This is a genomic window from Tannerella serpentiformis (assembly GCF_003033925.1).
GTDB classification, from domain to species: Bacteria; Bacteroidota; Bacteroidia; order Bacteroidales; family Tannerellaceae; genus Tannerella; species Tannerella serpentiformis.
Genome location: NZ_CP028365.1, coordinates 1,614,801 through 1,672,471, shown reverse-complemented (window position 1 = coordinate 1,672,471; position 57,671 = coordinate 1,614,801). Strand labels below are relative to the sequence as shown.

Sequence of the window (57,671 nt, the reverse complement as noted above, 5' to 3'; positions counted from 1 at the left end):
AGCCCTGTACTACGTAAGCTATGGAAATTATAGCCTGTTCGGCGACCTGTCTCGGTTGGTAATACTCCAGCGTAATCTAATCCCCATACAGTAGCCCTGTGGCAAAGCCCTGCACATTGTCTCGGCCGCCTTTATTATTCATAGAAGTAAAGGCACCGAGCGAGTATTTTCGGTCAGTCGTATAAATAAAGAACTTCCCCCCCTCCGGAATCCAAAACCTATCATAAAGTAGGTTTATGGAAAGAGCCTGTGGGCAGCGTATGGTCAATTGCCATAATCTATCTCCGTTAGATAGTTCTTGCCATCGACCGGAATTTCCCAGATTGAGGCTAACCTTGTGAGGATAACCGAAGCGAGGCGGAAGGCCGTTTGCTTCATCTTGCACATCTTCTTGTTCGATGCGATTCATATCCAACGCAGGCATGATCCTAATATCCTGCGGTACCGAGAAGCGGGAAGGTGCGCTATTTTCCCGAAAACTCATAGGTTCTTCATCGGTACTTATCTGTGCTTTAACTAAAAAAAGAGCGCAGATAAAAAGACCTATAAAAAAACAGTACGTCTCATTGTTGTTTTCTTTTGAACAGTAAGTAATTCTTATCTTCATTATAGTACAACCTAAGTTGTTCAGAAGCTATTTCGTAGTGGAAAGCTTTGCACATGGCTTCGACATATTGAGGTCCATCTAATATCTCATTCACCTCAGTACCGCCCCAATTCGTGATGCGAAATACGCCTCCATTTGCCGTATATGTTCCTACTACATCATTAGTAGGGGTATTCCCTCTGAACGTTGCATTCGTTAGGAATGAGATTGTATAGCACTTCTCGCAATCTCTGGGTTCAGGTTCTCGGAAAGTTTTGCCGGTTACATCTCCAAAACCTATCAGCACCCATGTGCCGACCAGTTCAGAAGGAGAGTCCTTCTCACACCCTACCCCCGCTATCAGCAGAAGAAAGAGTGCACTAAACCATAAAATGAACTTCGTCTTCATTTTTCATCATGTTTTCCGTTAATCACGATTCCGCATCCGGATCGATTTATCTCGCTGCGCCTCCGGGGTGCGGCTCCTAAGGGCGCCCAGACTGGTCTGGTGGAGTATTATCTATGACCTTCATAAAAGTGGCCTGTTAAACATTCGACGCAAATATAGTACGTATAGCTGTAATACGAAAGTTGTTTTCCGTGATTCTTGGTGTTTTATTCCTAAAAGCTCTTTTTTTACAAATCAAACTTTTTTAATAGATGAAGAACTTCGCTCTCCCTCGCTTCTCGTATCCTGTGGAACTTTCTGAGAGAGGCAACTTTCTGACAAGTGGCCATTCTTCAATCGCTTCTTAAGCCCGATATGAGAGCAAAGGAAATGCCCTTCGCCATCGATAGCAATTCGACAAGGAACTGTTATCTAATCATCGAAGGGTGGGCCTTCGTAGCCATTGCAGGATTTTCGCATGCCTTCAAACTTTTGCTGTGACATTTGCCGAAGATTTTAGCGCACCTTTGCGGACGAGAAATGAGATGTCTTATGGCTACTGCAAAGTAACGAAAGCAGGCGCACCTCGCTCGTTTCTTATTCGTTCCCTTTGGGTGAGTAGAGCAATCAGTATCCACTCATTGGCAAACACTTAAGCCCCCATTCTTTTGTTTTATGGGGAGATTTGCGATTTCCGCACGGCAGGTGACATCGGCATCGACCGTCCGGAGAAGCGCGAGATCCTACACCACATTCCACCCACGCCCGAGCAAGAGGCGTTCATTGGTAAGCTGATGGAGTTTGCTAAGACAGGCGATGCTACGATCTTAGATCGTGCCCCGCTGAGTGAAAAGGAGGAGAAGGCCAAGATGCTTATCGCCACAGATCTCGCCCGCAAAATGAGCCTCGATATGCGGATGATCGATCCGATGAAATACTCGGATCACATCGACAACAAAGCCAGCCATTGCGCCAAGCTACTCTGCGAGTATTACCGTAAGTATGACGAGCAAAAGGGTACGCAATTCGTCTTCTCCGATCTCGGAACATACAAGCCGGGCGAATGGAACGTGTACTCGGAAATCAAACGCAAGCTCGTGGAGGATTACGGCATCCCCTCATCAGAGATTCGCTTCATCCAAGAATGCAAGAATGAGAAAGCCAAGAAAGCGATGGTAGAGGCCGTGAACCGTGGTGACATCCGTATCGTCTTCGGCTCGACATCCATGCTCGGCACGGGCGTGAACGCCCAGCAACGTGCGGTGGCAGTCCATCACCTCGATATAGCTTGGGTGCGACATGAAGTCGCATAGATAATTGTTGAAATGATACTTATGGGTATCAGCTTTAACCCGCTGTTCCGTCAGCGGTAGCCTACCGACCAATGCACCTTAACGTTGTATTAAGCGGTCGGGACAAAGTACACTTTCGTAAGACAAGACAGAACCGTGAGGGAAAGTCAAGCACGGTTAGTATCATACCGTAGAGTGGCGAGACTGGATAGTATGGTTAGCGTAAGCGAACTGTCAGTAAACTTCGTAACGTCACGAAAGAGTGTAAGATACTGGTACACTATCCCCAAAAGGGAAGCGGTCGGTTAATCCTCTCCAAGGTAGGATTACACGGATATAAGCACCGACGGAGGATGAGACAGAACCTAACCTATCCGTTAGTTATCTATGTGGAACATGGTAAGCCTGTATATCACCCGTCATGTCAAAATGACGGGTGAGCTGACAGCAATGGAAGCCGAACGGTGTGCAGGTATAAGACAGCAGAAAAAGCGAATGCCGTTCTGTAATGGAGCGGATACGGATTGAGCCGACATCACGGGTTGATTTGGGTAACATCATCCGACACGAAAGTGGGCAAACTTCTGTGATGACACTCGGTAGACAAACAAACCGAATGTCATCAAATGGTGATTCTTTACAATTAACTTTTAGAACTTTTAAAAGGAGGAAAGCAAATGAACGACAACAAGACATCGTGTGCGCCTGCTGACAATCAGCAAACACTTTGGGACAGAATAGACTGGACTGAAGCGGAGTTGGCTGTCAGAAAGCTACAAGCGCGTATTGTAAAGGCTCAGAAGGAAGGCAGAACGGGCAAGGTGAAAGCCTTGCAGTGGACGCTGACCCACTCTTTTTACGCAAAAGCCTTAGCCGTAAAGAGAGTTACTTCCAACGGAGGTGGCAACACCCCCGGGGTGGACATGGAAACATGGGAGAAACCCGAAGCAAAAACACAAGCGATAAGCGAACTCAAACGCAGAGGCTATCAGCCGAAGCCATTGAGAAGAGTCCACATCAAAAAGAGTAATGGCAAACTGCGACCGTTGGGAATACCGACAATGAAAGACAGAGCCATGCAAGCACTCTACCTCATGGCATTGGAACCAGTGTCGGAAACAACAGCCGACACACGTTCATACGGTTTCCGCAAGGAACGCCGCTGTATGGATGCTGTTCAGCAATGTCATAACATTCTCCGGAAAGGCTATTCTCCCGAATGGATTCTGGAGGGTGACATAAAGGGGTGCTTCGACCATATCAGCCATGAATGGCTGCTTGCCAACATCCCTATGGATAAGGCAATGCTCCGTAAGTGGCTGAAATGCGGCTATATCTTCAACAAACAGATGTTCCCGACAGAGGAGGGAACACCACAAGGTGGCATTATCTCTCCCACGCTTGCCAATATGACATTGGACGGATTGCAGAAAGTCCTTGCAGAGAAATATAAACGAGTTAGAATCAAAGGCAAGTTATATTCGCCAATGGTGAATCTTGTCCGCTACGCTGATGACTTTATAATTACCTGCGAGAACCGTGAAACACTTGAAAAGGAAATAAAGCCATTGGTAGCCGACTTTATGTCTGAAAGAGGTCTGACCTTATCAGAAGAAAAGACGGTGATAACCAATATTTGTGACGGTTTCGATTTTCTCGGTTTCAATATCCGCAAATACAGCAATGAAATATTGACCAAGCCTACCAAGAAAGCCGAAAAACGCTTTATGGAGAATATCCGTAAGGTAATAAAAGGCAACAAGGGGTGCAGGCAGGAGTCCTTAATCAGAATGTTGAATGCTAAAATCCGAGGATGGGGAGCTTACTATCAGCATGGCGCAACGCGTGATTCCTTTCACAGAGTTGACCATCAGATATTCCTCTCCCTATGGCAATGGGCTAAACGTCGCCACTCCAAGAAAGGGAAGCGATGGATTAAAGACCGCTATTGGCATAATATCCGAGGTAACAGCTGGACTTTTGCTGCCAAGTTCAAGAAGTCAAATGGAAAGGAAGACCAACTCACATTGTTGACTTTGGCTTCCTCATTCCCTTTTCTGCAATATACGCAGATGAAAGGGGATATGAATCCGTTTGACGTGGACTGTCGTTTATACTTCAACCAAAGAATGAAGTCGAAAATGCTTGTTCCACTGAAAGGACGTAAGTCTTTGCTTCGCCTATGGGAAAAGCAAGGAAGAAAATGTCCAATATGCGGTGAGCCGATAGACACGCACAAGGCATGGAATGTGATGCCTACCGTCCAAAATGGGCGAAAGTGCAATCTATTGGTTCATGATGAATGTTTCAAATTATCCCACAAATCCAATGACAACAACAAGTAATATGAGCCGGTCTCTATATAAGAATAGGGATTTAGAAAAGCTTGAGCCGTATGAGGGGAAACTCTCATGTACGGTTCTTAGGGGGGAAGAGGGTAGTAATGCCCTTGACCTACCCGATAGGCCTTCCGATCTCGAGCAGCGCAACGGGCGTGCCGTCCGTAAAGGCAACGAGGTAGCCAAACAGTTTGCCGACAACAAGGTGGACGTGATCATCTATGCCGTGGAGCGCTCGCTCGACAGTTACAAGTTCAACTTGCTTCACAACAAACAGCTCTTCATCAATCAACTCAAGACGAACACGCTCGGCAGTCGCTCCATCGACGAAGGTTCGATGGACGAGGACAGCGGCATGAACTTCTCGGAGTATGTGGCCGTGCTGTCGGGCAACACTGATCTACTCGAGAAAGCGAAGCTGGAGAAGAAGATCGTCACTTTGGAATCGGAGCGAAAGGGCTTCCTTAAAGAGCGCGACACGGCCGCAGCCAAGCTCGAGGAGATCAAGGGCTCTGTCGTTTTCCATTCAGACAAGATCCGGGAAGCCCAGGCGGATCGAGCACATTTTGAGAGCCAAGTAAAGCGTAACGCCGACGGTGTGCCGGTCAATAAGCTGTCGGTAAAAGGTGTGCCGGATGGTGCGGACGTTAAGGCTGTGGCTGCGCGCTTGCAGGAGATTGCGGAGAAGGCGCGCACCGAAGGCGAGTACAACAAGATCGGTGAGATCTATGGTTTCCCGGTCATGGTGAAGACGGAAAGCACGGCGAAGGATCTTTTCGATTGCTCCGTCAACCGCTTTTTCGTGCAAGGCTGCAGCGGCATTTACTATACCTATAACAATGGTCGTCTGGCCGCTGATCCGAAGCTCGCTTGCCAAAACTTCCTGAACGCACTAGAGCGGATCCCGAAAGTCATCGAGACGCACGAGAAGGAGTTGGCCAAGGTGAAGGAGCAGATCCCAGCCTTTGAGGCAGCCGCCTCAGGCGTCTGGCGGAAAGAGGACGAGCTACGCGCGCTGAAGAGGAACGCGGCGGAGCTGGATCGGAAGATTGCACTCTCACTTGCACCACCGACGCCGCCGGAAAAAGAGGAGCAGGCAGCGGACAAGAACGTGGTTGAAAAAGGAAACGGTGCCCGTCTACCTCAAGCGGATAGGGTGGAGCACGACGCGGCGAGTCGTGTGGTGATCGGGAAGGTGAAGTGGAGGTGAACTACATGAGAGAGGGGTGTAAGCCCTCTCTCACGGCTTTTAGATCACTCGCACCAAATCGGTTCGTCTTCCCAATGATCAAGAAAGCCGAGTCTGAAGATCGGGATCTCCGGATTTTTCTTTATCAGAGCAAGTATTTTCTGTTTATAAGTCCCTCCGGTGTGAATCGCATTACACAGATAGAGCATGGCGGTAATGATGAAATAGGGCTTCTTCTTCCCCGCTTCCGGCAAGGGGCGACTCAGCCATGTTCCTTTCGGTTTTTTGATCTCCATCGGACGTTTGACCATATTGCGGCTCCACACTCGGGAGTGATGTGCTACGATATTCCGGAGGTAAGAAATTGCTTCCAACCAACTTGACAATTCGTTATGCCGATTGAGGCCGAAATCATTCGCTATGCGTGACTTCTCTGACAACTGATGTCTAAGATTCTTGTACATCTTGGAAAGCGTCCCGAACGTAGCCACTTCAAAAACGATCCACGCGTCGGGCTGTTCGGCCAAAGCAACGCAGCACCCACGCTCCCATATGCCATATTTCCGCTTGTATTCCTTGGCGAAGACTTCACCGCTGCGCATAAACTCCTCCTTGAGATCACGTAGATGTTGCCTGTAAAGCGATTCGTCTACAAAAAGCGAACTGTCCGCATAAAATAAACCACCATAAGATTGGGAGAGATGATAAATCATCTTTGCTCGCAATGCGATTTCAATTGATTCGATGGCGTCGAACAAGATCAATCGCAACTCCTTGTCAAAAAGGTAATGAGCAATGACCGCTTCGAAACACGCTCCCTCGGCGAAGAGATGACGGTCCTTGTCACACTGCATTTCCCACCAATAACCCTTCAGACGGTAATAACTGATGCAGCTCAGATGAAGTGCAGCTGCTTTCTGATCATGAATGATCATTCCCCTTTGTTTCAATAGTTCGATCTGATCTCGAATGGAGCGTGACGCTTTGTTTGCCATACTATTAGAAAAAAATGACCCGCTGGCAGATCTTACGGGATGCCAAGCAGGTACTGTTATCATTGAAGCGCACATTTTTCGTGTGCGGCGCATTCATTTTCGTTGCAAAAATAAGTCCTTTTCTTTTCGTCGTAAAGAACTAGTTCTGAACAGAGGTGTGTTAGCCCTTGATCCGATATCGGCAGAATGAGAAAACTAAGATTTCGGCAGCGTCGTAACATGATTGCCGAAATCTTGAGCTGCGCTGGGGCTGTCATTCTGCTGTTTGTTTGCGCAACATCTCATCAATCTCCTCCCGCCGAAACAGCAGCCGACCGTTGGCCTTGAGATAGGGAATCTTCCCTGACGACACCCAATTGTAGACCGTCTTCTACTCCACTTTCAGGAGTTTGGAGATGTCGATGATGTCCAGGTATTCGGGCTTCAGCGGTGGGTGGACTGTCGTATCAATCGTCTGTTCGCGCAATACCAACAGGCGGTCGAGCTTCCCCTCCATCCGCGCCAGACTGTCAAGCAGCTGCTTTTGCCACTTGTCAAAAGGCTCTTCTACGTACGACATCGCTCTCCCTTTTGATAGTTACCCGCGGTGTCCTGCGACAGGATGCCCTGCTCCCTCATGTAAGCGATGTATCGCTTGGCTGTGCGATCCTTGATCTCCATCTCCTGAATGAGTAGTTCGCTCAGGCTTTTGTAGGACAGTTTGGAGGTATGCAAGAAGATTTCTTTGACCACGGCGATCAATTCGTCAGCCTTTCGTCGCTCCTTGTCCTCTTTCGATTTCTCACCGCGGTAGACATGCATGTCTTGCTGCTTATCCCATCCGAAAAGCATGATCGGGACGTCGAGCGGACTACCGTCGCGCACCTTCAGCGCCTTCACGACCGAGTATTCGGGATCGTCATCCTTCTCGATAGACAGGATGCCGGCGGCTTTGCGTTGCAGCTCCAAACCGATATGCCCGCGCAGCTTGATCCCGTTGGGCACGAAGTGAAGCACACAGATAATACACGTGTTGTAGATGCCGGCCAGCTGATAGAATTCGTCCACGATGGCAATGCACTCCGTCTCGTCGTTGGCCGATCGGATCAGGTCGGCGATGCCGTCGATGACCACAAGATGGATACCGCCGTGCCGGTGATGGAACAGGTCCATGCTTTCGCGAATCAGCTTCAAACGGTCTTTGCGGGAGAGGGAGGCCAAATAGAGCGAATGGTAAAAGTCGGGCACGGCCGCGAGCGAGGCACGTCGCAACGTCTTGCCCAAGTTTTTGTGGAGCTGCGCCTCGGACTGCTCCGTGTCGTAATGCAGGACGACCAGCCGCTTGGGATTGGCTGTGACTTCCAAGCCCAGCGTCCGTTCGGCGGGTAGCATAGTTTCTCCCAGAGTGCCGGCCAAGATGGCGGTGATGTAGTTGCTTTTCCCTGTACCCTCTCCACCCGTGATGCAAAACAGATTATCCTGTGTACCGAGCGGCACGCCGTTCACAGCCACCACCGACCTGGATGCATCGGGCGGATTGTCATAATCGATCTCGCACGAGCGCAGCATCATCATGGTTTGCACGTACAGATTGGAAAACATGTCGGACAACAGTGCCTTCAAATCCTTTTTTCCATACCCTAATTGGAAGTAGTCGGAGATGTCTTTTTCGCCTTTGCTGCCTTGAAGAGGAAGCGTCAGATTAAGCACATGATACCCCGCAAGCTGTTCCACCTGTCGCTCCGATTCTCGTTTGCCCGTTTCATCCGTATCGTAGAGTAGGATGATGTGACGGAAGCGGAGACGAGCCTTTCTATGATATTCTCCGGTATTTGTGCCGTCTCGCTGTTGAAACAGATGGCGTGAAAGCCGTGTGAGGATTGATGATAGAACAAAAGGGCAGGAATCACGTCCTGAAGGGTATTTAACCACGTTCCGAGGGGTATTTAACCACGTTCCGAACGTATCGCAACCACGTTCCGAACGTATCGCAACCACGTTCCGGACGTATCGTAACCACGTTCTGAACGTATCACAACCACGTTCCGAACGTATCGCAACCACGTTCCGGACGTATCGTAACCACGTTCTGAACGTATCACAACCACGTTCCGAACGTATCGCAACCACGTTCCGGACGTATCGTAACCACGTTCCGAACGTATCATAACCACGTTCCGAACGTATCACAACCACGTTCCGGACGTATCACAACCACCTCCCTAACGTATTACGACCACCTCGGAACGTTATCCCCCCCCGAAATAAATCCCAAACAGCTTCTTCGAAGAACACTAAGCCATGCGAAGTGGAGGGGGCGGTTTATTGCTGAGCGAGATATTCGTACTCCTGCCGATACCGAGCTAAACGCTGGTAATCCTTTTCCGTGGGGGACGGTAGACGCTTCATATCCATATTGTGCGTTAGGTCATTCAGCTTGACGGCGCGCGCCAGTGCATGCTCGCCGATGTGATGGATATAGGTCTGGCGGTCACTGGCCGTATGATGATTGAGCAGCTTCAGTGCTTGCGCGATCTCTGCCCTATCGTTTGGCTCCATCGCTGTTTGAGCTTCTTCTTCCAACAATTTCAAGACTTGCTCCACGGTGTGCGGGGTATCCTCGCTTGCATCGTGGAGATAGCCGACCACCTGCTCTTGCCAGGTACGCCCTAATGAGGCCACAAAACGCAGATGACCCTCAAAATAGTCCATCCCAGCCTTGTCTTTCTGCCCATCATGCAGTCGTCGAGCCACTCGCGCGGCAGCTTCAACCCAGTTGCTTTGAGTTCCCATACCTATTCTCTTCTTACTGTTTATGCACCCAAAGCTACGCCCAAGAAGCGACACGATTTAGGTCGCACCTCACTTTCTCCACCGTTAAGTTTCTCTCTCGCCTCACCTATGTCTATAGGTCAGGCGGGAGCTCTCCGGAGCTGCCTAAATGTCATGGAGAATGGTTAACAATCGCGGCAGCGACGACGCATTCAGAAAGTCACCCGTACTTTTGGCCGACATTTTTTTATTCACTCACAAAAACCTATACGACAATGAACTTGAATGATTTATTCAGCGGATCGGCCACGCAGTCGATCATCAAAACGATTGTAGAGAAGACGGGATTGAACGAGTCGCAGGCCTCGGGCGCGCTCCAGGCTGCACTGCCGATGATCCTCGACGTAGTGTCTAAACATGCCGGCAGCGGCGAGGGCCTCAGCGGACTGGTTAGCGGCGTCGTGAGCAACCTTGGCGGCAAGGGCCAAGGTGTTGTCGACAAGATCACCGGCATGATCGACAAGAACAAGGACGGCAACATCATGGACGACCTGGCTGGCATGCTGGGCGGAAAGAAGAAGTAAAGCCTCCGGCCCATGCCGTACAGAAAACTGACGCAATGCGAGATCGACGCGCTCGTGGCCAGTGGCTGCGAGGCCGAGGATTGGCAGCGCGTGGAGGTAGCCGATGTGGGGTTCGACCCCACACGGTTGCGCCACGTACGCTTCTCGGGGCAGATCAGCCTGGGTAGCGCTGTCGACCTCCGGGACGCGACGATCTGCGACTGCATGGTGGGCGACGGCGTACGCATTAACGGCGTACGCTCCGCCCTGGCCGGCTATGAGATAGGCCGTGGCGCCCGACTCACTGACATCGGCACGATGACCTATCGCGCGGGCACGACGGCCGGTAACGGGGTGCGCGTGGCTGCGGTCAATGAGAACGGTGGCCGTGCTGTCCCCCTCTTCGACGGACTTACGGCCCAGACGGCCCACCTCATGGTCTTCCATCGACACCGCACGGAGACACTCCGCCGCACGTTCGATCGCATCGACGCCTATGCCGCCACCATCGCGGCGGCGCCACGCGGATATGTGGGCGAGGGGGCTACAGTGGAGGGATGCGGACGTATCGTGGATGTGCGTATCGGCGACAGGGCCACGGTCTGCGGCGCAACACTGTTGCAGAACGGTACCATACTGAGCCAGCCCGAGGCACCGACAGAGGTAGGCGTCGGCGTCATGGCTCGCGACTTTATTCTGGCCCCCGGTGCACGCGTCGTGGACGGCGCGTTCATCGAACGCTGCTTCGTGGGCGAGGCCTGCTTAGTAGAGCAGGGCTTCACGGCCATCGACTGCCTACTGTTTGCCAATGGGATGTTCGCCAAGGGCGAGGCCGTCTCAGTCTTCGCTGCCCCGCACACCGTTTCGCACCACAAATCGAGCCTCTCGATCGCCTGCAGCCTCTCGTTCGCCAACATGGGCAGCGGGTCAAACATGAGCAACCATGCCTACAAGCTCGGCGCTGTCCACCAGTCTGTGGCCGAGCGCGGAACGAAATTCGGTAGCAACTCCTACGTACAGGCGCCAGCTCACTTCGGTGCCTATTCGATGATCACCGGCGAGCACCGCAACCACCCGGATACGCACGCGCTTCCATTCTCCTACCTCATGGACGAGGACGGGCAGTCGATGCTCATCCCGGCCGTCAACCTCTTCCGCACGGGCACCCTCCGCGACGCCACAAAGTGGCCCAACCGCGACCATCGCACCGCCGACAGTCCGCGCGACCTGATCCGTTACGACTTCCTCAATCCCGACCTCATCGACCGCATCCTGGCGGCCGTCAACCTCCTCTCGCGACTGAAAGAGGAGAAGCCCGACGCCAAATACTACACCTTCGGCAACTGCTCCATCCATCGCCACTCGTTGCAGAAAGGCATCACCTACTATCGCGAGGCGCTCGACATCTTCGTAGGCGATTACCTCGTCTGCGGCGGCACCATCGACGACTCCGAGGGGCCGGGCCGCGGCCCGTGGATCGACCTGTCGGGGTTAGTTATGCCCCATGAAACGCTTGAGGAGATCGTCCACGACGACCTCTTCGGGGCCGACGCCGCGTTTCGTCAGGCACATGCGCGATATGAGGAATACCTCGGGCGCTACGTCACGGACCGTTACGACCTCTCCGACGCAGACAAGCGCCGCGAGCATCTGAAGCGCTACGTCTCGACGCTCGACACCGTCCGCCATCGCCTCTCTAAGGAGGCCGCCTTGGAGTACTTCGGCGTGTCGCAAATCAGCTACGGCGCCGACTGCCCCGAGAGCGATCGGCAGACCGACTTCCTACAAGTGCGCGGAGAGATCGCCACTGACCCCTTCCTGGCCCCCCTCCTCAGCGAGATGGAACATAAGGCGGAGCAGGCGCGAGCTATGCTCTGAACGTTTGACACGCTGGGAAGTTTCTTCCAGAGGGGTAACAGCAGGTGCGAACCCCGTGGAAGTTTCTTCCAGAGGGGTAACAGCAGGTGCGAACCCCGTGGAAGTTTCTTCCAGAGGACTGACAGCGGGTGAGAGCCCCTTGGAAGTTTCTTCCAGAGGGCTGACAGCGGGTAAGAGTCCCGTGGAAGTTTCTGCCAGAGGGCTGACAGCGGGTGAGAGCCCCGTGGAAGTTTCTTCCAGAGGGGTAACAGCGGGTGAAAGCCCCGTGGAAGTTTCTTCCAGAGGGCTGACAGCAGGTGCGAACACCGTGGAAGTTTCTTCCAGAGGGGTAAAAGCAGGTGAGAGCCCCGTGGAAGTTTCTTCCAGAGGGCTGACAGCAGGTGGGGATACCGTGGAAGAAACTTCTAAGCTCACCAGCATCCGAATTAAGAGGATAACAAAAAGCCTCCGGACGCATGGACGACACCATGTATCCGGAGGCTTTCTGCGATTTATGCATCCCGATAGGCCGACGATCAGCCCCCGCGCTTGTGCTTATAAGGGAAAAGGATGGCGAAGAAGACGGTCACGAGGAGCGAATACCCCGCAAAGAGGTACCACACCGTAGACCAATCGCCCACCAAGAGCGTCTTGACACCGCCGGCCGTCTCCACGTCCGTCCATTGGCAGAAGGTGTTCACCACGGCCTGTGCACCGAGCGTGCCCACTGTGGCGCCGACGCCGCTGGTCATCAGGAAAAAGAGGGCCTGCGCACTGGAGCGAATCGAGGGATCCGTCTCCCGATCGACGAAGAGCGAGCCAGAGATATTGAAGAAGTCAAAAGCCACACCGTAGACAATCATCGACAGCACGAGCAGCCAGACGCCCCCGCCGGGATTGCCGATGCCGAAGAGGGCAAAGCGCAGGATCCAAGCCACCATCGCAATCAGCACGACCGTCTTAATGCCGTAACGCCTTAGGAAGAAGGGGATGAGCAGGATGCAGAGCGTCTCGGAAACCTGCGAGAGAGAGATGAGGATGTTGGCGTGCTGCACGCCGAAGGTGTTGGCATATTCGGCCACCGACTCGAAGGAGGCGATGAAGGGGTTGGCAAAGCCGTTCGTGATCTGCAACGAGACGCCTAACATCATCGAGAAGATGAAGAAGACGGCCATCTGACGCTTGCGGAAGAGTCGGAAGGCATTCAGCCCAAGGGCCTCGACGAACGACTTGCGCTCCATGCTTCGGCTGACGGGTATATGGGGCAGCGTGAAGGCATAGTGAGCCAGCAGAGTGCCCAGCGCACCGCAGATGACAAACTGCATGGCGGAGGTTTGGAAGCCCGTCAGATCGACCGCCCACATGGAGCAGATGAAGCCGATGGTGCCGAAAATGCGGATAGGCGGAAAGTCGCGTACCGTGTCGTAGCCACCCTGTTCAAGCAGGCTGTAGGCCACGGAGTAGGAGAGTGCCAGCGTAGGCATGTAGAAAGCTACGCCCAGTGTGTAGAGCGCAAAGAAGGTTCCGAAGGCAACGGACGGTCCGGCCGAGAGCCCATAGGCACCCGCGGCGGCCATGAAGAGTCCGGAGGCTAAGTGGCAGAGAGCGAGCATGCGTTGCGCCGGCACGTAGCGGTCGGCCAGGATGCCGAACAGCGTGGGCATGAAGATGGAGACGAGACCTTGCACGGAATAGAAAAGTCCGATGTGTTCGCCCATGCCCGCAGGCCCGAGGTAGCGCGACATGGAGGTGAGGTACGTGCCCCACACAGCGAACTGCAAGAAGTTCATAATGATCAAGCGAAGTTTCAGGTTCATAGTGTTACTGAGATAAAAGTGTGGATAAATCGGGGTTGATTATGAATGATAAAGCGGTGAAATGATGACGTGCGGGGGAAAGGCTCAATCTGCGTAGGTACGGAAGACGATGATGCAGCCCCGTGTCTCGATGCGGAACCTATCCGTGAGGGCCTCGTTGAGCGTAGCCTGCCACCATCGAGTGATGCGTCGCCCTTCAAGCGGCCAGCGCACATCGCGGAGGGTAAGCGGCGCGTCGTCCAGACAGAAGACGGAGACCTGTTGGCCAGCCCGCGAGGCGAACGTCTGGCAGCCTGTGGCGGGGGTGAAGACGCCGTAGTCGGTCCACATCTCCACGTCCAGCCCACGCGCCTGATAGTCGGCCAGCAGACTGATGTTGCCCAGCGTATGGTCCTCGCGGCGGCCCGTGGCGCCGAGGATCGTGAGGTGGCGCATCCCTTGAGAGACAGCGTAGCGCACGGCCTTACTCAGGTCGTTCGTGTCCTGCTCCGATTCTATGTGCAGGCGGTCGGATAAACGGCGGCGTGCCTCGGGCGAGATCGAGTCGCCGTCGCCCACGACAGCCAACGGCGTGAAGCCCTCGCGCAGCAGTCGGTCAGCCGCACCGTCGCAGCAGATGATGCGCCCCTCGGCCGCCCTCGCCAGTAGCCCCAGCGGGATCGGATGCGTAGGGAAATCACCCGCCGCAAGGATCACCGCGTCCGTCTCTGAGGCGTTTTTGGGGCCGGAAAAATCAGGTAGAATATCCATGTCAGTCGATTGTTAAAACCTCGCAAATATAGACGCTCTTCCGGCCGAGGCTTAGGGAAAGGGATACTTTTGTGCGTCAGTGTTAAGCCTGTAATCAGGCAGATAGGGGATTTGGGATGCCCCTTATCCCCCTTTATCTTTTCGGATCATCCACTATTATTCAAATCCATAAATAGCCCCATATGAGTGTGAGAAAAACCTCCTTTTATTTCTGTATGGCGATCCTCTTTGCGATCGCAGGAGCCTTTCCCTACAGCGCCTCAGCGCAAGTGCAGAAAGTGCAGCAAATCGTCAAGATCGAGAAGGACACCCTGCGGATGTACGTCGGCCAGGAAGATTCCCTCCGCGCCTATGCCTATCCCAGTGCCCGCGTATTCTATTGGGACAATCGCGTCTCCATCCCCGTCGTAGCCTCCATCGCCCCGCCCCATTCGACCAACCCCTACGATTCCGTCTACATCGTCAAGGCTTGGAAGCCGGGCAAGACGGTCATCGTTGTGCGCGTCAATGAGGTGGCAGCCCGCTGTATTGTGGTGGTTACGCCCAAGATCTATGTCGACAGCCTCCGCCTGAAGCGCGACACCATCCGACTGCGCACCGGCGACACGGCCTCCGTCATGGCCCGCATCTTCCCCTACAACGCCTCGGATAAGAAGCTCGGATGGACCACCGTGGGTGGCGCGCGCGTGCTTGGCACTACGGATAGCGTGACCCGCGTCATTGCTGCGGCCGATGCGGACACCAGTCTGCTCATCGTGGGTGCGCTGGACGAATCGGGCAAACGCGACACATGCGTCATCATCACCCGCCGCATCCCCGTGGAGCGTCTGACGCTCAACCACGACACAATCCGAGTGGACATCAATAAAACCGACACACTCCGCGCCACCCTCCTCCCGCGCAATGCGACGGATCAACGAGTAAAGTGGACCGTTGTAAGCGGTGCAGTCAAGGTCCTACCGGTTGACTCTATCGGTCAAGCAGCCGAGCTGATCGGCGCTACCGTGGCCGATACCGCGCTCGTCGTAGCTGAAGCGGCTGACGGCCGACTCGATTCGTGCACCGTGATCACCGTCGATCCGAACACGACGGCCTCCGTCGAAGTGGACAAGACGACGGCCATTCGTAACGTCGATGGTGGCGTGATGGTACACGTCGACCGCCCCGCACGACTCGAGATTTACACCCTGACCGGCGCCCTGGCCCATCGCGAGAGCCTCACGCCGGGCGACCGTTTCGTGCCGCTCCGCCGCGGTCTCTACATTGTCGCCGTAGACCGAACGAGGCGCAAAATCCTTGTTCAATAAGCCAGTATATCAGCCAAGAGAAGGGGGACTGGGAATCCTCCTCTCTTGAACTTATCCTTGACCGCGGTTGTTTATACTGCACATCACCTCGATTATTCAAACCCCCTAATAGGAAAGAACATGAAGAAGATTACCATCCAACTACTGGCCGTCGCAGGCGCGATGGCCTTGTTCACCAGCGAAGCACGGGCGCAAGCCACGGTGCAGCTGAACAGTCACGAGACGATCCAACTGATCTACGGACAGAAGGACTCCGTCAAAGCCACGATCTCCGCTCCAGGCGAAGTCTTGTCATGGAGCACAAACCCCGCTTCCGCATACGTCGCCAAGTCTGCCGCTGACAGCACATGGGGCGTGATCACTGCCCCCAGTGGAACGAATTACGAAGGATGGGTTGTCATCAGTTATGGCGCGGCCAAAGACTCCGTCAAGCTCCAAATCAACCACGCCGTTGACAGCGTGAGCTTCGGCGCTGTGTCTCGCGACACGACGATGGGTATCGGGACGACAAAGACACTCACCGCCTCCGTCTTCCCCAACAATGCATTGCAGGAAGTGCTTTACTCTTCGTCAAACAGCGCTGTGGCCGAAGTGCAGACCGTAGGATTGCAAGGCATCATCACCGCCAAAGCTGTCGGAACGGCCCGCATCACGGTATCGGCCGGCAAGGGCGCAGGCATGAAGACAGACACCTTCTTGGTGAAAGTCGATAACCCCATCACAGGCCTCAACTTCGCCATCACCACGGACACGATCCCCATGCAGATCAATAGCGAGCTGGACGTTCAGGCCGTGGCTACCCCAGCCAATGCTGACAACATCAACACGCTGCAGTGGTCTATCGTTCCGATCGCACCCGCCACACCGGGCCTCGTGACGATCGCCTCCAACAGCGGCCTTACGGTTAAGATCCAATCCGCTGCCACACCGGGCATAGCCCGCCTAACCGTCACCTCCACCAACGGTGTCACGGCAAACCGCGTCATCAAGGTGCTCGACCCAATCCACGTCACTGCAATGACCATCGATAAGGACACCGTCTCCCTGCCCGTAGGCAAGAAGGACACGCTGACGGCACGCATCCTGCCCGCCGAAGCGCTGAATAAGAAGGTAACGTGGACCTCCACCAACCCCTCTTTCGCCGCTGTGGAGCGACTGACGGACACCACCGCCGTTGTAACAGGAAAGACTGTAGGCGTGGCCATGATCGTCGGTGAGACCGAGGATGGCAACTTCAAGGACACCTGCTACATCTACGTCCGCAATGCCGTCGAACTGAAGGCCATCAAGTTGGACAAGCAGAAGATTCGCCTGAAGCTGAACACCACCGACACCTTGGCCGTAGCCTTCAGCCCGGCCAACGCCTCCGATCAGCGCGTCAAGTTCCTGTCCGCTGACACGTCCATCGCCACCGTCGATGCTAACGGCGTCATCAAGGGCCTCAAGACGGGCACCGTTTACGTGAGCGTGACAAGCCTCGAAGGCGGCTTCAAAGACTCCTGCGAAGTGACCGTTTACGATCCCAGCCCGAACGTTGAGACCGCTGCCGGTGTCAACATCTGGAGCGCCGAGAATGGTCTCCGCGTACAGTCTGACAAGGCCCGCACGCTGGCTGTATACAGCATCTCCGGCGCGCTTTACCGCAAAGAGACCGTCGTAGGCGACCGCTTCATCGCGCTCCCGAGCGGCCTCTACATCGTCACCTTGGGCGAGGTTAGCCGCAAGGTGGCCATCCCTTAACCACGGACTTGTTTTCATTTGTATTGATAGGGCTGCCTGCCACGGAGAGGTTCACACCTCTTCGCCGGCGGGCAGCCCGCTTTTTATGCCGGCGGCAAGGTTCCGTCGACCGGATCGACGGCCACCTTCAGCGTGAAACGTCCCGTCGATTGAATCGACAGCGGTTTTTAGATCGAAATGGCCTCGTCGATCGAATCGACGACTGTTTTCAGATTGAAATAACCCCGTCGATTGAATCGACGACTGTTTTCAGATCGAAATGGCCCCGTCGACCGGATCGACGGCTGTTTTTAGATCGAAATGGCCTCGTCGATCGAATCGACGGCTGTTTTCAGATCAGAATGGCCCCGTCGATCGGATCGACGTAGCCTTACCACTCCATTCAAACACCGTTTAATCTCCATTCAAACCCCACATGAACGTCAAGTTTTTATCCCCCCTCCTACTCCTTCTGGCCACGGCTACTGTCGGACGTGTCGCAGCGCAATGCGACAGCCTTGGCTATCGGGCCGCGGTGTACGTCTCGGCCAACGGCGATTCGCTGCCTTACCGACTGTTGACGCCGGACACGGTCGTGCCCGGACAGCATTATCCGCTCGTGCTCTTCCTGCACGGTGCGGGTGAGCGCGGCCGCGACAACTGCGCACAGCTGCGACACGGCGCGGCACGCTTTGTCGACTCCACCGCCAGACGACAGTTCCCTGCCTACGTACTCTTTCCGCAGTGCCCATCGGACGAGTTCTGGCCGGCCATCCTGCGGCAAGACCATTTCGGGCGTGGAGCGAATCCCTTCCCTCTGTCTCAGCCTATGTCGCGTCCGCTGCGGCTGGCCGATGAGCTGCTGGAGCACACGATCACACAATTCCCCATCGACACGATGCGCATCTATGTAGTTGGACTCTCGATGGGCGGCATGGGCACGCTCGACTTAGTCAGTCGTCGGCCGCAGCGGTTCGCTGCCGCGGTGGCCATCTGTGGCGGCGTAAACGTGCACCGGTTAGAGCTGCTGCGTGGCACACGGACACGTTTCCGTCTCATTCACGGCGACGCCGATCCGGTCGTACCCGTACGTTTCTCGCGTGAGGCTGCGGCGGCATTGCGGCGCGCAGGTGCTTCGGTCGAGTATATCGAACTACCTGGCGTCGGCCATGGCAGTTGGTACAACGCCTTCCGCCGCCCAGACTTCCTCGAGTGGCTGTTTGAAGCCAAAAACTAAAAAGGGCATCAGGGATGCCCGCCAAGTCGGTCGGGTACATACGACGTGGATAGATGATCACGTATCCGGTCAAACCCTCCGGCTTCGGCGAGGCCCTGATTTTCTTTTTTATCCAATACGGAAAAAGATAGTAGGAAGAGAAAGAAGCACTCCCCCATCCAAAAACACCGAATCCCCGACACAGCCTCATCAGCTATGCCGGGGATTCTTCTTTGATGTATGGGCGGACACCGGGGCCCACCCATACGATAGGAACGGGATCGTTACTTCACAATCACCTTATGAACGGAACCATCCTTCAAGGTGATCACGTACGCACCGCGACTCATCGGGATCGACGTGTCGCCTTCGGGAAGGTCAACGCGCTTCACTAACTGGCCAGCTACGGAATAGATGCTGGCAATGTCTGCACGCTCTACACGGATGTAGATCTTCTCACCGTGTGACCAAACGGCCGTTCCAGCCGTCAGCAGCTCGTTCGCAACCACATCCGGACCGAAGGTCAGCGTCACTTCTTGCTGTACGCTCGGCACGATGTACTCGTATTCGCCGTTCGCATTCTTCACGCCGTTCAGCACTTCCTGCTGGCCGTTGACCTTGCGGTTCGTGCGAACTACGAGTGGCTTCGCACCCGAGTAAGTAGCGCTGAAGCGGAAGCTGGTGCGCGTCGGCAGCGGATAGATACCCTTGCTCGGGGTCGTCTTCACGCCAGCCGTCTCCGGCATCGTTACCGTATGCGTCAAGCCAGGCGTTACTGCGTCGCCTACGCAGACGTAGACAATGCCGTCGGTCGATACGTTCAGCGACAGCGGATACTCCTCGCCGTCGATCTTCACCTTACGCGGGTTCAGCTTCAGGTTGTTGAGGCTGTTCGGCGTCACCGACTTGTAGTACATGATCGGATAGCAACGTTTCTGCATCTTCTCGCACGGACGGATCTCGATGTTCACGTTCACCGGGCCGTAGGTCGTCAGACGGTCTACATCGATCGCGTCGCTGTATTCACCATTCAAGCCCTTCGTCGTACCGACAGAGAAGTGGAGCTCAGAGCCTCCGTCGAGACGGAGATCCTTCATCGTCAGCGTACCGCAAGCCTGCTCGTAGCACTGTCCGCGGAGGCGCAGCGAGGTGAAGCCCGGATTCAGGTTCGCACCGTTCTCTACGTGCACGTCGGTGTACTGGATACCGAAACCACCAAACGTTGACGTCGTGATCACGTCGAGTGCAAGACCCGGGAGCCACAGCTCACTCGTCGGGCGACCGCAAGCGCCGATCGGCTCCAAGTGCAAGTGACGTGTGTAGAGACCAGCGTAATCCTTCGAGCCCATTTGCTCCTCAGAGATCAGTTCGAGGTGACCGTCACGCTCATGCTTGGCGTCGGTCCAGAACTCTACCTGGTTGCGGATCTTAGTCGTGTCTACGAAGTAGCGGGCGTTTAATACATCGCCACCCTTCACATGGTCGAACGAGTCGGTGAGGAAGGAGATCACGGTATGATCAACCACCATCACGTTCTGACGCTCCCACTCGGTGTCGGGGCCAAACTTGACGAACATCGTATCGAGCGGCGTTTCGCCCGGAGGATACACTTTGCCTTTATAGTGTGAGACGCACTCGCGGCAGATCTTCTGCGTTCCACCATCGTCGTAAGCGTATTCCATGAAGGGCGCGGCCTTACGGCTGTAACCGAGCTTGATGATCGGCTGGTCCTTCGGTAGGCCGCTCCATGTCGTCAGCTGCACCTTGCCCTTACCCTTACGGATCAAGCTATCGTGGCAGATCAGCGAGTCCGTCTTGATCGTAATCATCGCCTTGGCGCCGGCGTTATCCTCGGCATTCAATTCCAGTACACCGAAGGTCTCGATCACCGGAGACTCGAGGTGTACGTGCTGGTTTTCGGCGTAGAAGCGTGCGTCGCTGTGGAAGGTCATGCGCACCGTGTTATGCAAGAAGCCCGTAGCCGGACGGCCAGGCGTACCACACCCCGTCGGGGAGCACGTCGTGGGGCACTTCGGTGCTTGCAGGAGGATGTTGTCCGTCCAGTTGTGCTTGTTACCCTGCGTCTTCATAAAGAGACCGTAACCAGCCACATTCTCACCGTGGAGCGTACCGGTTTCCGGCACCGTGCTCAGACCTGAACCGTTACCACCTTTATATTTCAGATCCGTATAGACATCAATCATATCCGAAGCTACGGCTGCGAAACCGCCAGAGGTGACCGTACCACTAAAGTTCAGCAACAGGAGGCGTGCCTTATTCTCATCACCATTCAAGTCGCAGTGATAGTTCGTTCCACAACCATTATCTTTTCCTTTATAACCACGACCAACTTTCAGTGGAGCATGTGTTAATGGATCTTCTTTGTAGTCGGTGCTCAGGAACGGATCCTGACGCGTACCAATGTTCGTCAAACCGCCGTAGTTCAACTTGATATTGTTGTCTGCACCTATGAATACGCTACCACTATTGCCCGTGGCTTTGTATTCAAAGTCTTGCAGATAGACGTTGTTACGCATCTCATCGCAACCGCAGACGCCAATCTCCGAGAGCTTGCTGAAGTTCTCCAGCTGAGCCAAGAAGAGCAAGCTACCCTTCATCTTTTCAGCGTCAAAGACATCGCGCATATCAATATCACCTGCACGCGTACGGAAGGTGGCGTTACCCGTCTTATCTTGGAATTCGATCTGAGCTCCCTTGTTCAGAATGATGTTACCACGCTTGCCGGCATCAAGAATCAAGTTCCCTTCATTGCCTTTGTACTTTAACGAACGATCGTTCACAGCCATGCTATTGAGTGCAGCAAGGGTTCCCGGGTTATCCAGTGCGCCAGCGTATTTAGCCCAGCCGGCTGTAGTTTCTTCACCACAACGACCGAGGCCACCGATGATACCTGAGTGCTCATACTTCACCATTGATTCGCCGGAACGCTTGTACAAGTCTTCTCTCACATCGCAGATATATTCGCTCGAATAGGGGATGGCGATCGTCGTGTTATGCTTCTGGGCATCTTTTAAGTCTGTGATGATGCGCGTGAAGTAAACATTACCACCTTCCATGCCTTCCGTACCAGTCATAACCGGTTTAGAGTCATCCCAACCGGCCATGATGTTCAGCTGGCCATCCTTTGTCGAAGCATTGGCGTCGTACTTGAAATCATTCGCGTCTCCGGTGGTGGAAGAAGCGCCATAAGCGTCTGATGAATTATATACGCTCGATCCTGCGCTGTATCCGAGATAGATGTCGCCGTCGCGAGAAATGATGTTCGTCGTATCCTCGTTGAGGTGCGTCGAGGTGAACTTCGCCGTACGGATATTATTCCGAGCGATAAAGTTCGTCTGCGTAGAAGCCGTCTGCGCACGCTCAATCTTGAATTCATCGTTGAGGTAGATATTTCCGTTGTCCTTATTGCGAGTACCCGGTAAGCATGCACCGATGACGTCGGTCTTGCCCGCTGCCATAAAGTTGATCAGACCATGCCCCGGATCCGTACCGGAATTATCACTGTTGATCGTCAACTTCTGAGAAACGATATTACCAGCATCAGACAGTACATAGATGTTATTACCGTTGGTCGTATTATTCCATGTAGTACCATCGGCATTAAACTCTACGTTGTTCAGCGCCTGAATCTGCAAAGCTCCTTTTCCGGTTCCACTAAATGCCTCAGCAATTGAATCCACTGAAGTCGTATGGAATTGCAGTTTGGCCGCACAAGTATTCGTTCCGTTGTTACCGAAGTTGACAATATATAGCGTGTCGTTAGTATTGATCTTGAACGCCGGTGTACCGCCGTAGTGGATCGTTCCTCTTTGATCACCGAACTGCATAGCGAAGTTGGCAGAAGGGCCATTGCAGCTCTCATAGTTTTTCAGCATACCGTTGCCATAGACATGGAAATGGCTCTTGTTAGCAGTACGGGGGCCGACTTCGATTACACCCATGTTATGGTTGTTGTAAGTCGTTGTCGTGTCCGTATGAATATCTGCCATTTTGTTCACGAACAAATAATCCCCATATATACCAAACACCGCACCTTCGGTTCGGTTGTATGGCTTTTTCGAGGCCGTAACAGCGTTGTAGTTATGGAACGGAACGGTATAATTCGGATACACAAACATGTTGGGCAGACCCGCAAAATCCTGGAAATCGCCTGCGGTTGATTTCAACAGGATGTTATCGTTGTTAGCGATCGGGAAATGGGCCTGTCCATAAAGTACATTCCTTGTATCTACAGAGTCCATATTCAAATGCACCATGTTAGCCTGGAAGTTGCCTTTTGTGCGCATCGTAAAACGATTATAGTATGGCACAACAATAACGGCGTCAGTTTGTGCATTCGCACCCGTTGTTATCTCTGGTGTGTTAGTAATGTTCCCGGTTTTGTCCAGCACATTGCCGTTCACACAAACACGTGCACCCTTCAACAACTCCACAGCTGCATCCAAATGATTCTGCCCTTTTTTAATCTCTTCGGCCCAAGCTACACTGAAGCCATAAGCATTCATCGTACCGGAACAGCATGTTTGAGTACCGTAAGAAATACTGTTATCATACTGTGCACGCACCGTATTCTTCTTATACCACCATTCAATGCCTTCAAAGAAGATATTGCTGACCACATTACCGGATCCTTCTATGGCTACGGTAGTAGGGCGTTTATAGTTGTCAAGTGGCGCAAGGGCGCTTCCTGATTCTTTGGGAGGATGTGTAGTGTATTGTGCTTGCAGAGCAGCAGCATCGTGAAGTGAGCTTCCGTTGAACTGCAACAAGTTCACACCATCGTCCACACCGACCGGATATTTGAGGTTGGGGAAAGTGGGTTCTGGAATATGATCTATTGTCCTCTCTATGGATGTTGTATACACCGATCCCGGACCGATGGCATTTGCATCCAAAGTAGCTAATACTCCATAATGATGAGCTACAGCAAAATTAACTGAACCATTTGCTGAGGGGCCACTGTTTATCTTCATATCAAAAAGAGCATAGCCGCATGGAGCAATATTGCCGCTTGATGCGGAAAAAGAACACCCATCCCATCCAAAATAAGGTGCTCTTCCTGTCAATGCATTCCACGGGTTTTGGCAGTTGCCATTGGCATCCTTTATCGTGAAACTATACATATTGAAGTAGTTGAACGAATAGATGATTGGACTTCCAAGGGTCCCTCCAAATGCAGCACCCGGAGCATTCCGGTTCTCTATAGTTCCAGTATAATTCCCACTATAATTACTACCACCGACACCGGAAGTTTGCCATGCTTGGAAATATCCAGGCTCGAATTTTTCAAAACCTCTGGGACCATTATTTGCGGCCACCAAGCGAGAGCGGTCTATGGGTGCCGCATCTCCGGCATTATGATTTGTACCACAACCATTTGTAATGGTTCGTGCCACAGACACCCAACCGATACCATAACCATTTCCACCATACGAATGAACCACGATGTTCTTACTCTTATCGCTACCCAATTGAATGTCCGTAATGGGAGAAGCCAAAACAACGTTGTTCGTCGCAGGCCAAGCGATTATTTCATTCGACCCATTGCGTTTAATCGTCACAGATTCTCCGGCGCCAAATTCATTATTCGCATCACCAGCATTATCAATCTGCTTAATGGTACCTGGCTGACTGGCTCGCCTTAGCTCCACCCGGCCGTTGCTGGTGACATACCTATTCTTGTAGGCTTGCCCCCACGCTACGCCGCCGCTGCCGCCTGCAAGGGCTGCCAGCAGGGCGATGGTCGTTACTAATCGAAGTCGTTTCTTTTTCATATCGATATGTATTTAATAAGATGAGTATTTGTGCCCCCCGATGAGGGGGGGCACGATGATTTATTCTATGCTAATTCTCTTCGGCCAGATCATTCCTCCGGAAGCGTGATGTCGGGGTTGCCACTGTCGCCGCCACCGGGCTTTGGCTTCTCGTCCGGTTGTTTGGGAGCGTCGGGCTTTTTCGGATCCTTCGGATCGGCCGGCTTCTTGGGATCTTTCGGTTCCTTCGGATCGGCGGGTTTCTTGGGCTCCTTAGGCTTGTCGGGCGTGTCGTCCGTATGCTTTTTGGAGGTGAGGACTTGCTCTTTGTAGCGCTTGATGACGACGTTCATGTAGTCGATGAAGGCGTCACACTTGGCGGTGCCGTTGTCGAGCACGACGAGGGAGTTGACCACGCGGGCGAGCCAGAGGTAGGCGGCATCGGAGGCGCGGCGAGCCGTGCGGAGGGCGCCGGCGGTCTGGCTGACGCGGCTGTTGTTGCGGTCGTCAAGGAGCTGCTTGACTTTCTCGTTGGCGGCCTTGAGCGACTCGACGTAGGGCTTCAGGCCAAGCTTCTGCACCTCGGTGGCGTACTTCTTTTCGCAGTCGTCGGTGAGGTTGACGATGAGGAAGGTCTCGCGCTCGAGCTGCATGTTGGAGTTGATGCGGTGAGCGGTGAGGTTGTTCCAGAGCGTCGTGGCGGCTTTGGCCTTCTCCGGCGTGGAGGATCGGGTGAAGCCTTTGACGGCCGAGCGATAGCCCATGTAGAGGGCATCGCGCTCGCTGTCGGCGGCCATGATCTCCTCCGTCAGGTCGCTCTTGCGGGAGACGGCCAGCCAGGCGTCTTCTTCCTTGAGGGCGGCTTTGAGACCGTCGGCGGCTGCCTTGGCGATAGGGTTGGCCGTGATGGTTGTCTCCTTCTCGATGCGTTCGCAGACGGTTTGGATAAAGCCGAAATGCGCACCGTTATTCATACGGATTAAATCGATTCCGGCTATTTCTTTAGCTGTGGGTGTGCCTACGGGCACTTTTTGCTCTGATTCGGGCATATAAATACTGATTAAAAGGTGGATATAGCTAATTGAGTCATGTCATTCGCTGGGATAAAAGCAAATACTTGGGTGCTTGCAGAAACGCTGCAAGCACCTCGAAAAACTTTTTGGCCTTTGCAGGAATGCTGCAAGCACCTCGAAAAACTTTTTGGCCTTTGCAGGAATGCTGCAAACGCCTCGAGAAACTTTTTGGCCTTTGCAGGAATGCTGCAAACGCCTCGAAAAACTTTTTGGCCTTTGCAGGAATGCTGCAAACGCCCCGAAAAACTTTTTGGCCTTTGCAGGAATGCTGCAAACGCCTCGAAAAACTTTTTGGCCTTTGCAGGAACGCTGCAAACGCCACAAAAAACTTTTTGGACTTTGCAGGAACGCTGCAAACACTTTCGAAAAGCGAGCCGTGAGGATGCATGGCGAAATCTGTCCCAGCGAGGGGCGAGGCGATAAGACCACATGAAGTGTCTCTTTTAACAGATCGGAGGGGGCGATGCGGGGCCACACAAGGCGCAACGAGGCAGTGACGTCGGGCTGTGCTCGGCGCGTGCAGATCGTTGTAACAACGATGGTTGGCGTGCGTGTGGCGATGTGTAGTGGCGATGTACATTTGAGGATCCCCCTGTTGATCAGAACCTGATGGGCGCAAAGGTAAAAACCTCGCGTGGAATGAAAACTTTCCTGTTTACTTGGGGGCGCTGCCTGTCCGATGAATGACCAACCGCCCGCTTTTAATGATCATTCGGGAGGGCGGGGACACATTTATATATATGGCGACGGAGGCGCGACGAGCTATCTTTGCCTCTGAAAAGAGGACAATGCACGAAGGGAATAAGCGGCAATGGATAGAATGAAAACGTCCGAAATCATCTCTCGGCTGAAGGCTGATGGATGGTATCTGGCTAGGCAACGAGGGTCGCACCGACAGTTCAAGCATCCGACGAAAAGGGGCACCGTGACGATAAACGGAAAGATGAGCGAAACGCAGAGCCAATTCATGATAAACAGCATCAGCAAACAGGCGGGATGGCGTTGATTAGCGCTGAGAATGCCTCGACATAAAGAAAGGAGAACAATGAGATATGAATAAGAAACTGACCGTAATTGTGGAATGGACGGGCGACAACTTCGGCGCATCGGCTCCGGAGGTGGCGGGCTGTGTGGCTACCGGCAAGACATTGAACGAGGTCAAAGAGGCTTATGCCTCGGCCTTGGACTTTCATCTCGAAGGGGTGGACGAGGGTGAACTGCCCGGATGGATTACCGCCCGGGAGTTTACGCTCGGTTTCGAGCTCACCGCTGGCGCCCTGCTCAAGTACTACGGCGACGTGGTCACACTGAGCGCTATGAGTCGCGCCACAGGGATCAACGCCCGACAACTTTCGCACTACATCAATGGCAATCGTACCCCCAGAGCCCGACAACGCGAGCGCATTGTGGCCGGTCTGCACACCATAGCCAAGCAGTTAGCCGACGCACGCTGACACGGGGGTGGAGGTAGGGGCGTATTGCATACGCCCCATAGAACACCTCGCAAAGGGCGTATGATCAGGAGACCGGGTACATGTGGGGCGTATGCAATACGCCCCTACCCTACCGGCAGGAGAGGCAGGACACAAAAGCAGAAAAATACCGCCCAAGGAATGGACTGACATCGCCCCCATTCACGGATCTTTGCGGCTACTAATCATCACATCGAATCATTATGGCAACAGTTAATTTACAGACGGAGCAGAACGACATCATCCGTCGTGTGCTCAACATTGAGGATGCGAACATCCTTACGCAGATAAAGGATTTTATCACCGCACATGCGCCTGAGGACGACGATTACAGGCCGATGACCAAAGAGGAGATCATGGCTGAATTGAAAGAGGCATTCCTCGTAGCTAAAGCGGCACGGGAGGGAAAAGTCAAAGGTCGTCCGGTGGAGGAGTTTCTTAGTGAATTGTAAGGTTATCATCCTTCAGCCTTTCGAACGAGCATCAAAACGACTTCTCAAACGCTACAAATCATTGAGACATGACCTCATTCGACTGATCGCTGAATTGAAAGCCAACCCAATGCTGGGTGCTGATCTTGGCAATGGATTTCGGAAGGTGCGACTTGCTATTAAGTCGAAATCCTCGGGTAAGCGTGGTGGCGCACGTGTCATCACACTTACCATCCTATTCTCTACCGACGAGGCTGAGGTCGGTTTGCTCTATATCTATGACAAATCTGACCGCGCAAGCATTTCGATCAAAGAGCTGAACGCATTAAAGAGGGAAAGCGGGCTATAGTCTCTCCCCCCCCGGACATAACGAAGGCCGGAGCCCACTCCATTGTTTCAGGAATGTTGGCCCCGGCCTTATTGCTTCTGTCCGTCTCTAACGATGAAGGCGGGCAGATGGTCTATTAGCTATTATCATTCATCGAGGGGGGGAGTTACTCGGCTGCGCCCTCGGTGGTCTCGGCCTCGACGGTGGCATCAACGGCCGACTTCTTGCGCGAGCGACGTGTCCTTGTCGACTGCTTACGCGTCTTGGCGGTCTTGAGCATGTTCTCGTTATAGTCCACCAGCTCGATGAAGCACATGGCGGCATTATCGCCTTCGCGCAGCCCGGTCTTGATGATGCGGGTGTATCCTCCCGGCCGATCCATGACCTTGGACGAGATTTCGGTGAAGAGCTCCTTCACGGCATACTTGTCCTGCAACGAAGAAAAGACGATACGCTGCGAATGCACCGACGTGTCCTTCGACTTGGTGATCAGCGGCTCGATGTATTTCCTCAGCGACTTGGCCTTGGCTGTGGTCGTGAAGATGCGCTTGTGCTTGATCAGCGACGAGGCCATGTTCGCCAGCATCGCCTCGCGATGCGCCTTGGTACGCCCCAAATGATTTACTTTCTTGTTATGTCTCATCGTGTTTAGTCCTTATCTAATTTATACTTTGTAATGTCCATCCCGAACGACAGCTCGAGGCTATCCAACAGTTCGTCAAGCTCGGTGAGCGACTTCTTTCCGAAGTTGCGGAACTTCAGGAGGTCGCTCTTGTTGTACTGCACCAGCTCGCCGACCGTCTCTACGTTGGCCGACTTCAGGCAGTTGAGCGCCCGCACAGAGAGGTTCATGTCGGTCAGCTTCGTCTTGAGCAGCTGACGCATGCGGGCCAGCTCTTCGTCGAACTCTTCGTCCGTTCCACCGACTCCCGGCTGCTCGGGTGTCTCCACCGCGATGCGGTCGTCAGAGAAGAGCATGAAGTGATGGATCAAAATCTTGGCGGCCTCTCGCAAGGCGTCCTTAGGATGGATGGAGCCGTCCGTTTCGATCTCGAGGACGAGCTTTTCATAGTCCGTCTTCTGCTCGACACGGAAATTCTCGACCGTGTACTTTACGTTGCGAATCGGGGTGAAAATCGAGTCGATGGCGATCACTTGCACATCCGAATTGGATGGATCTCTATTCTCATCGGCCGGCACATAGCCACGGCCTTTGCTGAGCGTGAGTTCCATCTGGAAAGAAGTGCCCGGGGCAAGGTGACAGATCTCCATTTCGGGATTGAGCACCTCAAAGCCTGCCGGTTGCAGTGCACCGGCCTTCAGCACGTCCGTATCGGATACGTTGATCCAAACTTTCGGCAGGGCTTCCGGCTCGTCTTCCTCTTCGACGACTTCGTCTTCTCCAGCTTCTTCGGCCTCTTCTCCTTCGTCGTCGCCTTCTGTCTTCTTTTCTTCTTTTTCTTCCGGTGCCTTTTCAGCTTCTACCTCTTCGGTTTCCGCTTCTTCCTCCTCGTCATCCTCTTCGCTAAGAGGAGCTCCGAGGCATTTGAAGCGGACCTGCTTGAGGTTAAGGATGATGTTCGTCATGTCTTCCATCACCCCCGGAATCGTAGCAAACTCATGATCCACTCCTTCGATCTTCACCGACGAGAAGGCATAGCCCTCCAGTGAGGATAAAAGAATACGGCGTAACGCATTACCGATCGTGATACCGTAGCCCGGCTCCAAAGGACGAAACTCAAACTTCCCGAAGGTGCTGCTCGCCTCCAGCATCAATACTTTATCCGGTTTTTGAAATGCTAATATCGCCATGAGATCATTATTTAGAGTACAACTCGACGATCGACTGTTCCTTGATGTTTTCGGGGATATCCTCGCGGGCAGGTAAATGAAGCAGCTTGCCGCCCATCACGCTTTGATCCCACTCGATCCACAAATATTTGCCGTGATTGTATCCCGAGAGTGCGTCGCCGATCACCTCGAGCGACTTCGATTTCTCGCGTACGCTAACGATCTGACCCGGTTTTACGCTGTAGGAGGGAATGTTGACCACCTTACCGTCTACGACAACGTGGCGATGCAGCACCAACTGACGGGCAGCGGCACGCGTCTTGGCCAGTCCGAGGCGGAACACGATGTTGTCCAAACGGCACTCCAGCAGTTGCAGTAACACCTCACCGGTGATACCACGTGAGCGCGCCGCCTTCTCAAAGAGGTTGCGGAACTGGCGCTCGAGCACGCCGTAGGTGTATTTTGCTTTCTGCTTCTCGCGCAGCTGAATGCCGTATTCTGAGGTCTTGCGTCTGCGGTTGTTACCGTGCTGTCCGGGAGGATAATTCTTCTTCGACAGGGTCTTGTCAGCGCCGAATATAGGCTCGCCAAATTTGCGAGCGATCTTTGTTTTGGGTCCTGTATATCTTGCCATTTTCTTCTTTGTTTATTGAATTAGCAGCGCCGTGGTGAGGCGATTCCGGAGGGGGGGAACTGTTCAGCCGCGATTGCAGAGAGGGTTGTGAATAGTGCAATCTATCACGCCCCCTTTCCGAAAGCAGATTCTCACACGTCCGTGTGCTGCCATTCTGATCTCTCTGTCTGTTATACTTTCCTTCTTTTAGGCGGACGGCAACCATTATGTGGCAGCGGAGTCACGTCGATAATCTCCGCTACTTCGATGCCTGCACCGTGGATCGTACGAATAGCTGACTCACGGCCATTACCCGGACCTTTGATATACACTTTCACCTTACGTAGGCCCAAGTCATAGGCCACCTTTGCACAATCTTGCGCCGCCATCTGTGCGGCATACGGTGTGTTCTTTTTGGAGCTGCGGAAGCCCATTTTACCGGCTGACGACCAGCTGATAACCTGACCATCACTGTTGGTCAGCGACACGATGATATTGTTGAACGATGAGTGGATATGGGCTTCCCCAACGGCTTCCACTTTGACTTTCCGCTTCTTTGCTGCGACTACTTTCTTTGCCATTTCTACTGCTGATTATTTTGTGGCTTTCTTCTTGTTTGCAACCGTCTTCTTCTTGCCCTTGCGCGTGCGAGCATTGTTTTTCGTGCTCTGGCCTCTGACCGGAAGGCCGATGCGGTGACGTACTCCGCGATAGCAACCGATATCCATCAGACGCTTGATATTTAACTGCACCTCTGAGCGCAGGTCACCTTCGACCTTATATCCTTCACCGATCACCTCGCGGATCTTCGCCGCCTGATCATCGGTCCAGTCCTTGACCTTGATATTCTTATCAACGCCAGCTTTCGCTAAAATCGAGTTGGACGCACTCCGACCGATACCGAAAATATAGGTCAATGCGATTTCCCCTCTCTTGTCTTGTGGTAAGTCCACACCTACTATTCTTATCGCCATATTCGTTTATTAGTAATTTGTTCACTTCTCGTTTTACGCACACATACAGGTCTTTCAACCCTGCCGAACCTTAAATTTCGGGTTCTTCTTATTAATCAAATACAGACGCCCTTGACGACGCACGATCTTGCAATCCGGAGTCCGTTTCTTCAAAGAGGTTCTTACTTTCATCGTTCTATCTCGTTTTTATTTTAGAAGCTGTTCTGAAATCTATTGGATGATTGTTTTCAAGGAGCTGTTTGGGGGCGGACGATTCGACTCTTTCTATTTCGAGGCTCCAAGTCTGTTTTCAAACCTTGCTTTATCATCAATCCTCACATAGGCTCGCTGTGCCCGTGGAGAGATGATGAAAACAAAACAACCCGGAAACATCCTCCGAAATAATCACCAAACAGCTTCTTATTCACTTGTATCGGAATGATATCCGACCTTTCGATAAATCATAGGGAGACATTTCCACACGCACCTTATCACCGGGTAGAATCTTGATGTAATGCATTCGCATCTTCCCCGATATATGCGCCGTGATCTCATGCCCATTCTCCAGCTCGACGCGGAACATGGCATTCGATAATGCTTCCACGATGACGCCGTCCTGCTCTATTGCTGCTTGCTTAGCCATATGCTCGCTTATATCTCTTTACCTACTACTGCTTCTAAATACTCGAATGATGATAGAATAAGCGGGCCCTCAGGACGTATCGCAATGCAATGCTCAAAATGAGCTGAGCATTTGCGATCTTTTGTCCTTACGGTCCAGCCATCAGCCTCAAAGACGACGTTCTTACTTCCCTGATTGATCATCGGCTCGATACAAATGCACATGCCACTTTTTAAAAGTGGTCCACATCCTCGACGGCCATAATTCGGCACCTCCGGATCCTCGTGCATCTCTCGCCCGCAACCGTGTCCAACCAATTCGCGAACCACCGAATAGTTCTTCTTCTCACACCATTCCTGTACAGCATGGCTTATATCACCTACCCGACGGCCGACTTGTGCTTGTTCGATTCCCTTATAAAGGGCTTCTTTCGTTGTACGCAACAGATCCTTGACTGGTTCCGAAACGTTTCCAACACAAAACGTATAAGCTGAATCACCTACGAAGCCATTCAGCTTTGTTCCACAGTCTACCGATATAATATCTCCATCTTTCAGGATCACCTTATCAGACGGTATACCGTGTACCACATTCTCGTTTACCGAGGCACAAATCGAATTGGGAAAACCACCGTAACCTAAAAAGGCCGGCTCTGCCCCATGATCGCGAATGAACGTTTCGGCGATACGATCCAGTTGCAGGGTTGTAACTCCCGGTGCGATATGCTTAGCTAATTCACCGAGCGTCTTCCCCACCAACTGGTTCGCCTCGCGCATCAATTCTATCTCTTCATCCGTTTTGATGTATATCATATCAGTAGGCAGCTATAGCTCCTGTCCTTCCTTTAATACGGCCAGATTTTAACAAGCCGTCATAATGACGCATCAACAGATGACTCTCTATTTGCTGTAACGTATCGAGCACGACTCCGACCAAAATCAGCAATGAAGTTCCACCGAAGAATTGAGCGAAACCCTGACTGATTCCTAATATCCGTGCAAATGCAGGCATGATAGCGACAATGGCCAAAAAAATAGCCCCGGGGAATGTGATCCGGCTCATGATTTCGTCAAGATATTCCCTCGTAGCTCGTCCCGGCTTTATACCTGGGATAAAACCATTGTTGCGTTTCAAATCGTCCGCCATCTGCGTTGGATTAATCGTAATCGCGGTATAGAAATACGTGAATGCGATAATCAACAGTGCAAAGACGAAGTTGTACCAAAAGCCTGTATTATCCATAAAAGCTCGCATAAAAGAGCTATTCTCTCCGGAATTAGAGAATCCGGCAAGCGAGATCGGAATAAACATAATCGCCTGAGCAAAGATGATCGGCATCACATTCGCGGCATTTACTTTCAGAGGGATATATTGCCGTGCGCCACCGTACTGCTTATTGCCTATAATCCGCTTTGCATACTGCACGACCACTTTGCGTGTACCTTGCACCAACAGAATGGCGCCTGCCATCACAAGCAATAAAAACAGTATCTCAAACAGGAACATGACCAAACCTCCCGATTTTTCCGTCACACGCGAAGTAAACTCCTCAAAAAGTGAATGGGGTAATCGGGCGATAATACCGATCAAGATGATAAACGAAATACCATTGCCGATACCTTTATCCGTAATTCTCTCACCTAGCCATAGGACGAACATGCTTCCTCCGGCCATAATTATAGTAGAAGAAATTCTGAACCACCAATCGGTGGGCATACTGGCCCCTGCGCTCCGAAGCTGTACATTCAGATTCACCAAATAGGCCGATCCTTGAAGAATCAACACGATCACGGTAAGATAGCGTGTCCATTGGTTGATTTTTCTTCGCCCACTTTCACCTTCTCGCTGCATCTTCTGGAACGACGGAATCACAATTGCTGCCAACTGCATCACAATGGAGGCCGAGATATATGGCATAATTCCTAATGCAAAGATGGATGCATTTGAAAAGGCTCCTCCGGAAAACATATCCAATAGAGCCATCAAACCACCTCTGGTCTGTTCCCCAAGCGCAGTCAAGTCCTTCGGATCTATCCCGGGAAGTACGATATATGTTCCGAAACGATAGATAAGGACCAGAAGAAGCGTAATCAGAATACGCTTCCGCAGGTCTTCTATCTTCCAGATATTTTTAATCGTCTCAACTGCTCTCATAATCTATTCCGCTTTTTCGGACTTTCCGCCCAATTTGGAAACAGATCCTCCAAGTGTGATGATCGCATCTTCTGCTTTCTTAGAAAAAGCATGTGCCTCCACTTCAATCTTGGAAGTAAGTGTTCCCTTCGCCAAAATCTTGACCAATTGAGACGCAGAAATAAATCCGGCATTTCTCAATTCTTGCAAGCCAATATGAGTCAAGTTCTTTGACTCAGCTAATTCTTGTAGAGTAGAGAGATTGATAGCCTTATAAGATATGCGATTTATATTCTTGAAACCAAACTTAGGTAAGCGCCGTTGTATTGGCATCTGTCCACCCTCAAAGCCGATCTTGTGCTTATAGCCAGAACGAGATTTCGCTCCTTTATGACCTCTTGTAGAGGTTCCGCCCAAGCCAGATCCTGGGCCTCGCCCTATACGTTTTCTTGTCTTTACCGAGCCAGAAGCCGGTTTTAAGTTCGATAAGTTCATATCAATATGATTTTATAGGACGCCATCTTTAAGCATCCCTTTCATTACTATTCTTCAACTAAAACCAAATGCTTCACAACCTCTATCATTCCACGAATCGATGGACTGTCTTCATGTTCAACTACACGGTTCAGCTTCCTCAATCCCAAGGCATCCAAAGTTCTCTTCTGTACTTTGGGGCATTTGATCCTACTTCTGACTTGTTTTATCTTAATTGTTGCCATTTGACTGTTCTCGATTTATCCCTTAAAAACCTTCTCAATAGAGACGTTACGATTCTGAGCAACCATTACAGGACTTCTTAATTCATTCAAAGCCGCAATCGTAGCCTTTACTAAATTATGAGGATTTGATGAGCCTTTGGATTTAGCCAACACGTCTGTTACACCAACACTTTCTAAAACAGCACGCATTGCACCTCCTGCCTTCACTCCAGTACCATGAGTGGCAGGCTTAATAATCACCTCAGCTCCACCAAATTTAGCAGTTTGTTCGTGAGGGATCGTACCTTTATGAATGGGTATTCTGATAAGATTCTTTTTGGCAGACTCTGTGCCTTTCGCTATAGCTGTAGTCACTTCACTGGCTTTTCCTAAGCCCCAGCCAATTACGCCGTCTTCATTTCCGACCACAACAATCGCTGCAAAACTAAACGTGCGACCACCCTTAGTTACTTTTGTTACACGATTGATTGCGACCAAACGATCCTTCAAATCTAAATCACTAGTCGATTTTACTCTATTGTTTACTGCCATTTCCTTCAAAATTTAAGACCGCCTCTCCGAGCAGCATCCGCTAATTCTTTTACTCTACCATGATACAAGTATCCATTACGATCAAAAACGACCGCATGCACTCCTGCCTCTTGTGCATTTTTAGCAATGGTCTCACCGACTTTCGCCGCAATCTCCTTTTTTGGACCGCCATCAATTACCTTTAAGGATGAAGCCGCAGCCAATGTTTTCCCTGTCGTATCATCTATCACTTGCGCATAAATCTGCTTATTACTTCTGAAGACAGTCAAACGTGGACACTCTGAGGTCCCGGATACTTTATTCCGTATACTTTGCTTTATTCTTAAGCGCCTTGCTTCTTTCGTTACCATTTTTACCTACTCCTTTCGTTGCTTTACTTCGCTGCAGATTTACCTGATTTTCTACGGATCTCTTCACCCATAAACTTGATACCTTTGCCCTTATATGGCTCTGGCATCCGGAAAGATCGAATTTTCGCACAGATTTGACCAAGCAACTGTTTATCAGCCGACTCTAAAATGATCATTGGGCTCTGGTTGCGTTCAGATTTCGTTTCGACCTTCACTTCTTGAGGCAATTGAAGATAAATGTTGTGCGTATAACCTAAGGACAGATCTAAAATCTGACCATTATTCGCCACGCGATAACCAACCCCCACTAATACAAGTTGTTTCTTATATCCCTCAGAAACGCCTACAACCATATTATGTATTAAAGCACGATACAGACCATGCAGTGCTCGATGCTCTTTAGCATCGGTAGGTCTTTCAACTTTTAATATTCCATTCTCAAGAGAAACCTTAATATCCGAGTTTACCCTTTGAGAAAGCTCTCCCTTCGGACCTTTGACCGTAACAAGATCATCTTTTATTGTAACGGCTACACCACTTGGAACCTCTATGGGTAATTTCCCAATTCTAGACATTACTAACCTCCTCCTATCAATAAACGTAGCACAAAACCTCACCACCGATTTTCTGTTCGCTGGCTTCCTTGTTAGTCATCACTCCCTTAGAAGTAGAAAGAATCGCTATGCCCAAACCATTTAAAACTCTTGGCATATTTCTATAACCTACATAGCGACGTAAACCAGGAGAAGAAACGCGATCTAATCTTTTAATCGCATTCACCTTGTTTACAGCATCATATTTTAAAGCAATTTTAATCGTGCCTTGTACCCCTTCATCCATAAATTTGAAATTGAGGATATAGCCTTTCTCAAAAAGAATCTTTGTGATTTCTTTTTTCAAGTTTGATGCAGGCACCTCAACAACACGGTGCCGAGCTTTTATTGCATTTCGCAATCTAGTCAAATAATCTGCAATGGGATCTGTCATATCTCGTTTAAATTAATCCAGCGAATCTGGACAATATTTGTCACTCTCTTTTACCAACTAGCCTTCTTTACACCAGGGATTAATCCATGCGAAGCCATCTCACGAAACTGAATACGCGAGATACCAAATTGACGCATATACCCCTTAGGCCGTCCCGTTATTTTACAACGATTGTGTAGACGAACAGGTGAAGCATTTTTAGGGATCGCCTGCAAGGCCTCATAATTCCCTTCTTTCTTCAACTGCGCACGTTTAGCAGCATACTTAGCCACTAATTTTGCCCGTTTCATTTCACGAGCTTTCATTGATTCCTTCGCCATTACGCTTGATTCTTTTTGATATTTCTAAAAGGCAGCCCAAATTCACGAAGAAGAGCAAACCCTTCTTCATCCGTCTTCGCAGAAGTTACGAAAGTGATATTCATTCCCAATATCTTTGTGATATTATCGATATTTATCTCTGGGAAGATAATCTGCTCCTCGATGCCTAAAGTGTAATTTCCTCTGCCATCAAGTTTGCTCTCGATGCCTCTAAAATCCCTGATACGTGGTAAAGCAACACGTATCAAACGCTCTAAAAATTCATACATCCTATCATGGCGGAGAGTAACCATCACACCAATAGGCATCTTCTTACGAAGTTTGAAGTTTGAAATATCTTTCTTCGAATAAGTAGCAATAGCTTTTTGGCCCGTAATAAGAGATAGCTCATCAATTGCGACATCAATGATTTTCTTATCAGCCGTAGCCATCCCCAGCCCCTGATTGATCACAATTTTCTTCAGTACAGGAACCTGCATCACTGAGGAGTAGTCAAATTCTTTCTTTAGAGCTGGGACAATTCTCTCTCTATAATCTTGTTTTACTGTAGCAATCGCACCCATTACTTTATTTCCTCTCCTGATCTTTTCATATAACGGACTAATTTCCCATTCACCTCTTTACGACCAATACGCGAAGGCTTTCCACTCTTTGGATCCAACAAATTCAAATTAGAAATATGAATCGAAGCCTCCTTTGTAACACGGCCTCCCTGAGGATTTTGCGCATTAGGTTTTGTATGTTTCGTTACAATATTGATACCCTCTACAACCGCTCTATTCTCTTTCACAAGGACTTCCAGAATACGCCCAGTCTTTCCTTTATCTTCTCCTGTATTTACGTATACGGTATCCCCTTTCTTTACATGTAACTTACTCATTGCATCAATTCCTTTATAAATCACAGCACCTCTGGTGCTAATGAAACAATCTTCATATTAGCTCCACGCAGCTCACGAGCAACAGGTCCAAAAATACGGCTTCCCCTAATTTCCCCAGCCTGATTAAGCAATACACATGCATTATCATCGAAACGAATATAAGAACCGTCTTGACGACGGATCTCTTTTTTCGTCCGTACAATAATCGCCTTTGAGACTGCCCCTTTTTTCATATCACTCGAAGGGATTACACTCTTCACCGTTACAACTATAATATCGCCAACGGTAGCATAGCGTTTACGCGTACCTCCTAAAACACGGATGCAGAGGGCTTCTTTAGCCCCACTATTATCGGCTACTACTAATCTTGTCTCCTGCTGTATCATATCATTTTGCCCTTTCTATGATCTGAACCAAACGCCATCTTTTCGTCTTACTCAACGGACGCGTCTCCATAATTCTTACAGTATCACCCTCATTACATTCGTTCCTCTCGTCATGGGCATGATATTTCTTTGTCTTATTGACAAACTTGCCATAAATGGGATGCTTCTCTTTCCATCGTACAGCAACAGTAATGCTCTTATCCATCTTGTTGCTAAAGACTATCCCTGTCCTTTCTTTTCTCAAGTTTCTTGTTCCCATATCAAACCTTATTGTCATTCAATTCACGTTGACGCAACTCCGTATTTAATCTAGCAATAGAACGACGCTGTTCCTTAATAGCAGAGGGATTGTCCAGCGGCGAAATACTATGATTAATCCTATTCTGATTAAGAGAAGAGCTTTCCGCATCAATCCTTTCATGCAGCTCTTTAATGCTCAACTCTCTTATTTCTTTTATCTTCATAACATTTATGCCATTTCATTCTGCATATCATAATCATGACGAACAACAAACTTCGTCGTTACCGGAAGCTTCTGAGCAGCCAAACGCAATGCTTCCTTTGCGATTTCAAAAGACACTCCTTCTACTTCAAAGATAAGACGTCCCGGTGTAATCGAAGCTACAAATCCTTCCGGATTTCCTTTTCCTTTACCCATACGTACGTCTAACGGCTTCTTTGTAATCGGTTTATCTGGAAAGATGCGAACCCAAACCTGCCCCTGACGCTGCATATGTCTTGTAACAGCAATACGCGCGGCTTCAATTTGTCTACCAGTAATCCATTTTGTTCCTAATGACTTGATGCCAAATGAACCAAAAGCTAACTGGTTACCTCGTTGCGCACAACCCTTTGCGCGCCCCTTCTGAGACCTCCTGTATTTAGTTTTCTTCGGTTGTAACATAATCCTGTCTTATTCAAATTAACGACTAATCCTATCTCTATCCCTTCTTCTATATGATTTACCTCCACGGTTATCGCGTCTCACACCGCCATCTCCTGCACGGCGTGCAAAATCCCGAGGTGTAGAAAAAGAGGGAGCTAGATCCTTTTTGCCGTATATCTCTCCACGACAAATCCAAACCTTAACACCGATCAGACCAACCTTTGTCAAGGCTTCAGCCAATGCATAATCGATATCCGCCCGAAACGTGTGGAGAGGTGTACGACCTTCCTTATACATTTCTGAACGCGCCATTTCGGCACCATTTAACCGTCCTGAAACCTGTATCTTAATTCCTTCCGCTCCCATCCTCATGGTCGAAGCTATTGCCATCTTAATGGCACGGCGATACGCAATCTTTCCTTCTAGCTGACGAGCAATATTATTAGCGACAATCACGGCATCCAATTCCGGACGTTTTACCTCAAAGATGTTAATCTGCACATCTTTATCTGTGACTTTCTTTAACTCCTCTTTCAGCTTATCCACTTCTGCACCAGCCTTACCTATAATGATACCTGGACGCGAAGTACACACTGTGATCGTTACAAGTTTCAACGTGCGCTCAATAACAATCCGTGATACACTTGCTTTAGCCAGACGGGTATTCAGATAACTGCGGATTTTACTATCTTCCAGCAATGTATCTCCATAGCTATTACCCCCATACCAGTTAGAATCCCAACCTCGAATAATACCTAAACGATTACTAATCGGATTTATTTTCTGTCCCATCTATTCTTAATTTTGATCGTCCTTATTCTTATCACTTACACTCAACACCTTAGAGGCCATATTCTTTGTATCAACGAACAATGTTATGTGATTCGAACGTTTCCTAATGCGGAAACCTCTTCCTTGGGGAGCGGGACGCATACGTTTAAGGGTCGTCGCAGCATCTACATTTACAGATGCAACAAATAGTTCTCCGCTTTCAGCTCGACGTTCATTTTTTTGTTCCCAATTAGCGATAGCTGAACGAAGAAGCTTTTCCACCGGTATCGCAGCATCTTTATTTGAGAATCTCAATACACCTAATGCTCTGAATACTTCCATACCACGAATTGTATCAACGATCAAGCGCATCTTACGAGGCGAACTAGGCACATTTCGCAACTTAGCAAAAGAGACATTCTTCAGGGACTCTTTTCTGGCGTCTGCTGATACCTTCTTTCTCTTGCCCATTCTATATTTACCTTTCTATTATTTTACTTCTTACTCCCGGCATGTCCTCGAAATATACGTGTCGGTGAGAATTCTCCCAATTTGTGTCCTACCATATTTTCGGTAATAAACACTGGTATAAACTTATTCCCATTATGGACAGCTATAGTATGCCCTACAAAATCAGGAGATATCATTGATGCTCGTGCCCACGTTTTTACTACAGCTTTTTTGCCCGATTCATTCATGACCAAGATTTTCTTCTCCAATTTAATGTTGATATATGGACCTTTTTTTAGCGAACGACTCATATTCTCTCAATTAATCAGTTTATTTCTTTCTTCTCTCAATGATATACTTAGAGGATGCTTTTTGAGGAGCTCTTGTTTTTAGTCCCTTTGCATATAAGCCCTTACGAGAACGAGGAAGACCTCCTGAAGCACGTCCTTCACCACCACCCATCGGGTGATCTACCGGATTCATTACAACACCACGATTATGCGGACGACGTCCCAACCATCTTGAACGTCCAGCCTTCCCTGATTTTTCAAGAGCATGATCAGAATTTCCCACGCTTCCCACCGTAGCCTTACATGCAGAAAGTATTCGCCGAGTTTCACCTGAAGGCATCTTTATGACCGTATAAGTCCCTTCTTTTGATGTTAATTGTGCAAATGCACCTGCGGAACGAACCAACTTAGCCCCTTGCCCAGGACGAAGTTCTATGTTATGAATAATCGTGCCGACCGGAATATTTTGCATAGGCAACGAATTTCCTATCTCAGGAGGCGCATCTTTTCCAGACATTACTGTCTGACCAACCTCCAAGCCGTTTGGTGCCACGATATATCGTTTATCTCCATCGGCATAATACAGCAACGCAATACGAGAGGTCCTATTAGGATCGTATTCTATAGATCTTACTGTTGCCGGAACACCATCTTTATTTCTCTTAAAATCAATAAGACGAAAACGACGTTTATGCCCTCCACCGATATAACGCATAGTCATTTTACCAGTGTTATTTCGTCCTCCTGTTTTCTTCTTACCTACAACAAGAGACTTCTCCGGTGTACTTGCGGTAATCTTATCAAATGCACCAATAACCTTATGCCTCTGCCCTGGTGATGTGGGCTTTAATTTACGTATACCCATTTTTCTCTATTAAATATTCGCAAAGAAGTCAATCACCTCTCCCTCTTTTAATGAAACGATTGCCTTTTTATAAGCAGATTGCTTACCATTGATAACGCCAGATCTCGTATAACGGCTCTTTCGTTTACCGAAATAGTTCATCGTATTTACGCTCTCTACACTCACCTTATACATTTCCTCAACGGCCCTCTTAATTTCTAATTTATTCGCGTCAGGAGTCACATAAAATCCATAGCGATTTGGCCTTTTTTCTGTGATTAGAGTTTGCTTTTCTGTTAATATCGGCTTAATAATTAATCCCATCATTTCGCCTCCTTACGCATTTAAAAGTTGTTCAACCACTGCTATCGATCTCTCTGTAAACACAAGAGCCGCAGCATCCATTACCCGATAAGTATTTAATTCTGAGACATTCATCACCCTAGTCTGGGATAGATTACGTGCCGACAGATAAATAGCACGATTGTTCTCTGGAAGCACGAACAACATTTTCTTGCCCTCTAACTTTAAATCCTTCACTATCGCTATGAACTCCTTAGTTTTCGGAACATCCATCGTAAAATCCTCGACAATCATAATTGCATTGTCTTTTGCTTTATGAGAAAGAGCTGATCTACGTGCTAGAAGCTTTACCTTCTTATTTAGCTTAAAACTATAATCGCGCGGTCTCGGGCCAAAAACACGCCCACCACCTACAAGTACAGGAGAATTAATATCCCCTCTACGAGCTCCTCCACCACCTTTTTGGCGGATAAGTTTACGCGTACTTCCAGAGACCTCACTCCTTTCCTTTGATTTATGTGTCCCTTGACGATTGTTAGCCATATATTGTTTTACATCCAAATAGATGGCGTGGTCACTCGGTTCGATACCAAATACAGCGTCACTTAATTCTACGGTTCTACCAGTATCTTCTCCTCTTCTATTCAATACGCTCAGTATCATACACTCACTTCTCTATTAATACGATTGAACCTTTCGCTCCCGGAATAGAACCTTTCACTAGCAGAAGGTTATTCTCCGGAAGGATCTTGATCACTTCCAAATTTTGGACAGTTACACGAACATTGCCCATCTGCCCTCCCATACGTGTACCTTTAAACACCTTTGCTGGATAAGAACAGGCACCGATACTACCTGGCTTACGAGCACGATTATGCTGTCCGTGTGTACTCTGACCTACACCACCAAATCCATGACGTTTAACGACTCCTTGAAAACCCTTCCCTTTAGAAGTACCGACGACGTCTACATATGTTGTGTCATTCAAGAAATCCACTGTGAGTACATCGCCAAGCTTATACTCAGCGCTGAAATTTTTGAACTCAGCCAAGTATCTTTGTGGAGCTACACCCGCTTTCTTGAAATGGCCAGCTTCCGGCTTTGTCGTATGCTTTTCTTTCTTCTCTTGAAAGCCCAACTGAATTGCCTCGTAGCCGTCATTCTCTACGGTTTTTATTTGCGTAACTACACAAGGACCTACTTCGATAACAGTACATGGAAGATTCTTTCCCTCGGTACTGAAAATGGATGTCATTCCGATTTTTTTTCCTAACAATCCCGGCATTTCGCTTATCTATTAAACTATTTCACACTCTTATTTCAACCTCTACACCACTGGGGAGCTCTAGTTTCATCAACGCATCTACCGTCTTCGCAGTTGAACTATAGATGTCAATCAAACGCTTATACGAAGAAAGTTCAAACTGCTCACGCGACTTTTTGTTAACGAAAGTCGAGCGATTCACGGTAAAAATCCGCTTATGTGTTGGCAAGGGGATAGGGCCGCTTACTACGGCCCCGGTAGCCTTTACTGTCTTCACAATCTTCTCTGACGATTTATCAACTAAAGAATAATCGTAAGACTTTAATTTTATTCTGATTTTTTGGCTCATATCGCTATGTTACTATATTATTTAATCAAATCGACCCGACCTTGCACCTCTGTCAGCACTTGCTTGGCAATTGATGGGGATACCTGGGCATAGTGAGAGAATTGCATAGACGATGTTGCACGACCAGAGGTGATAGTACGCAAAGCTGTCACATAGCCAAAGGTCTCAGCTAACGGCACCTTTGCTTTTACGATGCGAGTGCCCGTACGGCTTGACTCCATACCCTCGACTTGTCCACGACGCTTGTTTAAGTCGCCAATCACATCTCCCATATTTTCCTCTGGAGTAACAACCTCCAGCTTCATAATGGGTTCCATAAGAACAGGAGCCGCCTTCTCTGATGCATTCTTGAAGGCCTGAATAGCACATATCTCGAATGACAATTGGTCAGAGTCCACCGGATGGAAAGAGCCATCTATCAACGTCACCTTCATGCTATCCAATGGATAACCCGCCAGTACACCGTTAGTCATTGCCTTCTCAAAACCTTTTTGCACGGATGGAATGAACTCTTTGGGAACGTTTCCACCTTTCACTTCATCCACAAATTGCAAGTGGCCTTCAAAATCAGGATCAGCAGGCTCGAGACGCACAATGATATCAGCAAATTTACCACGACCACCTGTCTGCTTCTTGTAAACTTCACGCAGCTCAACCGGCTTTGTGATAGCCTCCTTATACGATACAAGTGGGCGTCCCTGATTACATTCAACTTTAAACTCACGGCGCAAGCGATCGATAATAATTTCAAGATGGAGCTCGCCCATACCGCGAATAACGGTTTGTCCCGTCTCTTCATTCGTCTCTACACGGAATGTTGGATCTTCTTCCGCCAACTTGGCTAAGCCTACTCCCAATTTATCAAGATCCTTCTGTGTCTTAGGCTCAACCGCAACACCTATAACTGGATCGGGAAATTCGATTGATTCGAGAGTAATCGGATGGTTTTCGTCGCAAAGTGTATCACCTGTACGTATATCCTTGAAACCGACACCAGCTCCAATATCTCCACAACCAATTTTTTCCATTGGATTCTGTTTGTTCGAGTGCATTTGGAACAAACGAGAGATACGCTCCTTCTTGTCAGAGCGTGTATTCAAAACATACGACCCCGCTATTACCACTCCAGAATATACGCGGAAATAGCACAAACGCCCCACATAAGGATCCGTTGCAATCTTAAATGCCAGTGCTGTCAAGGGCTCTTCAGGAAGAGGTTTACGCTCAATTACGACCTCTGAATTGCGCGGATCATGTCCTGTCACTGCCGGTGTATCCGCCGGGCTAGGCAAGTACGCACAAACAGCGTCAAGCAGAGTCTGCACACCTTTATTCTTAAAAGAAGACCCACATATCATCGGGTTGATCTTCATTGACAACGTCCCCTTGCGAATAGCAGCACGAATTTCGTCTTCAGTAATCTTCGACGGATCATCGAAATACTTCTCCATCACCGCATCATCGAATTCCGCAATGGTTTCCAGCATCTTGTCACGCCATTCTTGCGCCTCAGCTTGTAAATCAGCCGAAATCTCATCGATTTCATACTCGGCGCCCATCGTCTCGTCGTGCCAATAGATCGCCTTCATCGTTACCAAATCAACGACGCCTTTAAAACTTTCTTCCGCACCAATCGGTATTTGAATCGGACAAGGTGTAGCACCCAGCACGTCATGCACCTGACGTACCACTTCAAAGAAGTTGGCACCCGAACGATCCATTTTGTTCACATATCCGATACGAGGCACATTGTATTTATCGGCTTGACGCCATACCGTCTCCGACTGTGGCTCAACCCCACCTACAGCACAAAACGCTGCTACGGCTCCGTCTAAGATACGTAGAGAACGCTCCACCTCAACGGTAAAGTCTACGTGTCCGGGGGTATCAATCAAATTAATTTTGTACTTCTCCTTATTGTAGTTCCAGAAAGTCGTAGTAGCAGCAGACGTAATCGTGATTCCTCGCTCCTGTTCCTGCGCCATCCAGTCCATCGTAGCGGCACCATCGTGCACCTCACCGATCTTGTGTGTTAGACCTGTGTAAAAAAGAATACGTTCCGATGTCGTTGTTTTCCCAGCATCGATATGCGCCATGATGCCGATATTCCGTGTATATTTCAGTATTTCGTCAGCCTTACTCATCTTCTTTTTTATTGCTCATTGTTAGAAACGGAAATAGGCAAACGCACGGTTGGCTTCAGCCATGCGGTGCATGTCTTCCTTACGCTTGAATGCGCCACCTTGACTATTGAACGCATCGACAATCTCGGCACTCAGCTTCTCCGACATCGACTTTCCCCCGCGTTTGCGAGCGTACTCTATTAAATTTTTCATTGAAATGGACTCCTTACGATCCGGGCGGATCTCAGTAGGAACCTGAAATGTAGCTCCGCCTACTCGGCGAGACTTCACTTCTACTTGCGGGGTTATATTTTCGAGCGCCGCCTTCCAAATTTCGAGCGCTGACTTCTCTTCGTTTGGCATTTTTGCCTTCACGCGTTCCAATGCGGTATAAAAGATTTCGTACGACACTGTTTTCTTACCGTCGTACATCAGATGGTTTACAAACTTTGTAACCCGCACATCACCATAGACAGGATCCGGGAGGATCTGCCGTTTCTTTGGCTTTGATTTTCTCATTTGTCTTCAGAATTTTCGTTTTCGCGCTTGGTTGTTGATTCTTTATCCTGTCTTCAACGACTCCTCCGAGTCATTTACTCAACCCTCAATGTCATCAATCTCTATCTATCCCAATCACTCAAACCGATTATGAAATTTCGAACTCTTATATCTTCTCTCTCGCAGTGTACTTACTTCTTACCCTTCCCTGCGGTCTTTCCAGCCGAAGCAGCTCCCGGCTTCGGACGCTTAGCACCATACTTTGAACGCCGCTGCGTACGTCCTGCTACACCCGCTGTATCGAGCGTGCCACGAACAATATGATAGCGAACACCAGGCAGATCTTTCACACGGCCACCACGTACCATAACGATGGAGTGCTCTTGTAGGTTGTGCCCCTCACCCGGAATATAGGAGTTCACCTCCTTATGATTGGTCAAACGAACACGAGCCACTTTACGCATCGCAGAATTAGGCTTCTTCGGCGTGGTCGTATAGACGCGCACGCACACACCTCTTCGCTGCGGGCAGGCATCAAGAGCAGGAGACTTGCCCTTCACGACGAGTGACTCTCTGCCTTTTCTTACTAACTGTTGAATTGTAGGCATCTTTCTACTGTTTAAACACGTTTACGTTTTTTCTTATTCCAAATTCGGGTGGCAAAGATACGCGCTATTTTCTATCTCGCAAATGGAGACATGAAATGAATTTGGGTTTCAAGGCATTCCGTGTTGCAAGAACATAGATAGCGAGGGATGGGAAACGACGTATTTGGGAGGGGCAAGATAGTTTTCGTAACGCCCTCATTCTCGACAAAGGGACAACTCGCGAGGGAAAACTCTGGGGTATTTCTGAGAGGTGTATTTCGATTGATCTTGGTTGCATTCGATCGAGATGTTTGTTTCCCATGTTACGAAATGCGGATTCGGCGAAAGAAAATGAGGATCCTTATCCCGGAAAGATGTCTTTGATAGAGCGCTGTAACGGCCAAAGTGCTTTTGGGAGCTTGCAAGATTGTTGCAAGCGCCAAAAACCACTTTTTCCCCGTGGCAACAGTCTTGCAAGCACCAAAAAGCACTTTTTCCTCGTTGCAACAATGTTGCAAGCATTTCCAAAGGCGTTTGGGTCATCGTGTAGCTTCCGTAGAAACTTTCTTGCTGGCTTTATTCCTACATCGAACTCACGTTACGAAGGGCCTAATGAGATCTTGATGGGGTTTCTGCGTTTGGATAAGAGGAGGACAGGAGGAGCGAAGCGGCTTCACACTATCACGGATACGATTCATCCCCAATCGATCATTAGAACATCTCTCGATCAAGCACCATGATTTAGGGAGTTGTGGATTGCTCTAATGTTCCAATTGGGGATAAAGGATGCTGGCAGTGTCACACGCTGGAGAAGAGCAAAGGGAGAAGGGTGGAGAGGGTGATAAGCACGAGGGAGACGAGGGCATATTTGACGACGACGCCCGCGGGCAGACCGTACCGCCGATAAAGGAGTAGGGCGGTCGGGGGAGGATGGTCATAGGGAGGACGAGAGCGGCTATGTAGAGCGCAACGGCATGTAAGTAGAGCGTGACAGCTGATTGTAGTAGGAGGGCAACAGCGGGGAAGAAGAGCAAGAGAGCGGCTTTCCCGACGCTTCGATGAGTAGTAATGGTTCGCATATTTATTCGTGAATTCATTGCTCTGCGGTGGCTTCTGGCGCGTCGAAGAGGTGGCGGCTGAGAGCCCGGAGCGCGCGTGCTTTGTCGGCAGCGGGGATAAGGAGAGAAAGGTTGTAATTACTGCCGCCGTAGGAGATCATGCGGACTGGGATGTCGCGAAGGGCACTGATGATGCGGACTTCGAGGCCGAGGTGCTGCCAGGAGAGGTCGCCAACGACACAGACGATGACCAGATCACGGTCGACGGTGACGGTACCGTAGCGCTTGAGATCGTCAACGATCTCTTCAAGGTGCTTGGGGTTATCAATGGTGACGGAGATACCCACTTCGGAGGTGGTGACCATATCGACGGGGGTACGATGGTTCTCGAAGGTCTCGAAGACTTTGCGCATAAAGCCGGTGGCCAGGAGCATGCGTCCGCTTTTGATCCAAATGGCGGTGATGTTGTCTTTGGCGGCGACGGCTTTGATTGTTCCACGATCTGTCTCATTTGAGATGAGCGTTCCGGGAGCGTCGGGCTGCATGGTATTGAGCAGGCGGACGGGGATGTTGCTCTGCTTGGCAGGCAGGATACAGGTGGGGTGGAGGATCTTGGCGCCGAAGTAGGCCAGCTCGGCGGCCTCGTCGAAATTGAGGCGATGGACGGGCGTGGTCCCATCGACAATGCGCGGGTCATTGTTGTGCATGCCGTCAATGTCGGTCCAGATCTGGACTTCGGAGGCGCGGACGGCGGCCCCGATGAGCGAAGCGGTGTAGTCGCTGCCACCACGCTGGAGGTTGTCTATCTCGCCATAGGCATTGCGACAGATGTAGCCTTCGGTGATGAAGAGCTTTTCGTCGGGATACTGATCGAGGAGGTTGAGGAGGTTCTCCTTGATAAAGAAGGCGTCCGGCTCGGCATTCTTATCGGTGCGCATGAAGTCGAGGGCCGATAGGGGAGTGGAGGTGATGCCCTGCTCCGCGAGGTAGAGGTGCATCATTTCGGTGGACATGAGTTCGCCACGGGCCAAGATGATGCGCTCCTCGAAGGAGGTGAACATGTCCTTGATGAGTGAGCGGATGAGGTCGAAATGCGCCGTGACGCTCTCTTCAGCGCGCTGGCGGTATTCTGGCGTTGCGTAGAGGTCGTTGATCGCCTCGGCGTATTTGAGCGAGAGGCGGTTGATGACCTCGTTGGCGCCGTCGGGGTTTTTCTTGTAGAGGTAGTCGGCTATTTCGACAAGGGCGTTGGTCGTGCCGGCCATGGCGGAGAGGACGACGATGCGTGGCTCGTCGCCGGTGGTGATGAGGCGTGCCACGTTTTTGATCCGTTCAGCGGAGCCGACGGAGGTGCCTCCGAATTTCAATACGTTCATGTGGGTAATGTTTTTAGGGGGTGATGATGTTTGCTGATTCGATGGGTGCCTCGAGGGAGGTGAGGCGACCGTCTTCACATTTGACGACGCGTGCAGGATAGCGGCGGACGAGGTCGTAGTTATGTGTGGTCATGACGACCGCCGTACCGCTGCGACAGATGTCGTGGAGGAGTCGGACGATGTGCCGGCCTGTTTCCGGATCGAGATTGCCTGTAGGCTCATCGGCTAAGATGATGGCGGGCATGTTGAGTAGGGCGCGGGCGATGGCCACGCGTTGCTGTTCGCCGCCAGAGAGTTCGTGAGGCATGCGCTCGGCTTTGTCGGGGATGCCGGTTTGGCGGAGTGTCTCGGTGATACGCCGATCGATGTCGTCGGGGTTTTTCCATCCGGTGGCACGGAGGACAAACTCGAGGTTGCGCCGGACGGTGCGATCAGTGAGCAGCTGAAAGTCTTGGAAGACGATGCCGAGGCGGCGGCGCAGTCCGGCCGTGTCGCGAAGGCTGATGCCGTGCAGGTCGTATCCCATGATGGAGGCCTGGCCACCGGCTACGGGCAGCTCGGCGTAGAGGGCGCGCAGGAGACTGCTTTTGCCCGATCCGACACGTCCGATGACGTAAACAAACTCACCGCTGAGGAGCGAGAAGGTGGCGTCGCGTAGGATGACATCGCTGTCCAAGGTCAGCTCCACGTTTTCGAGTCGCACAAGGGTATCGCGTTCCATTTCTATTTGATTCGTTTTCGAGGGAATGATCATTTTTTCTTCGGGGGCAAAGGTAAGTAGGCAGTAAGATTCTGCCTTTTCGGGGGAGGCTCCGAGTTAGGGCAAAGTGAAAAAGGCCGCCTTCCGAGGGGGGCACTGTATGCGCCATCCAAGGCCGATCGGCCTATACCTATATATATACACCCATGAAAACGATCCTGCACCCTGACCCCGCTACGCTCATTTTTTTACCCCTTCGTAAAATGTTAAACCGAAATACCCGTTCTTTGTTGTGTTAAAAACGGGGACAGGAAACAGAAGAGAATGAAGAAGTCAACGATTTGGATGCTTGCCATAGTGATGGCCTTCGCCTTTGCGGGGCTACTCTATCTGCAAGTCAACTACATCAGCATCATTATGAAGACCAGCAATGAGCAGTTCGACGCCACCGTGCGCCACTGCCTTGAGGAAGTCTCATCGGCGCTGGAGAAAGACGAGGCCCGCAAATACATGGAGGAGGACATCGACACCTATGGCAGCAGCTTCATGTATAAGAACCCTCCCGACCGACAGGCCATCGCCCAGAACATCACCCACAGCGAAGTCTACATCCAAGGCGGCCCCGACAGCGGTTTCGAGCATATCGAGATCTCGACCAAAACCGTCACCGCCAACCCGCCGCATAAGAACACCATCATCCGCGCCTCCGAGGAGCAACAGAAGAACCTGCTGAAGCGCTACCAGTATCAGGCCGGACTGATCGACGAGGTGCTCTATGATCTGGTCTACACGGCCTACCTCAAGCCCATCAATGAACGCGTGGACTTCCGTACGCTCGACAGCTACCTCCGCGCTGAGCTCATCAACAGCGGTCTGGATCTGCCCTACATCTTCGCCGTGGTGAACAAGGACGGCGTAACGGTCTATCAAAACGAATCGTTCGAGAAGCCTCCCCGGGCCGCCGACGTGGTCACGCAGGTGCTCTACCCCAACGATCCGCCCTCGAAGTGGAACTACCTCAAGGTCTATTTCCCTACGAAGCGCGACTACATCTCGGGGTCGGTCTCCTTCTTGGTGCCCTCGATCGTCTTCTCGTTCATCCTGCTCGTCACGTTCATCACCACCATCTACATCATCTTCCGCCAGAAGCGACTCTCGGAGATGAAAACCGACTTCGTCAACAACATGACCCACGAGCTCAAGACGCCCGTATCGACCATCTCACTGGCCGCCCAGATGCTCCGCGACACGGACCTCACGAAGCAACCCGAGGTGTTCAAACACATCTCGACCGTCATCAACGACGAATCGCGGCGGCTGGGCTTCCTCGTGGAGAAGGTCTTGCAGATGTCGCTCTTTGAACGACAGAAGACGGCGCTCAAGCTCAAGGAGATCGACGCGAACGACCTCCTGGCCTCCGTGGTGAGCACCTTCACGCTCAAGGTGGAGAAATATGGCGGCACGATCGACCTCGATCTCGGCGCCTTGGACTCCACCATCTACGCCGATCAGATGCACCTGACCAACGTGCTCTTCAACCTGCTGGACAACGCCGTCAAGTATCGCCGAAAGGAAGTGCCCCTGCGCCTCATGGCCCGCACCCGCAACGAGAACGGCAAGCTCCAATTCCTCATCGAGGACAACGGGATCGGCATCAAAAAAGAACACCTGAAGAAGATCTTCGTTCGCTTCTATCGTGTCCCCACCGGCAATGTGCACGACGTGAAAGGCTTCGGACTGGGCCTGGCCTATGTCCACAAGATCGTCGAAGATCACGGCGGCACGATCCGCGCCGAACAACAGGAATCGAAATCAGGAACCAAATTCATTATCACTTTACCACTCATTAAATAGTACAAGCATTATGATGGATGAAAAATTGAGAATCTTCCTCTGCGAAGACGACGAGAACCTGGGTATGATCCTCCGCGAATACCTCCAGGCCAAAGGTTTTACCACCGACCTCTTCACCGATGGCGAAGCAGGTCTGAAGGGCTTTTCCGAAGCCAAGTATGACATCTGCCTCTTGGACGTGATGATGCCCAAGAAGGACGGCTTTACCCTGGCGCAGGACATCCGCCAGATCAACCCCGACGTGCCCCTGGTCTTCCTCACCGCCAAGACGATGAACGAGGACGTGCTCGAGGGCTTCAAGAACGGCGCCGACGACTACCTCACGAAGCCCTTCAGCATGGAGGTGCTCCTCTCGCGCATCGAAGCCATCCTGCGCCGCGTCAAGGGCAAGAAGCCCAAAGACGTGCCCTTCTATCGCATCGGCCAGTTCATGTTCGACACCCAGAAGCAGACCCTCACCATCGGCGAGAAGATGACCAAGCTCACCACCAAAGAGTGCGAGCTGCTGACCCTCCTCTGCGCCCATGCCAACGAGGTGCTGGAGCGTAACTACGCCCTGAAGACCATCTGGGTAGACGACAACTACTTCAACGCCCGCAGCATGGACGTCTACATCACCAAGCTGCGCAAGCTGCTCCGCGACGATCCCAACATCGAGATCATCAACATCCACGGGAAGGGCTACAAGCTCATCACCCAGTCGGGCGAGGATCAGGCACGCGAAGAAGGACTCATCGACTAAGGAGTCTCCCGCACGCAGCGCCCCCCTCCCCGGGGCGACGCTGTAAACACCGCAAGAGAGGGACGGACACCCAGCAACAAGGGTGCTCCGCCCCTCTTTTCTATGTATCGGAAGGATGTTACGAGGCAGCCCCTTAATACGTTCCGAGGTGGTCGAAATACGTTGGTGAGGTGGTTGTAATACGTTCCGAGGTGGTTAGAATACGTTGGTGAGGTGGTTGTAATACGTTCCGAGGTGGTTGTAATACGTTAGGGAGGTGGTTGTAATACGTTCCGGACGTGGTGTCGATAGGTTCGGGACGTGGTCTTGATACGTTCCGAACGTGGTCTTGGGTACCTCGGAACGTGGTTGCGATACGTTCCGGACGTGGTCTTGGGTACCTCGGAACGTGGTTGTGATACGTTCCGAACCAACTATTCCCCTCAAAAGCAGAAGTCTCGATGTCGGAGTAAGTGGACTGATAATTAGGCAGAAAGGGGTCGATATGCTTCCGATTGCGTCGAGCGTAAAAGGCAGAAAAGTGCGATTTTAGGCAGAAGTTCAGTTACCAAAGCATTACCCCGCCCCGCGACAGGTAACGAGGGTGCAAAAGCAGGTAACTGAGTCTTTCTCGCACACGGTTCTTTTGCATTGATATACAGGATTCTGCACAGGTAACGGACGCTTTGAACCGGGTAATTTTGCCCACAGTTTTCAAAGCGTATGGATGACATGAAAATGAAGGTGTTGCTCTACCTCAAAAAGAGCAGTCGCGACAGGTCGGGCAAGGCGCCGATCATGGGACGGATCACGCTGGGGCGTTCCATTGCACAGTTCAGTTGCAAGCTGTTCTGCAATCCCGATTTGTGGAACCCGCGCGAAAGTCGGGTGGACGGGAAGAGCCGTGAGGCGGTCGAAGTCAATGGACGATTGGACAACCTCCTTCTTGCCGTTCAGTCTTCCTATCAGTCCTTGCTTGCCAAGGGATCTCCATTTGACGCAACCGACATCAAGGAGCATTTCCAAGGCAGCGTGCAGAGTCGAACCATGCTTTTGGAGCGGTTTGACGGCCTGATCGAGGATATGGAGGAGCACGTCGGGATAGACATCAAAAGAGAGTCTTTGGTCTTGTATCGTCAGACAAGAATGAGGCTGCAACAGTTCATTCGGGCGAAGCATAACGCTTCGGACTTGACCTTTTCGCAGCTCACGGAAGACTTCGTCAAGCGGTTCGAGCAGTTCGCAACCGGAGAGGTAGGGCTAAAACAAAGCACCTGCTACAACATGGTCGTCCTTGTCAAAAAGGTCTGCAAGCTGGCGTATCGAGAAGGCGCGGCAGACACCTTGTTATTCGACAATGTGCATGTAGACAAGGGAGACAGTCGACTGCCCAAAGCGCTCGATAGGGAAGCGTTGGACATGTTAAAGGCGCTCTGTTTTGACGGCTGGGAGGCTGACTTGGAGACAGCGCGCGATGTGTTTCTTTTCGCCTGTTACACCGGCGCCGCCTATTGCGATCTAATGGCACTGAACCGTGGGCATCTTGTCTGCGACGACGAAGGCGCCCTTTGGCTGAAGTTCAACCGGCAGAAGACGGGTGTCCTCTGCCGTGTAAAGCTGTTGCCCGAGGCCCTTCAACTGATGAACAAATTGCATGATGAATCGAGGGATACGTTGCTTCCTCACATCCATTACATAACCTATCAATCGCATCTGAAAGCCCTCCGACTGCGGGCCGGTATCACGCTGCCCTTCACCACACACACCGCTCGACACACCTTCGCTACGCTCATCACCTTGGAACAGGGCGTGCCCATCGAGACCGTCAGCAAGATGCTTGGACATAGCACAGTGCGCATGACCGAGCGATATGCGAAGGTGACACCGCAGAAGTTATTCGAGGAGTTCGATCGCTTAATCGCCTTCACCGAAGATTTGCACCTAACCATTTAACCACAGACCAACATGAGAAGTACATTCAAGATCCTGTTCTACATCAACAGGCAGAAGACAAAAGCAGACGGCAAGACAGCCATCTTTTGCCGCGTCACTATCGATGGTAGGAGCACAGCTATTACCACAGGTGAGGAATGTCTGCCGGCCGAATGGAACAGCAGACAGGGGACAGCCGGCGAAAAGAAAATCAACCAACGCCTCGCAGCGTTCAAGGAGCTTGTGGAAAAGACTTACGCGGAAATGCTCACGAAGGACGGCATAGTCAGTGCAGAACTGCTCAAGAACCGCTTGCAGGGCGTTGCCGCCGTACCGACCACCCTTTTGGCCATGAGCGAGGCGGAACTGCAATCTGTGAAGGCATGCGTAGGCAAGTCGAAAGCTGAAAGCACCTACCAAAACCTGATCTATTCGGACAAGCTGCTTCGGGCGTTCATGAAGGAAAACGGAGGGCGAGACATCCCCCTCGTAGGCATTACGGAAGATCTGTTTGAGGACTTCCGCTTCTTTCTCAAAAAACGCGGTTTGGCGGCATCGACCATGAACAAGCACCTCTGCCGATTGAGTCGATTGATGTATCGTGCGGTAGACTTGAAAGTCATCCGCTGCCATCCTTTTGAAGATGTCACCTATGAAAAAGAGGAAAGGAAGATTCGATTCTTGCAAAAGAGCGACGTGGCCAAGCTCATGGCGCTGAAAGTGAACGACAGGGACGCAGAGCAGGCCCGGCAGATGTTCCTCTTTTCCTGCTTCACCGGACTGGCCATTGCGGATATGGAACGCCTGAAGTTCTCGCACATTCAAACAGCTGCCGATGGCGGGAGGTATATCCGCAAGGAACGGCAGAAGACAAAAGTCGAGTCTGTCGTGCCGCTACATCCGATCGCGGAGGAGATCCTTAGCAGATGCCGGGAGAATCAGGCGGTGAAAGGAAAAGGCGAGGACCTTATCTTTCCACGCAGTTGCAGCCGCAGTGTGATGAATAGCAAACTGAGTACTGTGGGACTGGCGTGTGGCGTCAGGCAACGACTGTCTTTCCACATGGCACGCCACACGTTCGGAACCCTGTCGCTCAGCGCAGGCATCCCGATAGAGAGCATCGCCAAGATGATGGGACATGCCTCCATCTCCAGCACGCAGATCTATGCGCAGGTGACGGACAAAAAGATCTCGGAAGACATGGACAAGCTGATCCAAAAGCAACAAGCGGCTTCAGTGTGATTCCTAGGACGGCTGTCTAACGTAAAACGGCATACTTTTTCCCTTTCACTGATTCTATCTTACTACATGACTACAATGGGGGTAATACAGTGAAAGAAGAGGGGTTGAGGTGTAGTCAGGATAGATGAAACCATTCTGACTACACCTTACTCCCCTTCTTTTTCATTCCTCTTTCATGTGATATGCCTTTGTGTAGAGAGAGAGATTCAACTCTTCACTCGCAGTGTCCGCATGGCATTGAACACGGCTAAGACGGTGACGCCGACATCTGCAAAGACGGCCATCCACATCGTGGCGATGCCAAATCCGGCCAAAAGGAGTACGAGCACCTTGATCACAATAGCAAACCATGCGTTCTGCATGGCCACACCGATGGTCTTGCGAGAGATGGATATGGCTCCTGCCACCTTCGACGGACGATCGTCCATCAATACCACATCGGCAGCCTCTACTGCTGCGTCCGATCCGAGGGCACCCATAGCCACGCCTACGTCCGCACGGGCTAGTACAGGCGCATCGTTGATGCCGTCGCCGACGAAGAGCAGACTGCCTCCGGCTTTCTTCTCCTTCATCAATCGCTCAAGGTGGCTCACCTTATCGGCCGGTAACAATCCGGTCTGCACCTCGTCGATTCCGATCCGCTTGGCCACATCCTCACCCACCTCTTTGCGGTCGCCGGTAAGCATGACGGTCTTTCGTACGCCCAAGGCTTTAAGCGCATCAATGGCTTCGCTGGCGTCGTCTTTGATCTCGTCAGAGATGACGATGTGCCCCATGTATGTGCCATCCACAGCCAGATGTATGATTGTACCTATCAGCTTGCAAGGCAGCCATTGGGCGCCAATGCTGTCCATCATTTTCGTGTTACCCACGCTCACGCTGCGGCCATTGACTTGAGCGCGGATGCCATGTCCGGCTATCTCCTCCACATCCTTCACCGTGCAGTCGTCCGACTCTTCGGGGTATGCCTCACGCAGCGACTGTGCGATGGGGTGCGTGGAGAAACGCTCTACGTGAGCGGCTAAATGGAGCAGCTCCCGATCGCTGATTGCCTTGGGGTGTATGGCGTTTACGCTGAACACGCCCCGCGTGAGGGTGCCCGTCTTGTCAAACACCACCGTGTCCGCCTTGGCCAACGTGTCCATGTAGTTTCCGCCCTTGATAAGGATGCCTTGTCGCGAAGCCCCACCGATGCCACCAAAGAAGGTCAGAGGGATGGATAGCACCAAGGCGCAGGGGCAGGACACAACTAAGAAGGTGAGTGCGCGATTCAGCCAAAGCGGGAAGACGGCTACAAAGTCGCCCGAGAGCAGTGGCGGCAGGATGGCCAGCGCAAGAGAGATATAGACCACGATGGGAGTATAGACCTTCGCAAAACGGGTGATGAAGTTTTCGCTCTTCGACTTGTTCTCTCCGGCGCTTTCTACCAGACGAATGATCTTGGAGACGGTAGATTCGCCGAAGCTCTTCTCCACCCGCATCTTGATCATTCCGCTGACATTGACGCAGCCCGAGATGACCCTGTCGCCGCGGCCCACTGTGCGCGGAACACTCTCGCCCGTCAGCGCCACGGTGTTCAGGCTTGATGTCCCTTCGATGACGATGCCGTCCATCGGCACTTTGTCTCCTGGTCGCAGCACAAGCAGCTCTCCCACGGCTACAGTCTCGGGGTGCACCGCCTCGGTTACACCGTTACGCTCCACCGTGGCCGTATCCGGACGGATGTCCATCAGCTCGGCGATGGAGCGTCGGCTGCGATCCTCGGCATATTCTTCAAACAGTTCGCCCACCTGAAAGAAGAGCATCACAAAGACAGCCTCGGTGAACTCCGGCTCGGCGCCGGGCAGGAAGCCGATCAGCATAGCGCCAAGCGTAGCTATGCTCATCAGCAGATGTTCGTTGAATGGATCTCGTTCCATAATGCCCTCCCAGGCTTCAGCCAAGATGTCGTAACTCACGAGCAGGTAGGAAGGCAAGTAGATCAACAGTAGTTGCCATACGGGCAACACGGCGTTTCTCTCCACCGCCACGGCTGCGATGAGTAGGAGTGCGGAGAGGATGATTCGCTGTAATTTCTTGTTCTTTATCATGATGATGTGATTGGATATGCAATTCTTATGCAGTAATGATTCGACGTATGCCAGCCACCTTCTTCCCCAAGCCTCAAAGGAATCCAACCTTCGGGAGAGGCCATTCCCGAGCCTCGGAAATGGGTCTAACCTTCGGGAGAGGGCATTCCCGAGCCTCGGAAATGGGTCCAACCTTCGGGAGAGGGCATTCCCGAACCTCGG

59 protein-coding genes and 4 pseudogenes are annotated in these 57,671 nt (G+C 51.1%); 17 read left to right on the top strand and 46 right to left on the bottom strand.

All coding sequences use genetic code 11. The features are described 5' to 3' along the window. Positions 1-76: 76 nt before the first annotated feature. Together C7123_RS06985 and C7123_RS06980 are read right to left on the bottom strand one after the other, a co-directional pair. Positions 77-607 carry a hypothetical protein gene (locus tag C7123_RS06985; RefSeq protein ID WP_159049862.1) on the bottom strand — a complete coding sequence of 177 codons (531 nt, stop codon included), beginning with the start codon at positions 605-607 and terminating at the stop codon, positions 77-79. Next, positions 564-995, bottom strand: coding sequence for an META domain-containing protein (locus C7123_RS06980; protein WP_037996638.1), 432 nt, complete (start codon positions 993-995; stop codon positions 564-566). The genes C7123_RS06985 and C7123_RS06980 overlap by 44 nt, the downstream gene beginning before the upstream one ends. Before the next feature lie 650 nt (positions 996-1,645). On the opposite strand from C7123_RS06980, the pseudogene C7123_RS06975 reads away from it, so the two are divergent. From C7123_RS06975 to C7123_RS06960, 3 genes and pseudogenes are all read left to right on the top strand, one after another. Then, positions 1,646-2,266, top strand: a pseudogene (locus C7123_RS06975) (helicase); the annotation flags it as partial. Positions 2,267-2,943: 677 nt separating this feature from the next. Beyond that, entirely contained in the window at positions 2,944-4,611 is a 1,668-nt protein-coding gene (ltrA, locus tag C7123_RS06965) for a group II intron reverse transcriptase/maturase (RefSeq protein WP_069176243.1), read from the top strand. Positions 4,612-4,714: 103 nt separating this feature from the next. Continuing rightward, positions 4,715-5,815 (top strand): annotated as a pseudogene (locus C7123_RS06960) (helicase); the annotation flags it as partial. A 44-nt stretch (positions 5,816-5,859) separates the two neighbouring features. Here the strand turns inward: C7123_RS06960 and C7123_RS06955 are convergent. The 4 genes and pseudogenes from C7123_RS06955 to C7123_RS06940 form a co-directional block, all read right to left on the bottom strand. Then, positions 5,860-6,789: an Abi family protein gene (locus tag C7123_RS06955; RefSeq protein WP_069176242.1), complete on the bottom strand. Its 930-nt coding sequence runs from the start codon at positions 6,787-6,789 to the stop codon at positions 5,860-5,862. Positions 6,790-7,042: 253 nt separating this feature from the next. Next, positions 7,043-7,348, bottom strand: a pseudogene (locus C7123_RS06950) (helix-turn-helix domain-containing protein). Beyond that, positions 7,336-8,648 (bottom strand): annotated as a pseudogene (locus C7123_RS06945) (AAA family ATPase); the annotation flags it as partial. The pseudogenes C7123_RS06945 and C7123_RS06950, both read right to left, overlap by 13 nt. A 442-nt stretch (positions 8,649-9,090) precedes the next feature. Continuing rightward, complete coding sequence (locus tag C7123_RS06940) at positions 9,091-9,561, bottom strand: phosphohydrolase (protein WP_394365892.1); 471 nt, start codon at positions 9,559-9,561, stop codon at positions 9,091-9,093. A 254-nt stretch (positions 9,562-9,815) separates the two neighbouring features. On the opposite strand from C7123_RS06940, the gene C7123_RS06935 reads away from it, so the two are divergent. Further along, on the top strand, positions 9,816-10,124 hold the full coding sequence (locus C7123_RS06935) for a DUF937 domain-containing protein (RefSeq protein WP_037982209.1): 309 nt from the start codon (positions 9,816-9,818) through the stop codon (positions 10,122-10,124). A gap of 12 nt (positions 10,125-10,136) precedes the next feature. Next, positions 10,137-11,981, top strand: a complete 1,845-nt coding sequence (locus tag C7123_RS06930; RefSeq protein ID WP_069176241.1) for a DUF4954 family protein — start codon at positions 10,137-10,139, stop codon at positions 11,979-11,981. Between the two features lie 515 nt (positions 11,982-12,496). Here C7123_RS06930 and C7123_RS06925 read toward each other — a convergent pair. Together C7123_RS06925 and C7123_RS06920 are read right to left on the bottom strand one after the other, a co-directional pair. After that, complete coding sequence (locus C7123_RS06925; protein ID WP_069176240.1) at positions 12,497-13,777, bottom strand: MFS transporter; 1,281 nt, start codon at positions 13,775-13,777, stop codon at positions 12,497-12,499. An 84-nt stretch (positions 13,778-13,861) separates the two neighbouring features. Further along, on the bottom strand, positions 13,862-14,527 hold the full coding sequence (locus C7123_RS06920; RefSeq protein WP_069176239.1) for a thiamine diphosphokinase: 666 nt from the start codon (positions 14,525-14,527) through the stop codon (positions 13,862-13,864). Positions 14,528-14,709: 182 nt separating this feature from the next. Here C7123_RS06920 and C7123_RS06915 point away from each other — a divergent pair, with 182 nt between their 5' ends. The 3 genes from C7123_RS06915 to C7123_RS06905 all read left to right on the top strand — a co-directional run bounded on the left by C7123_RS06915 (position 14,710) and on the right by C7123_RS06905 (position 18,790). After that, positions 14,710-15,834, top strand: coding sequence for an Ig-like domain-containing protein (locus C7123_RS06915; protein ID WP_159049861.1), 1,125 nt, complete (start codon positions 14,710-14,712; stop codon positions 15,832-15,834). Positions 15,835-15,954: 120 nt separating this feature from the next. After that, complete coding sequence (locus tag C7123_RS06910; protein ID WP_069176237.1) at positions 15,955-17,574, top strand: Ig-like domain-containing protein; 1,620 nt, start codon at positions 15,955-15,957, stop codon at positions 17,572-17,574. Between the two features lie 415 nt (positions 17,575-17,989). Beyond that, positions 17,990-18,790, top strand: a complete 801-nt coding sequence (locus C7123_RS06905) for a carboxylesterase family protein (protein ID WP_069176236.1) — start codon at positions 17,990-17,992, stop codon at positions 18,788-18,790. A gap of 263 nt (positions 18,791-19,053) precedes the next feature. On the opposite strand, the gene C7123_RS06900 is transcribed toward C7123_RS06905, so the two are convergent. Further along, positions 19,054-22,779, bottom strand: coding sequence for a hypothetical protein (locus C7123_RS06900; protein WP_159049860.1), 3,726 nt, complete (start codon positions 22,777-22,779; stop codon positions 19,054-19,056). Between the two features lie 1,874 nt (positions 22,780-24,653). Next, the gene (locus C7123_RS06895) at positions 24,654-25,592 is read right to left on the bottom strand and encodes a DUF6261 family protein (protein WP_069176234.1); all 939 of its coding nucleotides are present in this window, start codon (positions 25,590-25,592) and stop codon (positions 24,654-24,656) included. Between the two features lie 32 nt (positions 25,593-25,624). Between C7123_RS06895 and C7123_RS12905 the strand changes: the two genes are divergently transcribed. The 5 genes from C7123_RS12905 to C7123_RS06870 all read left to right on the top strand — a co-directional run bounded on the left by C7123_RS12905 (position 25,625) and on the right by C7123_RS06870 (position 27,868). After that, the gene (locus tag C7123_RS12905) at positions 25,625-25,996 is read left to right on the top strand and encodes a hypothetical protein (protein ID WP_159049859.1); all 372 of its coding nucleotides are present in this window, start codon (positions 25,625-25,627) and stop codon (positions 25,994-25,996) included. 431 nt (positions 25,997-26,427) lie between these two features. Beyond that, positions 26,428-26,622 (top strand): type II toxin-antitoxin system HicA family toxin, encoded by a 195-nt coding sequence (locus C7123_RS06885; protein WP_037982193.1) that lies wholly within the window; start codon positions 26,428-26,430, stop codon positions 26,620-26,622. Positions 26,623-26,668: 46 nt separating this feature from the next. Further along, entirely contained in the window at positions 26,669-27,070 is a 402-nt protein-coding gene (locus C7123_RS06880; protein WP_069176232.1) for a type II toxin-antitoxin system HicB family antitoxin, read from the top strand. Between the two features lie 221 nt (positions 27,071-27,291). Next, positions 27,292-27,540, top strand: coding sequence for a PI-PLC domain-containing protein (locus C7123_RS06875; protein WP_037982191.1), 249 nt, complete (start codon positions 27,292-27,294; stop codon positions 27,538-27,540). After that, entirely contained in the window at positions 27,530-27,868 is a 339-nt protein-coding gene (locus C7123_RS06870) for a type II toxin-antitoxin system RelE/ParE family toxin (protein ID WP_069176231.1), read from the top strand. Before C7123_RS06875 ends, C7123_RS06870 begins: the two co-directional genes overlap by 11 nt. A 145-nt stretch (positions 27,869-28,013) precedes the next feature. On the opposite strand, the gene rplQ is transcribed toward C7123_RS06870, so the two are convergent. From rplQ to C7123_RS06695, 35 genes are all read right to left on the bottom strand, one after another. Next, positions 28,014-28,490, bottom strand: coding sequence for a 50S ribosomal protein L17 (gene rplQ / locus C7123_RS06865; protein ID WP_069176230.1), 477 nt, complete (start codon positions 28,488-28,490; stop codon positions 28,014-28,016). Positions 28,491-28,495: 5 nt separating this feature from the next. Further along, the gene (rpoA, locus tag C7123_RS06860; protein ID WP_037982185.1) at positions 28,496-29,659 is read right to left on the bottom strand and encodes a DNA-directed RNA polymerase subunit alpha; all 1,164 of its coding nucleotides are present in this window, start codon (positions 29,657-29,659) and stop codon (positions 28,496-28,498) included. Between the two features lie 7 nt (positions 29,660-29,666). Then, positions 29,667-30,272, bottom strand: a complete 606-nt coding sequence (gene rpsD / locus C7123_RS06855; protein WP_037982183.1) for a 30S ribosomal protein S4 — start codon at positions 30,270-30,272, stop codon at positions 29,667-29,669. Between the two features lie 170 nt (positions 30,273-30,442). Next, a complete protein-coding gene (gene rpsK / locus C7123_RS06850) occupies positions 30,443-30,832 on the bottom strand; it encodes a 30S ribosomal protein S11 (RefSeq protein WP_037982180.1) in 390 nt (129 codons plus the stop codon). Positions 30,833-30,844: 12 nt separating this feature from the next. Beyond that, the gene (gene rpsM, locus C7123_RS06845) at positions 30,845-31,225 is read right to left on the bottom strand and encodes a 30S ribosomal protein S13 (RefSeq protein WP_037982177.1); all 381 of its coding nucleotides are present in this window, start codon (positions 31,223-31,225) and stop codon (positions 30,845-30,847) included. 54 nt (positions 31,226-31,279) lie between these two features. Next, positions 31,280-31,396, bottom strand: coding sequence for a type B 50S ribosomal protein L36 (ykgO, locus tag C7123_RS06840; RefSeq protein ID WP_083206999.1), 117 nt, complete (start codon positions 31,394-31,396; stop codon positions 31,280-31,282). Between the two features lie 232 nt (positions 31,397-31,628). Then, complete coding sequence (gene infA, locus C7123_RS06835; protein WP_014224918.1) at positions 31,629-31,847, bottom strand: translation initiation factor IF-1; 219 nt, start codon at positions 31,845-31,847, stop codon at positions 31,629-31,631. Positions 31,848-31,855: 8 nt separating this feature from the next. Next, a complete protein-coding gene (gene map, locus C7123_RS06830) occupies positions 31,856-32,638 on the bottom strand; it encodes a type I methionyl aminopeptidase (RefSeq protein WP_038010820.1) in 783 nt (260 codons plus the stop codon). A gap of 1 nt (position 32,639) precedes the next feature. Then, positions 32,640-33,980 (bottom strand): preprotein translocase subunit SecY, encoded by a 1,341-nt coding sequence (gene secY, locus C7123_RS06825; protein ID WP_037982173.1) that lies wholly within the window; start codon positions 33,978-33,980, stop codon positions 32,640-32,642. Positions 33,981-33,983: 3 nt separating this feature from the next. Beyond that, positions 33,984-34,454: a 50S ribosomal protein L15 gene (gene rplO / locus C7123_RS06820; RefSeq protein WP_037982171.1), complete on the bottom strand. Its 471-nt coding sequence runs from the start codon at positions 34,452-34,454 to the stop codon at positions 33,984-33,986. A gap of 47 nt (positions 34,455-34,501) precedes the next feature. Continuing rightward, positions 34,502-34,678: a 50S ribosomal protein L30 gene (gene rpmD, locus C7123_RS06815; protein WP_037986392.1), complete on the bottom strand. Its 177-nt coding sequence runs from the start codon at positions 34,676-34,678 to the stop codon at positions 34,502-34,504. A gap of 15 nt (positions 34,679-34,693) precedes the next feature. Beyond that, on the bottom strand, positions 34,694-35,209 hold the full coding sequence (gene rpsE, locus C7123_RS06810; RefSeq protein WP_069176456.1) for a 30S ribosomal protein S5: 516 nt from the start codon (positions 35,207-35,209) through the stop codon (positions 34,694-34,696). A 5-nt stretch (positions 35,210-35,214) separates the two neighbouring features. Next, the gene (rplR, locus tag C7123_RS06805; protein WP_037986394.1) at positions 35,215-35,559 is read right to left on the bottom strand and encodes a 50S ribosomal protein L18; all 345 of its coding nucleotides are present in this window, start codon (positions 35,557-35,559) and stop codon (positions 35,215-35,217) included. A 23-nt stretch (positions 35,560-35,582) separates the two neighbouring features. Beyond that, positions 35,583-36,134: a 50S ribosomal protein L6 gene (gene rplF, locus C7123_RS06800; RefSeq protein ID WP_037982168.1), complete on the bottom strand. Its 552-nt coding sequence runs from the start codon at positions 36,132-36,134 to the stop codon at positions 35,583-35,585. 16 nt (positions 36,135-36,150) lie between these two features. Beyond that, entirely contained in the window at positions 36,151-36,546 is a 396-nt protein-coding gene (rpsH, locus tag C7123_RS06795; protein ID WP_037982167.1) for a 30S ribosomal protein S8, read from the bottom strand. Positions 36,547-36,596: 50 nt separating this feature from the next. After that, positions 36,597-36,866: a 30S ribosomal protein S14 gene (gene rpsN / locus C7123_RS06790; protein WP_037982166.1), complete on the bottom strand. Its 270-nt coding sequence runs from the start codon at positions 36,864-36,866 to the stop codon at positions 36,597-36,599. After that, on the bottom strand, positions 36,866-37,429 hold the full coding sequence (rplE, locus tag C7123_RS06785; protein ID WP_069176229.1) for a 50S ribosomal protein L5: 564 nt from the start codon (positions 37,427-37,429) through the stop codon (positions 36,866-36,868). The genes rpsN and rplE overlap by 1 nt, the downstream gene beginning before the upstream one ends. Continuing rightward, on the bottom strand, positions 37,429-37,746 hold the full coding sequence (gene rplX, locus C7123_RS06780) for a 50S ribosomal protein L24 (RefSeq protein ID WP_069176455.1): 318 nt from the start codon (positions 37,744-37,746) through the stop codon (positions 37,429-37,431). Before rplX ends, rplE begins: the two co-directional genes overlap by 1 nt. Before the next feature lie 20 nt (positions 37,747-37,766). After that, complete coding sequence (rplN, locus tag C7123_RS06775) at positions 37,767-38,132, bottom strand: 50S ribosomal protein L14 (protein WP_037982163.1); 366 nt, start codon at positions 38,130-38,132, stop codon at positions 37,767-37,769. 1 nt (position 38,133) lies between these two features. Further along, a complete protein-coding gene (gene rpsQ / locus C7123_RS06770) occupies positions 38,134-38,391 on the bottom strand; it encodes a 30S ribosomal protein S17 (protein ID WP_037982162.1) in 258 nt (85 codons plus the stop codon). Position 38,392: 1 nt separating this feature from the next. Continuing rightward, a complete protein-coding gene (gene rpmC / locus C7123_RS06765; protein WP_069176228.1) occupies positions 38,393-38,596 on the bottom strand; it encodes a 50S ribosomal protein L29 in 204 nt (67 codons plus the stop codon). A gap of 5 nt (positions 38,597-38,601) precedes the next feature. Then, positions 38,602-39,036, bottom strand: a complete 435-nt coding sequence (rplP, locus tag C7123_RS06760) for a 50S ribosomal protein L16 (RefSeq protein WP_037982160.1) — start codon at positions 39,034-39,036, stop codon at positions 38,602-38,604. Positions 39,037-39,054: 18 nt separating this feature from the next. Continuing rightward, the gene (gene rpsC / locus C7123_RS06755) at positions 39,055-39,810 is read right to left on the bottom strand and encodes a 30S ribosomal protein S3 (protein WP_069176227.1); all 756 of its coding nucleotides are present in this window, start codon (positions 39,808-39,810) and stop codon (positions 39,055-39,057) included. 6 nt (positions 39,811-39,816) lie between these two features. Then, a complete protein-coding gene (gene rplV, locus C7123_RS06750; protein ID WP_069176226.1) occupies positions 39,817-40,260 on the bottom strand; it encodes a 50S ribosomal protein L22 in 444 nt (147 codons plus the stop codon). A 23-nt stretch (positions 40,261-40,283) separates the two neighbouring features. Next, the gene (rpsS, locus tag C7123_RS06745; RefSeq protein WP_083206998.1) at positions 40,284-40,550 is read right to left on the bottom strand and encodes a 30S ribosomal protein S19; all 267 of its coding nucleotides are present in this window, start codon (positions 40,548-40,550) and stop codon (positions 40,284-40,286) included. Positions 40,551-40,569: 19 nt separating this feature from the next. Next, a complete protein-coding gene (gene rplB, locus C7123_RS06740; protein ID WP_083206997.1) occupies positions 40,570-41,394 on the bottom strand; it encodes a 50S ribosomal protein L2 in 825 nt (274 codons plus the stop codon). A 9-nt stretch (positions 41,395-41,403) separates the two neighbouring features. Next, on the bottom strand, positions 41,404-41,697 hold the full coding sequence (gene rplW, locus C7123_RS06735; RefSeq protein WP_069176454.1) for a 50S ribosomal protein L23: 294 nt from the start codon (positions 41,695-41,697) through the stop codon (positions 41,404-41,406). Between the two features lie 12 nt (positions 41,698-41,709). Further along, complete coding sequence (gene rplD / locus C7123_RS06730) at positions 41,710-42,339, bottom strand: 50S ribosomal protein L4 (RefSeq protein WP_069176225.1); 630 nt, start codon at positions 42,337-42,339, stop codon at positions 41,710-41,712. 4 nt (positions 42,340-42,343) lie between these two features. Continuing rightward, positions 42,344-42,961 carry a 50S ribosomal protein L3 gene (rplC, locus tag C7123_RS06725; protein WP_069176224.1) on the bottom strand — a complete coding sequence of 206 codons (618 nt, stop codon included), beginning with the start codon at positions 42,959-42,961 and terminating at the stop codon, positions 42,344-42,346. A 22-nt stretch (positions 42,962-42,983) separates the two neighbouring features. Further along, positions 42,984-43,289, bottom strand: a complete 306-nt coding sequence (gene rpsJ, locus C7123_RS06720) for a 30S ribosomal protein S10 (RefSeq protein ID WP_037982147.1) — start codon at positions 43,287-43,289, stop codon at positions 42,984-42,986. A gap of 17 nt (positions 43,290-43,306) precedes the next feature. Beyond that, the gene (gene fusA, locus C7123_RS06715; RefSeq protein ID WP_069176223.1) at positions 43,307-45,433 is read right to left on the bottom strand and encodes an elongation factor G; all 2,127 of its coding nucleotides are present in this window, start codon (positions 45,431-45,433) and stop codon (positions 43,307-43,309) included. Positions 45,434-45,454: 21 nt separating this feature from the next. After that, positions 45,455-45,931, bottom strand: coding sequence for a 30S ribosomal protein S7 (rpsG, locus tag C7123_RS06710; protein WP_037982141.1), 477 nt, complete (start codon positions 45,929-45,931; stop codon positions 45,455-45,457). 170 nt (positions 45,932-46,101) lie between these two features. Next, the gene (gene rpsL, locus C7123_RS06705; protein ID WP_069176222.1) at positions 46,102-46,518 is read right to left on the bottom strand and encodes a 30S ribosomal protein S12; all 417 of its coding nucleotides are present in this window, start codon (positions 46,516-46,518) and stop codon (positions 46,102-46,104) included. A gap of 1,072 nt (positions 46,519-47,590) precedes the next feature. Continuing rightward, on the bottom strand, positions 47,591-48,931 hold the full coding sequence (locus C7123_RS06700) for an aspartate kinase (protein ID WP_069176221.1): 1,341 nt from the start codon (positions 48,929-48,931) through the stop codon (positions 47,591-47,593). Between the two features lie 13 nt (positions 48,932-48,944). Continuing rightward, positions 48,945-49,652, bottom strand: a complete 708-nt coding sequence (locus C7123_RS06695) for a cell division ATP-binding protein FtsE (RefSeq protein WP_069176453.1) — start codon at positions 49,650-49,652, stop codon at positions 48,945-48,947. Between the two features lie 303 nt (positions 49,653-49,955). On the opposite strand from C7123_RS06695, the gene C7123_RS06690 reads away from it, so the two are divergent. From C7123_RS06690 to C7123_RS06675, 4 genes are all read left to right on the top strand, one after another. After that, complete coding sequence (locus C7123_RS06690) at positions 49,956-51,485, top strand: sensor histidine kinase (RefSeq protein WP_037982131.1); 1,530 nt, start codon at positions 49,956-49,958, stop codon at positions 51,483-51,485. 13 nt (positions 51,486-51,498) lie between these two features. Further along, the gene (gene rprY / locus C7123_RS06685; RefSeq protein WP_037982229.1) at positions 51,499-52,227 is read left to right on the top strand and encodes a response regulator transcription factor RprY; all 729 of its coding nucleotides are present in this window, start codon (positions 51,499-51,501) and stop codon (positions 52,225-52,227) included. A gap of 702 nt (positions 52,228-52,929) precedes the next feature. Next, positions 52,930-54,159, top strand: a complete 1,230-nt coding sequence (locus tag C7123_RS06680) for a site-specific integrase (RefSeq protein WP_069174883.1) — start codon at positions 52,930-52,932, stop codon at positions 54,157-54,159. Between the two features lie 12 nt (positions 54,160-54,171). Next, on the top strand, positions 54,172-55,380 hold the full coding sequence (locus C7123_RS06675; protein WP_069174882.1) for a site-specific integrase: 1,209 nt from the start codon (positions 54,172-54,174) through the stop codon (positions 55,378-55,380). Positions 55,381-55,586: 206 nt separating this feature from the next. On the opposite strand, the gene C7123_RS06670 is transcribed toward C7123_RS06675, so the two are convergent. After that, positions 55,587-57,470: a heavy metal translocating P-type ATPase gene (locus tag C7123_RS06670; protein ID WP_069174881.1), complete on the bottom strand. Its 1,884-nt coding sequence runs from the start codon at positions 57,468-57,470 to the stop codon at positions 55,587-55,589. Positions 57,471-57,671: the final 201 nt, after the last annotated feature.

Coding starts and splice junctions, on each gene's coding strand:
- C7123_RS06985 (WP_159049862.1), bottom strand. CDS start 607: ATGAAGATAAGAATTACTTACTGTTCAAAAGAAAACAACAATGAGACG.
- C7123_RS06980 (WP_037996638.1), bottom strand. CDS start 995: ATGAAGACGAAGTTCATTTTATGGTTTAGTGCACTCTTTCTTCTGCTG.
- ltrA (WP_069176243.1), top strand. CDS start 2,944: ATGAACGACAACAAGACATCGTGTGCGCCTGCTGACAATCAGCAAACA.
- C7123_RS06955 (WP_069176242.1), bottom strand. CDS start 6,789: ATGGCAAACAAAGCGTCACGCTCCATTCGAGATCAGATCGAACTATTG.
- C7123_RS06940 (WP_394365892.1), bottom strand. CDS start 9,561: ATGGGAACTCAAAGCAACTGGGTTGAAGCTGCCGCGCGAGTGGCTCGA.
- C7123_RS06935 (WP_037982209.1), top strand. CDS start 9,816: ATGAACTTGAATGATTTATTCAGCGGATCGGCCACGCAGTCGATCATC.
- C7123_RS06930 (WP_069176241.1), top strand. CDS start 10,137: ATGCCGTACAGAAAACTGACGCAATGCGAGATCGACGCGCTCGTGGCC.
- C7123_RS06925 (WP_069176240.1), bottom strand. CDS start 13,777: ATGAACCTGAAACTTCGCTTGATCATTATGAACTTCTTGCAGTTCGCT.
- C7123_RS06920 (WP_069176239.1), bottom strand. CDS start 14,527: ATGGATATTCTACCTGATTTTTCCGGCCCCAAAAACGCCTCAGAGACG.
- C7123_RS06915 (WP_159049861.1), top strand. CDS start 14,710: ATGAGTGTGAGAAAAACCTCCTTTTATTTCTGTATGGCGATCCTCTTT.
- C7123_RS06910 (WP_069176237.1), top strand. CDS start 15,955: ATGAAGAAGATTACCATCCAACTACTGGCCGTCGCAGGCGCGATGGCC.
- C7123_RS06905 (WP_069176236.1), top strand. CDS start 17,990: ATGAACGTCAAGTTTTTATCCCCCCTCCTACTCCTTCTGGCCACGGCT.
- C7123_RS06900 (WP_159049860.1), bottom strand. CDS start 22,779: ATGGCAGATATTCATACGGACACGACAACGACTTACAACAACCATAAC.
- C7123_RS06895 (WP_069176234.1), bottom strand. CDS start 25,592: ATGCCCGAATCAGAGCAAAAAGTGCCCGTAGGCACACCCACAGCTAAA.
- C7123_RS06885 (WP_037982193.1), top strand. CDS start 26,428: ATGGATAGAATGAAAACGTCCGAAATCATCTCTCGGCTGAAGGCTGAT.
- C7123_RS06880 (WP_069176232.1), top strand. CDS start 26,669: ATGAATAAGAAACTGACCGTAATTGTGGAATGGACGGGCGACAACTTC.
- C7123_RS06875 (WP_037982191.1), top strand. CDS start 27,292: ATGGCAACAGTTAATTTACAGACGGAGCAGAACGACATCATCCGTCGT.
- rplQ (WP_069176230.1), bottom strand. CDS start 28,490: ATGAGACATAACAAGAAAGTAAATCATTTGGGGCGTACCAAGGCGCAT.
- rpoA (WP_037982185.1), bottom strand. CDS start 29,659: ATGGCGATATTAGCATTTCAAAAACCGGATAAAGTATTGATGCTGGAG.
- rpsD (WP_037982183.1), bottom strand. CDS start 30,272: ATGGCAAGATATACAGGACCCAAAACAAAGATCGCTCGCAAATTTGGC.
- rpsK (WP_037982180.1), bottom strand. CDS start 30,832: ATGGCAAAGAAAGTAGTCGCAGCAAAGAAGCGGAAAGTCAAAGTGGAA.
- rpsM (WP_037982177.1), bottom strand. CDS start 31,225: ATGGCGATAAGAATAGTAGGTGTGGACTTACCACAAGACAAGAGAGGG.
- ykgO (WP_083206999.1), bottom strand. CDS start 31,396: ATGAAAGTAAGAACCTCTTTGAAGAAACGGACTCCGGATTGCAAGATC.
- infA (WP_014224918.1), bottom strand. CDS start 31,847: ATGGCTAAGCAAGCAGCAATAGAGCAGGACGGCGTCATCGTGGAAGCA.
- map (WP_038010820.1), bottom strand. CDS start 32,638: ATGATATACATCAAAACGGATGAAGAGATAGAATTGATGCGCGAGGCG.
- secY (WP_037982173.1), bottom strand. CDS start 33,980: ATGAGAGCAGTTGAGACGATTAAAAATATCTGGAAGATAGAAGACCTG.
- rplO (WP_037982171.1), bottom strand. CDS start 34,454: ATGAACTTATCGAACTTAAAACCGGCTTCTGGCTCGGTAAAGACAAGA.
- rpmD (WP_037986392.1), bottom strand. CDS start 34,678: ATGGCAACAATTAAGATAAAACAAGTCAGAAGTAGGATCAAATGCCCC.
- rpsE (WP_069176456.1), bottom strand. CDS start 35,209: ATGGCAGTAAACAATAGAGTAAAATCGACTAGTGATTTAGATTTGAAG.
- rplR (WP_037986394.1), bottom strand. CDS start 35,559: ATGGTAACGAAAGAAGCAAGGCGCTTAAGAATAAAGCAAAGTATACGG.
- rplF (WP_037982168.1), bottom strand. CDS start 36,134: ATGTCTAGAATTGGGAAATTACCCATAGAGGTTCCAAGTGGTGTAGCC.
- rpsH (WP_037982167.1), bottom strand. CDS start 36,546: ATGACAGATCCCATTGCAGATTATTTGACTAGATTGCGAAATGCAATA.
- rpsN (WP_037982166.1), bottom strand. CDS start 36,866: ATGGCGAAGGAATCAATGAAAGCTCGTGAAATGAAACGGGCAAAATTA.
- rplE (WP_069176229.1), bottom strand. CDS start 37,429: ATGGGTGCGATTGCTACAGTAAAACAAGATTATAGAGAGAGAATTGTC.
- rplX (WP_069176455.1), bottom strand. CDS start 37,746: ATGAGTAAGTTACATGTAAAGAAAGGGGATACCGTATACGTAAATACA.
- rplN (WP_037982163.1), bottom strand. CDS start 38,132: ATGATACAGCAGGAGACAAGATTAGTAGTAGCCGATAATAGTGGGGCT.
- rpsQ (WP_037982162.1), bottom strand. CDS start 38,391: ATGGGAACAAGAAACTTGAGAAAAGAAAGGACAGGGATAGTCTTTAGC.
- rpmC (WP_069176228.1), bottom strand. CDS start 38,596: ATGAAGATAAAAGAAATAAGAGAGTTGAGCATTAAAGAGCTGCATGAA.
- rplP (WP_037982160.1), bottom strand. CDS start 39,036: ATGTTACAACCGAAGAAAACTAAATACAGGAGGTCTCAGAAGGGGCGC.
- rpsC (WP_069176227.1), bottom strand. CDS start 39,810: ATGGGACAGAAAATAAATCCGATTAGTAATCGTTTAGGTATTATTCGA.
- rplV (WP_069176226.1), bottom strand. CDS start 40,260: ATGGGCAAGAGAAAGAAGGTATCAGCAGACGCCAGAAAAGAGTCCCTG.
- rpsS (WP_083206998.1), bottom strand. CDS start 40,550: ATGAGTCGTTCGCTAAAAAAAGGTCCATATATCAACATTAAATTGGAG.
- rplB (WP_083206997.1), bottom strand. CDS start 41,394: ATGGGTATACGTAAATTAAAGCCCACATCACCAGGGCAGAGGCATAAG.
- rplW (WP_069176454.1), bottom strand. CDS start 41,697: ATGGGATTAATTATTAAGCCGATATTAACAGAAAAGCAAACTCTAATC.
- rplD (WP_069176225.1), bottom strand. CDS start 42,339: ATGATACTGAGCGTATTGAATAGAAGAGGAGAAGATACTGGTAGAACC.
- rplC (WP_069176224.1), bottom strand. CDS start 42,961: ATGCCGGGATTGTTAGGAAAAAAAATCGGAATGACATCCATTTTCAGT.
- rpsJ (WP_037982147.1), bottom strand. CDS start 43,289: ATGAGCCAAAAAATCAGAATAAAATTAAAGTCTTACGATTATTCTTTA.
- fusA (WP_069176223.1), bottom strand. CDS start 45,433: ATGAGTAAGGCTGACGAAATACTGAAATATACACGGAATATCGGCATC.
- rpsG (WP_037982141.1), bottom strand. CDS start 45,931: ATGAGAAAATCAAAGCCAAAGAAACGGCAGATCCTCCCGGATCCTGTC.
- rpsL (WP_069176222.1), bottom strand. CDS start 46,518: ATGCCTACAATTCAACAGTTAGTAAGAAAAGGCAGAGAGTCACTCGTC.
- C7123_RS06700 (WP_069176221.1), bottom strand. CDS start 48,931: ATGAACGTATTGAAATTCGGAGGCACCTCCGTCGGCTCCGCTGAACGG.
- C7123_RS06695 (WP_069176453.1), bottom strand. CDS start 49,652: ATGGAACGCGATACCCTTGTGCGACTCGAAAACGTGGAGCTGACCTTG.
- C7123_RS06690 (WP_037982131.1), top strand. CDS start 49,956: ATGAAGAAGTCAACGATTTGGATGCTTGCCATAGTGATGGCCTTCGCC.
- rprY (WP_037982229.1), top strand. CDS start 51,499: ATGGATGAAAAATTGAGAATCTTCCTCTGCGAAGACGACGAGAACCTG.
- C7123_RS06680 (WP_069174883.1), top strand. CDS start 52,930: ATGGATGACATGAAAATGAAGGTGTTGCTCTACCTCAAAAAGAGCAGT.
- C7123_RS06675 (WP_069174882.1), top strand. CDS start 54,172: ATGAGAAGTACATTCAAGATCCTGTTCTACATCAACAGGCAGAAGACA.
- C7123_RS06670 (WP_069174881.1), bottom strand. CDS start 57,470: ATGATAAAGAACAAGAAATTACAGCGAATCATCCTCTCCGCACTCCTA.